At 55.1% G+C, this 56,313-nt stretch carries 56 protein-coding genes and 1 pseudogene (1 of these 57 only partly in view); 17 read left to right on the top strand and 40 right to left on the bottom strand.

Features of this window, described 5'->3' with window-relative positions:
• A protein-coding gene (gene cmoB, locus CKK19_RS08935; RefSeq protein ID WP_015570275.1) for a tRNA 5-methoxyuridine(34)/uridine 5-oxyacetic acid(34) synthase CmoB crosses the window boundary here: on the top strand, positions 1-959 show its 3' portion. It extends 13 nt beyond the left edge of the window; the window shows 959 of its 972 coding nt (coding positions 14-972); the start codon falls outside the window, past its left edge; its stop codon occupies positions 957-959.
• A gap of 198 nt (positions 960-1,157) precedes the next feature.
• Here the strand turns inward: cmoB and cutC are convergent, their stop codons facing one another.
• Both cutC and CKK19_RS08925 read right to left on the bottom strand, forming a co-directional pair.
• Positions 1,158-1,901 (bottom strand): copper homeostasis protein CutC, encoded by a 744-nt coding sequence (gene cutC / locus CKK19_RS08930; RefSeq protein WP_063853238.1) that lies wholly within the window; start codon positions 1,899-1,901, stop codon positions 1,158-1,160.
• A gap of 78 nt (positions 1,902-1,979) precedes the next feature.
• Positions 1,980-2,540, bottom strand: coding sequence for a VOC family protein (locus CKK19_RS08925; RefSeq protein ID WP_015570274.1), 561 nt, complete (start codon positions 2,538-2,540; stop codon positions 1,980-1,982).
• A gap of 238 nt (positions 2,541-2,778) precedes the next feature.
• On the opposite strand from CKK19_RS08925, the gene argS reads away from it, so the two are divergent.
• Positions 2,779-4,512 carry an arginine--tRNA ligase gene (gene argS, locus CKK19_RS08920; RefSeq protein ID WP_063853239.1) on the top strand — a complete coding sequence of 578 codons (1,734 nt, stop codon included), beginning with the start codon at positions 2,779-2,781 and terminating at the stop codon, positions 4,510-4,512.
• Positions 4,513-4,557: 45 nt separating this feature from the next.
• Here the strand turns inward: argS and CKK19_RS08915 are convergent, their stop codons facing one another.
• The 18 genes from CKK19_RS08915 to CKK19_RS08830 form a co-directional block, all read right to left on the bottom strand.
• Positions 4,558-4,998 carry a DUF3421 domain-containing protein gene (locus tag CKK19_RS08915; RefSeq protein ID WP_022648495.1) on the bottom strand — a complete coding sequence of 147 codons (441 nt, stop codon included), beginning with the start codon at positions 4,996-4,998 and terminating at the stop codon, positions 4,558-4,560.
• 45 nt (positions 4,999-5,043) lie between these two features.
• Positions 5,044-5,334 (bottom strand): hypothetical protein, encoded by a 291-nt coding sequence (locus CKK19_RS08910; protein ID WP_022648496.1) that lies wholly within the window; start codon positions 5,332-5,334, stop codon positions 5,044-5,046.
• Between the two features lie 245 nt (positions 5,335-5,579).
• Complete coding sequence (locus CKK19_RS08905) at positions 5,580-6,719, bottom strand: glycoside hydrolase family 105 protein (protein ID WP_045308666.1); 1,140 nt, start codon at positions 6,717-6,719, stop codon at positions 5,580-5,582.
• A 4-nt stretch (positions 6,720-6,723) separates the two neighbouring features.
• Positions 6,724-8,307 (bottom strand): MFS transporter, encoded by a 1,584-nt coding sequence (locus CKK19_RS08900; RefSeq protein ID WP_063853240.1) that lies wholly within the window; start codon positions 8,305-8,307, stop codon positions 6,724-6,726.
• Between the two features lie 261 nt (positions 8,308-8,568).
• Positions 8,569-8,961 (bottom strand): flagellar protein FlhE, encoded by a 393-nt coding sequence (flhE, locus tag CKK19_RS08895; RefSeq protein WP_063853241.1) that lies wholly within the window; start codon positions 8,959-8,961, stop codon positions 8,569-8,571.
• Positions 8,961-11,039: a flagellar biosynthesis protein FlhA gene (flhA, locus tag CKK19_RS08890; RefSeq protein ID WP_003859723.1), complete on the bottom strand. Its 2,079-nt coding sequence runs from the start codon at positions 11,037-11,039 to the stop codon at positions 8,961-8,963. The genes flhE and flhA overlap by 1 nt, the downstream gene beginning before the upstream one ends.
• Entirely contained in the window at positions 11,032-12,180 is a 1,149-nt protein-coding gene (flhB, locus tag CKK19_RS08885; RefSeq protein WP_022648500.1) for a flagellar biosynthesis protein FlhB, read from the bottom strand. Before flhB ends, flhA begins: the two co-directional genes overlap by 8 nt.
• Positions 12,181-12,329: 149 nt before the next feature.
• Positions 12,330-12,974, bottom strand: coding sequence for a protein phosphatase CheZ (gene cheZ, locus CKK19_RS08880; RefSeq protein WP_022648501.1), 645 nt, complete (start codon positions 12,972-12,974; stop codon positions 12,330-12,332).
• Positions 12,975-12,984: 10 nt separating this feature from the next.
• On the bottom strand, positions 12,985-13,374 hold the full coding sequence (gene cheY, locus CKK19_RS08875) for a chemotaxis response regulator CheY (RefSeq protein WP_000763862.1): 390 nt from the start codon (positions 13,372-13,374) through the stop codon (positions 12,985-12,987).
• 17 nt (positions 13,375-13,391) lie between these two features.
• Positions 13,392-14,441: a protein-glutamate methylesterase/protein-glutamine glutaminase gene (locus tag CKK19_RS08870; RefSeq protein ID WP_014884341.1), complete on the bottom strand. Its 1,050-nt coding sequence runs from the start codon at positions 14,439-14,441 to the stop codon at positions 13,392-13,394.
• Positions 14,438-15,304, bottom strand: coding sequence for a protein-glutamate O-methyltransferase CheR (cheR, locus tag CKK19_RS08865; RefSeq protein WP_017384409.1), 867 nt, complete (start codon positions 15,302-15,304; stop codon positions 14,438-14,440). The genes CKK19_RS08870 and cheR overlap by 4 nt, the downstream gene beginning before the upstream one ends.
• 19 nt (positions 15,305-15,323) lie before the next feature.
• Positions 15,324-16,925, bottom strand: coding sequence for a methyl-accepting chemotaxis protein IV (gene tap / locus CKK19_RS08860; RefSeq protein ID WP_225455100.1), 1,602 nt, complete (start codon positions 16,923-16,925; stop codon positions 15,324-15,326).
• A gap of 44 nt (positions 16,926-16,969) precedes the next feature.
• Positions 16,970-18,637, bottom strand: a complete 1,668-nt coding sequence (gene tar / locus CKK19_RS08855; protein WP_022648503.1) for a methyl-accepting chemotaxis protein II — start codon at positions 18,635-18,637, stop codon at positions 16,970-16,972.
• Positions 18,638-18,723: 86 nt separating this feature from the next.
• Positions 18,724-19,686 (bottom strand): spore coat protein U domain-containing protein, encoded by a 963-nt coding sequence (locus CKK19_RS08850; protein ID WP_225455099.1) that lies wholly within the window; start codon positions 19,684-19,686, stop codon positions 18,724-18,726.
• Positions 19,683-22,067, bottom strand: coding sequence for a fimbria/pilus outer membrane usher protein (locus tag CKK19_RS08845; protein WP_063853243.1), 2,385 nt, complete (start codon positions 22,065-22,067; stop codon positions 19,683-19,685). The genes CKK19_RS08850 and CKK19_RS08845 overlap by 4 nt, the downstream gene beginning before the upstream one ends.
• Positions 22,043-22,804 (bottom strand): molecular chaperone, encoded by a 762-nt coding sequence (locus CKK19_RS08840; protein ID WP_225455098.1) that lies wholly within the window; start codon positions 22,802-22,804, stop codon positions 22,043-22,045. The genes CKK19_RS08845 and CKK19_RS08840 overlap by 25 nt, the downstream gene beginning before the upstream one ends.
• A gap of 16 nt (positions 22,805-22,820) precedes the next feature.
• Positions 22,821-23,366, bottom strand: a complete 546-nt coding sequence (locus CKK19_RS08835) for a spore coat U domain-containing protein (RefSeq protein WP_063849179.1) — start codon at positions 23,364-23,366, stop codon at positions 22,821-22,823.
• Positions 23,367-23,373: 7 nt separating this feature from the next.
• Positions 23,374-23,946 carry a spore coat protein U domain-containing protein gene (locus tag CKK19_RS08830; protein ID WP_022648508.1) on the bottom strand — a complete coding sequence of 191 codons (573 nt, stop codon included), beginning with the start codon at positions 23,944-23,946 and terminating at the stop codon, positions 23,374-23,376.
• A gap of 427 nt (positions 23,947-24,373) precedes the next feature.
• Between CKK19_RS08830 and CKK19_RS08825 the strand changes: the two genes are divergently transcribed.
• On the top strand, positions 24,374-25,633 hold the full coding sequence (locus CKK19_RS08825; RefSeq protein ID WP_048966686.1) for a dicarboxylate/amino acid:cation symporter: 1,260 nt from the start codon (positions 24,374-24,376) through the stop codon (positions 25,631-25,633).
• A 96-nt stretch (positions 25,634-25,729) separates the two neighbouring features.
• On the opposite strand, the gene cheW is transcribed toward CKK19_RS08825, so the two are convergent.
• The 6 genes from cheW to flhD all read right to left on the bottom strand — a co-directional run bounded on the left by cheW (position 25,730) and on the right by flhD (position 31,135).
• Positions 25,730-26,233: a chemotaxis protein CheW gene (gene cheW / locus CKK19_RS08820; RefSeq protein ID WP_003859699.1), complete on the bottom strand. Its 504-nt coding sequence runs from the start codon at positions 26,231-26,233 to the stop codon at positions 25,730-25,732.
• 19 nt (positions 26,234-26,252) lie between these two features.
• Entirely contained in the window at positions 26,253-28,262 is a 2,010-nt protein-coding gene (gene cheA, locus CKK19_RS08815; protein WP_022648510.1) for a chemotaxis protein CheA, read from the bottom strand.
• A gap of 4 nt (positions 28,263-28,266) precedes the next feature.
• The gene (motB, locus tag CKK19_RS08810; RefSeq protein ID WP_022648511.1) at positions 28,267-29,196 is read right to left on the bottom strand and encodes a flagellar motor protein MotB; all 930 of its coding nucleotides are present in this window, start codon (positions 29,194-29,196) and stop codon (positions 28,267-28,269) included.
• Positions 29,193-30,080, bottom strand: a complete 888-nt coding sequence (motA, locus tag CKK19_RS08805) for a flagellar motor stator protein MotA (RefSeq protein ID WP_003859696.1) — start codon at positions 30,078-30,080, stop codon at positions 29,193-29,195. The genes motB and motA overlap by 4 nt, the downstream gene beginning before the upstream one ends.
• 123 nt (positions 30,081-30,203) lie before the next feature.
• Positions 30,204-30,782: a flagellar transcriptional regulator FlhC gene (flhC, locus tag CKK19_RS08800; RefSeq protein ID WP_022648512.1), complete on the bottom strand. Its 579-nt coding sequence runs from the start codon at positions 30,780-30,782 to the stop codon at positions 30,204-30,206.
• Positions 30,783-30,784: 2 nt separating this feature from the next.
• Positions 30,785-31,135, bottom strand: a complete 351-nt coding sequence (flhD, locus tag CKK19_RS08795; RefSeq protein ID WP_003859693.1) for a flagellar transcriptional regulator FlhD — start codon at positions 31,133-31,135, stop codon at positions 30,785-30,787.
• 796 nt (positions 31,136-31,931) lie between these two features.
• Here flhD and uspC point away from each other — a divergent pair.
• On the top strand, positions 31,932-32,360 hold the full coding sequence (gene uspC / locus CKK19_RS08790) for a universal stress protein UspC (RefSeq protein WP_022648513.1): 429 nt from the start codon (positions 31,932-31,934) through the stop codon (positions 32,358-32,360).
• A gap of 15 nt (positions 32,361-32,375) precedes the next feature.
• Here the strand turns inward: uspC and otsA are convergent, their stop codons facing one another.
• The 6 genes from otsA to CKK19_RS08760 all read right to left on the bottom strand — a co-directional run bounded on the left by otsA (position 32,376) and on the right by CKK19_RS08760 (position 39,176).
• Entirely contained in the window at positions 32,376-33,800 is a 1,425-nt protein-coding gene (gene otsA, locus CKK19_RS08785; RefSeq protein ID WP_022648514.1) for an alpha,alpha-trehalose-phosphate synthase, read from the bottom strand.
• Entirely contained in the window at positions 33,775-34,578 is an 804-nt protein-coding gene (gene otsB / locus CKK19_RS08780; RefSeq protein WP_063853246.1) for a trehalose-phosphatase, read from the bottom strand. The genes otsA and otsB overlap by 26 nt, the downstream gene beginning before the upstream one ends.
• Before the next feature lie 153 nt (positions 34,579-34,731).
• Entirely contained in the window at positions 34,732-35,712 is a 981-nt protein-coding gene (gene araH / locus CKK19_RS08775) for an arabinose ABC transporter permease AraH (RefSeq protein ID WP_022648516.1), read from the bottom strand.
• Between the two features lie 14 nt (positions 35,713-35,726).
• Positions 35,727-37,241 (bottom strand): L-arabinose ABC transporter ATP-binding protein AraG, encoded by a 1,515-nt coding sequence (gene araG, locus CKK19_RS08770; protein WP_023300465.1) that lies wholly within the window; start codon positions 37,239-37,241, stop codon positions 35,727-35,729.
• 71 nt (positions 37,242-37,312) lie between these two features.
• Positions 37,313-38,302, bottom strand: a complete 990-nt coding sequence (araF, locus tag CKK19_RS08765; protein ID WP_023300466.1) for an arabinose ABC transporter substrate-binding protein AraF — start codon at positions 38,300-38,302, stop codon at positions 37,313-37,315.
• Between the two features lie 316 nt (positions 38,303-38,618).
• The gene (locus CKK19_RS08760) at positions 38,619-39,176 is read right to left on the bottom strand and encodes a DJ-1/PfpI family protein (RefSeq protein ID WP_063853304.1); all 558 of its coding nucleotides are present in this window, start codon (positions 39,174-39,176) and stop codon (positions 38,619-38,621) included.
• A 504-nt stretch (positions 39,177-39,680) separates the two neighbouring features.
• Here CKK19_RS08760 and CKK19_RS08755 point away from each other — a divergent pair.
• Positions 39,681-40,184: a non-heme ferritin-like protein gene (locus tag CKK19_RS08755; protein WP_063853247.1), complete on the top strand. Its 504-nt coding sequence runs from the start codon at positions 39,681-39,683 to the stop codon at positions 40,182-40,184.
• A 512-nt stretch (positions 40,185-40,696) separates the two neighbouring features.
• Positions 40,697-42,040 carry an anaerobic C4-dicarboxylate transporter gene (locus CKK19_RS08750; protein ID WP_063147768.1) on the top strand — a complete coding sequence of 448 codons (1,344 nt, stop codon included), beginning with the start codon at positions 40,697-40,699 and terminating at the stop codon, positions 42,038-42,040.
• 80 nt (positions 42,041-42,120) lie between these two features.
• On the opposite strand, the gene CKK19_RS08745 is transcribed toward CKK19_RS08750, so the two are convergent.
• A complete protein-coding gene (locus CKK19_RS08745; RefSeq protein ID WP_003859683.1) occupies positions 42,121-42,372 on the bottom strand; it encodes a DUF2766 family protein in 252 nt (83 codons plus the stop codon).
• A 106-nt stretch (positions 42,373-42,478) separates the two neighbouring features.
• Positions 42,479-42,562 carry a stress response protein AzuC gene (gene azuC, locus CKK19_RS08740; protein WP_003859682.1) on the bottom strand — a complete coding sequence of 28 codons (84 nt, stop codon included), beginning with the start codon at positions 42,560-42,562 and terminating at the stop codon, positions 42,479-42,481.
• A 214-nt stretch (positions 42,563-42,776) separates the two neighbouring features.
• Here azuC and CKK19_RS08735 point away from each other — a divergent pair, with 214 nt between their 5' ends.
• Positions 42,777-44,195 (top strand): MFS transporter, encoded by a 1,419-nt coding sequence (locus tag CKK19_RS08735; protein WP_225455097.1) that lies wholly within the window; start codon positions 42,777-42,779, stop codon positions 44,193-44,195.
• A gap of 42 nt (positions 44,196-44,237) precedes the next feature.
• On the opposite strand, the gene CKK19_RS08730 is transcribed toward CKK19_RS08735, so the two are convergent.
• On the bottom strand, positions 44,238-44,876 hold the full coding sequence (locus tag CKK19_RS08730; RefSeq protein ID WP_063853249.1) for an RpiB/LacA/LacB family sugar-phosphate isomerase: 639 nt from the start codon (positions 44,874-44,876) through the stop codon (positions 44,238-44,240).
• A gap of 245 nt (positions 44,877-45,121) precedes the next feature.
• On the opposite strand from CKK19_RS08730, the gene yecR reads away from it, so the two are divergent.
• A complete protein-coding gene (yecR, locus tag CKK19_RS08725; protein WP_022648524.1) occupies positions 45,122-45,460 on the top strand; it encodes a YecR family lipoprotein in 339 nt (112 codons plus the stop codon).
• 200 nt (positions 45,461-45,660) lie between these two features.
• Positions 45,661-46,158 carry a non-heme ferritin gene (ftnA, locus tag CKK19_RS08720; RefSeq protein WP_022648525.1) on the top strand — a complete coding sequence of 166 codons (498 nt, stop codon included), beginning with the start codon at positions 45,661-45,663 and terminating at the stop codon, positions 46,156-46,158.
• A 36-nt stretch (positions 46,159-46,194) separates the two neighbouring features.
• Here ftnA and CKK19_RS08715 read toward each other — a convergent pair whose 3' ends face one another.
• Entirely contained in the window at positions 46,195-46,431 is a 237-nt protein-coding gene (locus tag CKK19_RS08715) for a YecH family metal-binding protein (RefSeq protein WP_022648526.1), read from the bottom strand.
• Positions 46,432-46,622: 191 nt separating this feature from the next.
• On the opposite strand from CKK19_RS08715, the gene tyrP reads away from it, so the two are divergent.
• Positions 46,623-47,834 (top strand): tyrosine transporter TyrP, encoded by a 1,212-nt coding sequence (gene tyrP / locus CKK19_RS08710; RefSeq protein WP_225455096.1) that lies wholly within the window; start codon positions 46,623-46,625, stop codon positions 47,832-47,834.
• A gap of 28 nt (positions 47,835-47,862) precedes the next feature.
• Here tyrP and CKK19_RS08705 read toward each other — a convergent pair whose 3' ends face one another.
• Positions 47,863-48,531 (bottom strand): YecA family protein, encoded by a 669-nt coding sequence (locus CKK19_RS08705; RefSeq protein ID WP_038416285.1) that lies wholly within the window; start codon positions 48,529-48,531, stop codon positions 47,863-47,865.
• A 410-nt stretch (positions 48,532-48,941) separates the two neighbouring features.
• Between CKK19_RS08705 and CKK19_RS08700 the strand changes: the two genes are divergently transcribed.
• The 6 genes from CKK19_RS08700 (at position 48,942) to CKK19_RS08675 (ending at position 54,551) form a co-directional block, all read left to right on the top strand.
• Positions 48,942-50,063 carry a branched-chain amino acid ABC transporter substrate-binding protein gene (locus CKK19_RS08700; RefSeq protein ID WP_023300472.1) on the top strand — a complete coding sequence of 374 codons (1,122 nt, stop codon included), beginning with the start codon at positions 48,942-48,944 and terminating at the stop codon, positions 50,061-50,063.
• Positions 50,064-50,131: 68 nt separating this feature from the next.
• Entirely contained in the window at positions 50,132-51,046 is a 915-nt protein-coding gene (locus CKK19_RS08695; RefSeq protein ID WP_003859667.1) for an ABC transporter permease subunit, read from the top strand.
• Positions 51,047-51,057: 11 nt separating this feature from the next.
• Positions 51,058-52,332, top strand: a complete 1,275-nt coding sequence (gene livM, locus CKK19_RS08690) for a high-affinity branched-chain amino acid ABC transporter permease LivM (protein WP_023300473.1) — start codon at positions 51,058-51,060, stop codon at positions 52,330-52,332.
• Positions 52,329-53,204: an ATP-binding cassette domain-containing protein gene (locus CKK19_RS08685; protein ID WP_023306508.1), complete on the top strand. Its 876-nt coding sequence runs from the start codon at positions 52,329-52,331 to the stop codon at positions 53,202-53,204. The genes livM and CKK19_RS08685 overlap by 4 nt, the downstream gene beginning before the upstream one ends.
• Positions 53,205-53,260: 56 nt before the next feature.
• Entirely contained in the window at positions 53,261-53,917 is a 657-nt protein-coding gene (locus CKK19_RS08680; RefSeq protein WP_225455095.1) for an ABC transporter ATP-binding protein, read from the top strand.
• A 163-nt stretch (positions 53,918-54,080) separates the two neighbouring features.
• Positions 54,081-54,551, top strand: coding sequence for a hypothetical protein (locus tag CKK19_RS08675; RefSeq protein WP_038416290.1), 471 nt, complete (start codon positions 54,081-54,083; stop codon positions 54,549-54,551).
• Between the two features lie 5 nt (positions 54,552-54,556).
• On the opposite strand, the gene CKK19_RS08670 is transcribed toward CKK19_RS08675, so the two are convergent.
• Genes CKK19_RS08670 through CKK19_RS08660 form a run of 3 tightly spaced genes read right to left on the bottom strand, consistent with a single transcriptional unit; the run spans position 54,557 to position 56,153 of the window.
• The gene (locus CKK19_RS08670; RefSeq protein WP_063853250.1) at positions 54,557-55,483 is read right to left on the bottom strand and encodes a LysR substrate-binding domain-containing protein; all 927 of its coding nucleotides are present in this window, start codon (positions 55,481-55,483) and stop codon (positions 54,557-54,559) included.
• Between the two features lie 29 nt (positions 55,484-55,512).
• Entirely contained in the window at positions 55,513-55,836 is a 324-nt protein-coding gene (locus CKK19_RS08665; protein ID WP_063853251.1) for a hypothetical protein, read from the bottom strand.
• 2 nt (positions 55,837-55,838) lie between these two features.
• Positions 55,839-56,153 carry a DUF4225 domain-containing protein gene (locus tag CKK19_RS08660; RefSeq protein ID WP_225455094.1) on the bottom strand — a complete coding sequence of 105 codons (315 nt, stop codon included), beginning with the start codon at positions 56,151-56,153 and terminating at the stop codon, positions 55,839-55,841.
• Between CKK19_RS08660 and CKK19_RS25330 the strand changes: the two are divergent.
• A pseudogene (locus tag CKK19_RS25330) lies at positions 56,091-56,222 on the top strand (integrase); the annotation flags it as partial. The gene CKK19_RS08660 and the pseudogene CKK19_RS25330 overlap by 63 nt on opposite strands.
• Positions 56,223-56,313: the final 91 nt, after the last annotated feature.

Raw genomic sequence — 56,313 nt, 5'->3', positions numbered from 1 at the left:
GTAATTTCTATCAACTGATTGCCAAAAACCACCTTTCCCACTGGCTGGAAACCCTGCCTGCGCAAATTGCCACCTGGCAGCGCGATCAGCAGCATGGTCTGTTGAAGCAGTGGTCCAACGCCGTGGAGTTTCTGCCTGAACTGACGCCTCATCGTCTGGATTTACTGCACAGCGTGACGGCGGAGAGCGAAGAGCCGCTCCCGGCCGGGCAGATCAACCGCATCGAAACGCTGATGCGTAACCTGATGCCGTGGCGCAAAGGGCCGTTCTCGCTGTACGGCGTGAACATCAATACCGAATGGCGCTCAGACTGGAAGTGGGATCGCGTTCTGCCGCATTTATCCGACCTGACCGGGCGCACCATTCTGGACGTGGGCTGCGGTAGCGGCTATCACATGTGGCGCATGATCGGCGCAGGCGCGCATCTGGCCGTCGGTATCGATCCGATGCAGCTGTTCCTGTGCCAGTTTGAAGCGGTGCGAAAGCTGCTGGGTAACGACCAGCGCGCGCACCTGCTGCCGCTGGGTATCGAGCAACTCCCTGCCCTGAAAGCGTTTGATACCGTGTTCTCGATGGGCGTGCTGTACCACCGTCGTTCCCCGCTGGAGCATCTCTGGCAACTGAAAGATCAGCTGGTCAGCGGCGGTGAGCTGGTGCTGGAAACGCTGGTCATCGAAGGGGATGAACATGCCGTTCTGGTGCCAGGCGATCGCTATGCGCAGATGCGCAACGTTTACTTCATCCCTTCCGCGCTGGCGCTGAAGAACTGGCTGGAGAAATGTGGGTTTGTCGATGTACGCATCGCCGATGTGTGCGTGACGTCGGTTGAGGAACAGCGTCGCACCGACTGGATGATCACCGAATCGCTGGAGCAGTTCCTCGATCCGGACGACCACAGTAAAACCATCGAAGGCTATCCGGCCCCGATGCGTGCGGTGCTGATTGCAACGAAGCCGTAGTATTTATCCCCTCACCCCGGCCCTCTCCCCAAAGGGGCGAGGGTGAAAAGACCGCACCGTGCAGTCCCCTCTCCCCTGTGGGGAGAGGGTTAGGGTGAGGGGCAAGAATAAAAAAAGGCCCCTGTTGAAATTGCAGGGGCCTGGTACAAGCAAGCATCATATTGGGCGACATGATGCGCGGTAAAAATCGGTACGTTGCTACACGTGATGACGTTCAATCAGCGATTTCATTTCCGCAACCGACTCTCCATCCACACCGTAGCGCGAGTACTCATCCGCTTCAGCATCCGTCGACATTGACAACCCTGTATTGCGATAACGCATGGGTGAAGGTATCCATTTACCCGCCGAGCTGTGTAGCTCTTCCACCCCTGCGTTTAAAAACAGTTCCAGATTGCTGGCGCGTACTCCTGCGCCCGCCATGATTATTGGAACACCGGAATGTACTTTTAGTTCCGTAATTAATTTCAGTCCTTTTTCAGCCGAGGGCTGCTGGCCCGACGTCAGAACGCGCGCCACGCCCAGTTCTGCCAGCGTATCAAAGGCTTGTATCGGATCCTGACACATATCGAACGCACGATGAAAAGTGACCGCCATTCCCTGGGCTGCGCGCATGACCTGGCGCATACGCGAAAGATCGATGTTTCCGTCTTCGTCCAGCACACCGATCACCAGCCCCGGAAAACCGGAATCACGGACGAGGGCGATATCCTCAAGCATGGCACTGAACTCACCCGTCGTATAACAAAAATCACCGCCGCGCGGGCGAATAATCGGGTGCACCGGAATGGTGATGGCCTGACGAGCTGATTTCAACACGCCAAAGGACGGGGTTAATCCTCCTTCTTTCGGTGCCGCGCAAAGCTCGATGCGATCGGCCCCCTGCCGTTGCGCAGTGACGGCACACTCCACGCTGTAACAACAAATTTCCAGCAGCGCCATGTCATCCTCCTTAAATTTCACTCAACGTACCATCGTGGCACGTTGCCCGATTCGTGTCTGGATCGACGCTCACAGTGCTTACGCTTCGCTGGCGACGATCTGCTCAATAGTCCAGGGATGGAATTTCACCGTCACGTTGCCGTCCGTTACGGCAAGCGTAGGGTTCGGTAAGCGTTCGCGCTCACCTTTTGGCGAGCTGGTTTTGACGAAAATACCCGGCTGGCTTAACCCCTCGTCGGAAAGCAGCGCCAGCGCACGGGCGTTCAGCGTCTCGGGCTCCCCAGGCAGAACAATTTCGATATGCTCCCAGCCTTCGTGCGGATAACGCTTCTCTCCTGGCCAGGGCAGTTCCACAACGGTGAATTGCCAGTGCGCCACCGTAACCGGCGCGTGAAGTTTGAACAGGCAAATCGGGCGACCGTTAATGATATTCTCTGACAGCAGTTCACCGCACTGTTCAAAGCCACGCCGCCAGCGTTCTGCGGTGGCATTCTGGTGGCAGCGCAAAGAGATGTGATCGGCCTCAAGCGGCGCGATATCCAGCCCGAGACGGGTGGCAAGTTCTGTGAACGCCTGGGTGAAGCGCGGTAAATCTGCGGAAATATCATGCAGTTCGTCAATGGTGTGCCAGTTCGCCATAGGTCAGTCTCGTTTCGTGTCGCAAAGCCGCTAATTTACTCTGTTGCCCTCTGTCGACCAACCGCAGAATCACGGTTTTTTCGACTGCATGATTATGCATACCGTCTTCGCCTGGATTCTGAGCGATCTTCGCCCCCCGCAGGGCTGACGCCCGAGGGCATTTGCAGTATACTCCCGCCCTAAATTCTTAAACTGGCGTGGGTGTTTTTTACCCGCATCAAAAACGTAAGGTATCCAGGTGAATATTCAGGCTCTTCTCTCAGAAAAAGTCAGTCAGGCACTGATTGCCGCAGGTGCGCCTGCGGATTGCGAACCACAGGTTCGTCAGTCAGCGAAAGTACAGTTTGGCGACTATCAGGCTAATGGCGTGATGGCAGTGGCTAAAAAACTGGGCATGCCGCCGCGACAGCTCGCTGAGCAGGTACTGACGCATCTGGATCTCAACGGCATCGCCAGCAAAACCGAAATCGCCGGTCCGGGCTTTATCAACATTTTCCTTGAGCCTGCGTTCCTGGCAAGCCACGTTGACGCGGCGCTGAAATCTGACCGTCTGGGCGTGGCTCAGCCAGAAGCGCAGACCGTGGTGGTTGACTACTCCGCGCCAAACGTGGCGAAGGAGATGCACGTCGGTCACCTGCGCTCCACCATTATCGGTGATGCGGCCGTGCGTACCCTGGAGTTCCTCGGTCACAAGGTGATCCGCGCTAACCACGTAGGCGACTGGGGCACGCAGTTCGGTATGCTGATCGCATATCTGGAAAAACAGCAGCAGGAAAACGCAGGCGAAATGGCGCTGGCAGACCTGGAAGGTTTCTACCGTGAAGCCAAAAAACACTACGACGAAGACGAAGCCTTTGCCGAGCGCGCGCGCAGCTACGTGGTGAAACTTCAAGGCGGCGATCCGTACTTCCTCGAGATGTGGCGCAAGCTGGTGGACATCACCATGTCCCAGAACCAGCTTACCTATAACCGTCTGAACGTGACCCTGACCCGCGACGACGTAATGGGTGAAAGCCTGTATAACCCGATGCTGCCGGGCATTGTGGCGGACCTGAAAGCCAAAAACCTGGCGGTGGAAAGCGAAGGCGCAACGGTAGTATTCCTTGATGAGTATAAAAACAAGGAAGGCGAACCGATGGGCGTGATCGTCCAGAAAAAGGATGGCGGCTATCTCTACACCACCACCGATATCGCCTGTGCGAAATACCGTTACGAAACCCTGCATGCGGACCGCGTGCTGTATTACATCGACTCCCGTCAGCACCAGCACCTGATGCAGGCGTGGACTATCGTGCGTAAAGCGGGTTATGTGCCGGATTCCGTGCCGCTGGAACACCACATGTTCGGCATGATGCTGGGTAAAGACGGTAAGCCGTTCAAAACCCGTGCAGGCGGCACCGTGAAGCTCTCCGATCTGCTGGATGAAGCGCTGGAGCGCGCCCGTCGCCTGGTGGCCGAGAAGAACCCGGATATGCCTGCTGACGAGCTGGAGAAACTGGCTAACGCGGTTGGGATCGGTGCGGTAAAATACGCGGATCTCTCCAAGAACCGTACCACCGACTATATCTTCGACTGGGACAACATGCTGGCGTTTGAAGGCAACACGGCGCCATACATGCAGTACGCTTACACCCGCGTACTCTCCGTCTTCCGTAAAGCCAGTATTGACGAAAGCGTGCTGGCGAACGCCACGGTGACCCTTACCGAAGACCGTGAAGCACAGCTGGCTGCCCGCCTGCTTCAGTTCGAAGAGACGCTCTCTGTGGTCGCGCGCGACGGTACGCCGCACGTTATGTGTGCATACCTTTACGATCTGGCCGGTCTGTTCTCTGGCTTCTACGAACACTGCCCTATCCTGACCGCCGAGAACGAAGCGGTGCGTAACAGCCGCCTGAAGCTGGCGCAGCTGACGGCGAAGACCCTGAAACTGGGTCTGGATACCCTGGGTATCGAAACCATAGAACGTATGTAAAAAAGAAACCCGGCGGTTGCCGGGTTTTTTTATAAATGAACGCCATCAGTCGTGAACGAGTACCTGGAAGGTATCTAATTCATACTCTCTGCCGTTATAGCCGATGCAGCAACCTCTGCTGAGGTGACTTCCAGCTTTACCCACAAAGAGACCGTTATCGAATTTTGCACGGGCAACGTAGAGCTTAGTGCCATTGGCTTCATGTCCCGCCTCAACCATATTCGGTGGGAAATGTTTATCCTTAACGTCTACCCATTTTAAAGCGCCCACGTAAACTTCAAATTCATTACAAAAGTGCTCTCTTCCTCCCCATGGGACCCATGCCGTATTGCCGAACACCCATTTCCCCGGATGAATCCCACCATTCACTTTTGCGCGAATAATAAACAATGGAGATGGTCCTTTGATACCAGGAACACCTATTTCATAACCTGCTACAGGCGCGTCCAATGGGATAAACTCATCCCTTTTCGCTGATTTCCACATAATGATGTCCTTTTCAGTCTAAATAATCATCCGTAGTTAAAATCATTAAAACTCAGAAATTGAATGAATGGCAAAGTCATTATTCAGGCTTTGAAAAATAATCACCTTAACCAGTGATTTTTCCGGGCCTTCCGCATGGATAAAACGGCGAAGCGCAATAAAGGTATGGAACTGGCCAGCCACAAGCTGGCTTCCGACATACAGTAGTGGGAAATAACCCGCACCATCAATATCCTTGAAAACCGTGTCGAACATATTGATATGTTCATCAGACATTTTATCGGCATGCATATTTACAGCAGGGTTAACGATAATACCGCCCATTGTATTTTCCATTGCATCACTCCTTGCATGAATATTAGAAGAATCTTAACGCAGATAAAAAATAGGATAAATACGGATTGTGTTTTGTGAAGAAAATCACGATTTAATACTAAGTATAATGTATTTCCAGCATAGTATTCACTCCATCAATATATAACACGCCTGATATTGATGGCGTAAGGTATTTTCCCGGTACCATTATAAAAAAAAGCCTCTTTTAAAAGAGGCTTTGCAGTAATGAGATTATTATTCAGGTATTAAAAATATTTCCGTAAATATTCCGTCAGACACAGAATCGCCATTGCCTGGCCATACGGCATCGAGGTCAGCGGTATCTGGCGGTAAAACGCCAGATCGCTGCCCATCCCCGTCCCGAAGGACGTTTGCAGCAGTTCCCCTTCCGGCGAGATGTTTTGCACGATACCGCGGATCGCTTTCTCCGCCACCTCTGCATACTCTGCACCGACATACCGCTTGCGCACGGCTTTCAGAATGCCGTAGGCAAACCCTGCCGTGGCCGACGCCTCCAGATAAGAATCAGGATCGTCCAGCAGCGTATGCCACAATCCACTCTCATCCTGACATTTTGCCAGTGCGGCGATCTGCGCATTTAGCACCTGCACCAGATAGCGACGAACGGCGTTGTTTTCTGGCAGATCCACCAGTTCGAGGAAATCCGGGATCACGATGGTCAGCCAGCTGTTGCCGCGCGCCCAGCGGGCCCGGGCAAAGTTGTGATTGCCGTCGTAATTCCAGCCGTGGAACCACAGCCCCGTCTCACGATCCATCAGGTTCTGTACGTGGAGCAGGAACTGATAGATCGCCTCCTCGACGTACTCCGGCTTATTAAGCAGCTTGCCGATTTTCGCCAGCGGCAGCACCGTCATCATCAGCGTGTCATCCCACATCTGCTGATGGTTCTCTTCCGCCAGTGTGATGTGCTGCATGCCGCCATGTTCGGTGCGCGGCATCTCATTCATCGCCCATTCCGCCCAGCTTTCCAGCCACGGCAACCAGGCCGGGTTTTTGGTCTCTTCGTAGCGATACGCCAGTGTCAGGAACGGCGACATGGTATTCACGTTTTTGGTGGTTGCGCCTTCTGCGAAACGGTCAGTAAACCAGCTGTCGATAATCTCGCGCATGCCTGCGTCACCGGTCTGGCAGTAATACTGCCAGATACCGTACAAACCAACGCCGTGCGTCCATTCCCATCCGGCCCAGCCTTTGGTGTCGATCACGCGCCCGTCGTCCAGCCGCAGCAAAAACTCGCCCGTTTTGTCGTGGATATTGACCAGATTATGCGTCACCTTTTGAATCAGCGATTTCAGTTCATCCCTGGCGATAAAGCGCTCAGGCTGACGCAGTAACGGGCTATGTTTGACAGGCCAAACTTTCATCATCTTAACCTCTGTTGTATGTCGAATTCAGTACCGCACGATCCTTCAGTGAAGGGGCCGCCGGCTTGTTGCGATTCAGGTAACCGATATTGTTGTTGCCCCACAGGGATTCATACGGCATACCGGCCAGCATCTCCACGGTGGCGCGGGCCTGCGGGGTCGCCGCCTCCGGCATCGCATGGCCGGACTCGCGCATTTTCGCGGTCTCTTCACGCAGGGTGCTGTGGGTCTGCAAATTGAGTTTGAAGCGCAGGGAGACCAGGAAGCCGCAGAACAGTACCAGAATGGTGCCGACGCTCAGGATCATCAGGATAGTGTGGCTCACTTCCGCAGGCTGCACTTTTTGTCCGCTGACAAAGCCAGACATCTGCATCACGATCCCCACCAGCATTACCGCACCGGCCTGGGACGCTTTACGGGTCAGCGTCATGATGCCCGCGAAGATCCCTTCGCGACGCTGACCGGTGATCACTTCGTCCACGTCAGCAATGTAGGTGTAGGTATTCCACGGTACGTAGTTAATACCCCCGCGGCCAAGACCGGCAACCGCAGAGATCAGCAGCAGCAGAGCGTAAACGTCGCTCAGGCCCGCGTAATAAAGCACCGCGTAAGAGAGCGAGGCCAGGCCAAACAGCACGACCACCATGCGGTAAGACGGCGCAGGTCCGAAGCGAATGCACAGCGGGATCATGCCAATCACGGCGAGGAACTGGAAGATGGCCATCGTGCCCAGCAGGTTGGACGCCATGGATGCTTCCTGCATCAGCACAAACACCACGTAATAGGTGAATACGGCGTTGAACACATCCTGGGCAATATAGCCGCCGAGATACATGCCCAGATGCTGGCGGAAAATCTTGATACGCAGCGTCGAACTTAATTCGACAAAAAGACGGTTCAGGCTCTGTCCCAGGGTCAGCTTTTTCTTCTCTTCTTCAGCACGCAGGGCTGCTTCAGACCACTCTTCCCGCGGACGCTCCCAGGTGAAGAACCAGACGAAAGTAAGCATCAGCGCGCAAAGTATGGAGAAGACCAGGCTTGCATAGAAGAAGGAGATCGCGTTGTCTTTGCCGAAATGCGTGAGCAGGATCCCCGGCAGAAAGGAGGCCAGAATGGCGGACATCTGGGCCATGGAGATACGCGCCCCGGAGAATTTGGTTTTTTGTTTGAAATCGTCAGTCATTTCCGGCACCAGCGTTTCATACGGCACCAGAATCATGGTGTAAACAATATCAAAGATCAGATACGTCAGCAGGTAATACCAGAAACTCATGTCCCCTACCCACATCAGCGAGTAGCTGAAAACGCAGGGAATACCGAGCAGGATGAAGAACTTACGCCGGCCAAAACGCTTACCCAGCCAGGTGGTACCAAAATTATCGGTTAAGAAGCCCATTAACGGACTGACAACCGCATCCAGCACCCTTGCGGCGGCGAAGATAAAGGTTGCTTCAATCGGTGTGAGTCCACAGAAGGTCGTATAAAAATACAAAAGCCAGGCGGCCGTCAGGGCGGTAGTCCCCGCTCCGAGGAAGTCCCCTGAACCGTAAGCAAGATAATTTGCGAGTCCAATTTTACGTGTTTTCATTGCCGTCAACCCTAATCAGTTTTGGGAGACTCCCTGTAAGCAAACCTCGTCCGGGAGTTTTTACACGGCTACAGTAAAAGTATCGACCTGGTGAAACCTTTCTGTTTCTGCCATCACAGGGTGGTGAATGGCAAAAATGCAAAGAGTGTCAATACGCGTGTCACTGATTTATAAAACAGCGTTTCTTTTGTATCAAAAGGGAAGGTCAATTTTGCGAGCCAGCCTTCAGAAATGCCTGAAGACTGGCGAAAAGGCGGGCAGTTAGCGGTAGTTGACGAGCACCTCGTTGCGCTGAACCTTCAGCGCCGGGATCAGGCGTCCGCCGCCTGGCACTTCCCAGATAAAGCGTAAAGGTTCCTGAGCAGACACCCCGTTGAAGGCCTGGGTGATGCCACTTTGGCCCTCGATTTCCGCGCAGCGGGTCAGCGAGCACAGCCGCACCCGCAACCCGGCCGGTGTGGATCCCGTCAGGGTGTAATTCCAGGCCACCAGCGTCATCTGCCCGGAGACGGGCTCAGAGGCTGACAGCGGACGGGAGGAGATCGACTCCCCCCGATGGTTGAGCGTTAAGCCGATACTGCTGGCCTGCCATGCCCCCTCGCCTGCGGCCTGCACCGCCAGCGGGAAAAATAAGATCCACAGCCACTTACGCATTATTTCCCTCCTATGGTCGCCGTCATGCGAATATTGCGGTTATCGGACAGCTCCATATTCGACAGCACCACCAGCTGGTTCAGGCTCCGGCGCAGGAAGCGCGACAGCAGCGGACGCAGCGCATGATTCACCAGCAGCACCGGCGGCGCGCCCAGCATCTCCTGACGCGCCAGCGCCTCCTGGGTTTGCGCCAGCAATCTGTCCGCCAGACCCGGCTCCAGCCCGCCACCGCCCTGTAGGGCCTGAAGCAGCAGACGTTCCAGCGGCGTGTCCAGGCCAATCACCTGCACTTCGCCGGTTCCCGGGAACCATTGCTGGGTTATGGCGCGCCCGAGCGCCACGCGCACCACCGCCGTCAGCTCATGTGGATCGCTCTGGAGCGGCGCATGCTCGGCCAGTGTTTCCAGAATGGTGCGCATATCGCGGATCGGCACCTTCTCATCGAGCAGATTTTGCAGCACTTTGTGCAGGGTGGTTAAGGTCAGCACGCCCGGCACCAAATCTTCGGTCAGCTTCGGCATCTCCTGCGTTACGCGGTCAAGCAGCTGCTGCGCCTCCTGACGTCCAAACAGTTCCGCGGAGAACTGGCCAATCAAATGGTTGAGGTGCGTCGCGACCACGGTACTGGCCTCAACAACCGTGTAACCCTGGATCTGCGCCTGCTCTTTCAGGGCGCTCTCAATCCAGATGGCCGCCAGACCAAAGGCCGGGTCGGTCGTCTGCTCACCCGGCAACGTGCCTGCGGCCGTGCCCGGGTTAATCGCCAGCCAGCGGCCAGGGTATGCATCACCGCTGCCGATTTCCACCCCTTTCATCAGGATGCGGTAGCGTGCGGGCGGGAGATCCATATTGTCCCGGATATGCACCACCGGCGGCAGGAAGCCCATGTCCTGGGCGAATTTTTTACGAATGCTGCGGATACGGCCAAGCAGTTCGCCATCCTGCTGGAAATCCACCATCGGGATCAGGCGGTACCCCACTTCCATCCCCAGCGAATCTTCGAGCTGAACGTCGTTCCAGGTGGCTTCCACCGCCTGGGTGTTCTCAGGCATTTTGACCGGCGCTGGCTCTGCTTTAGGCTGAGTTTCGCGGCCACGCATCCACCAGGCAAGGCCCAGCAGCGCGGCAGTGAACAGCAGGAATACCAGGTTTGGCATGCCCGGCACCATGCCGAGCAGGCCCAGTACCGCCGCGGAGAGCAGCATAACGCGCGGGTTGCTGAACAACTGCCCCACCATCTGCTCGCCTACATCCTGATCGGTGCTGACGCGGGTCACAATCACCCCCGCCGCGGTGGAGATCACCAGTGCCGGGATCTGCGCCACCAGACCATCACCAATGGTCAGCAGCGTATAGCTTTCCGCTGCGTGGCCCATGTCCATGCCGTGTTGCAGCACGCCGACCAGCAGGCCGCCGACGACGTTAATCACCATGATCAGAATGCCCGCGATGGCGTCACCGCGCACAAACTTACTCGCACCGTCCATGGAGCCGTAGAAATCTGCCTCCTGGGTCACTTCGGCACGGCGTTTTTTTGCTTCATCTTCCGCAATCAGCCCGGCATTCAGGTCGGCGTCGATTGCCATCTGCTTGCCCGGCATCCCGTCGAGCACGAAGCGCGCGCCCACTTCTGCGATACGCCCCGCCCCTTTAGTGATAACCATGAAGTTGATAATCACCAGAATGACGAACACCACGATACCGATGGCGAAGTTGCCGCCCACCAGGAAGTGACCGAAGGCTTCGACCACCTTGCCCGCCGCCGCCGCGCCGGTGTGCCCTTCCATCAGGATGATACGCGTGGAGGCAACGTTCAGCGCGAGGCGCAGCAGCGTGGTGAACAGCAGGATCGTTGGAAACGCGGCGAACTCCAGCGTGCGCTGGGTGAACATCGCCACCAGCAGCACCATGATGGACAACGCAATGTTGAAGGTGAAAAGTAGGTCGAGGATAAATGCCGGTAACGGCAGCACCATCATCGACAGAATTAGCAGGATCAGAATCGGTCCGGCAAGGATCTGCCATTGCGTCGATTTCAGGTTGCCGGGCAGGCGCAACATTGCCACCAGATTAGCCATCAGTGTCCTTCTCGTTCAAAAAATCCAGTGCTTCAGGCACCGGAAGGTTCTCAGGTTTTACAGGTCGTTGACCGCCCGCTAAACGCCAGCGTTTCAGTTGCCACACCCAGGCCAGCACCTCTGCGACAGCGGCGTAGAGCTGGCCCGGGATCTGTTGTCCAATTTCCGCGTGGCGATACAGCGCACGGGCTAATGGCGGTGCTTCAAGGATCGGTACGCGGTTTTCCGTCGCGATCTCACGAATGCGCAGCGCAATCAGCCCGGCCCCTTTCGCCACCACTTTCGGTGCGCTCATTTTGTTTTCGTCGTACTGAAGCGCCACGGAGTAGTGGGTCGGGTTAGTGACAATCACATCGGCTTTCGGCACATCTTCCATCATGCGACGACGCGCGGCAGCACGTTGCATCTGGCGGATACGGCCCTTGACGTGCGGGTCGCCTTCCATCTGTTTATATTCATCGCGAATATCCTGACGCGACATTCGCAGCTTCTTGATATGGGAAAAGATCTGGAAGATAACGTCGAACGCCACCATCGGAATAATGCTGAGAACCACCAGCAGCGAGCCTAATCCGACCAGGTTCAGGGCATTCTTCATCGCCGTCATGGGGGATTCACTGATCAGACGCATCATCTCCGGCCAGTGGTGCCACAGAAAAAACCCGGCAGCACTGCCCATAAGAAGCGATTTCAGGATCGCTTTAAGAAGCTCAGCCCCGGTTTGAGCTGAAAACATTTTCGCAATACCGGGTAGCGGGTTGAGCTTGGAGAATTTCGGTTGCAGCGATTTACCGCTGAACACCAGGCCACCGAGCATGACCGGCGAAACAAGAGCCACGATGACCACCCCGGCAATCAACGGCAGCAGAGCGATCATGGCGCTTTTTACCAGGTTGATGATCTGAATGAGGATCAGATTGGGGTCATTGACCATGCTGTGATCAAAACGTAAGCCAGCAGAGAGCATTCCCGCCAGTCTGCGGGCAAGCATCTCCCCGCCCCACCAGATTATGCAGACGCCCACCACCAGGATCAGCAGGGAGGTCAGCTCTCGGGATCGGGGGATCTGCCCATCCTCACGGGCTTTTTCAAGTCGGTGGGGTGTGGGGGCTTCTGTTTTGTCGTCGTTCTCTTCTGCCACTGTGCCTGCTCGCAGCCCATTAATTCACGGGTATCATGCCAGCGCAGAGAAAATCCAATGGCGGGAAAAGCCCGTTTATTCGGGCTCTTTTCGCTGTTTTTGTTCTGAACAACCTCAGGCCGCGTTCACAGCCTGAGGCAGAAGGGCAATCAGAAACCAAGACTGTCCAGCAGATCGTCCACCTGATCCTGGCTTGCCACCACGCCCGCTTTGCTGGTGTCAAGCTGTGGACCATTGAGCAGGCTTTCGTTCTCGCGTTTTGGTCGGGCAGCCGGTTCCGGAATATTTTCCAGCAGCACCATCAACAGCTGACGTTCAATCTCCTGAATCACATCCATCATGCGCTTGATCACCTGGCCGGTGAGGTCCTGGAAATCCTGCGCCATCATGATGTCCAGCAGTTGCGCATTGGTGAAGCTGGTGTGTCCTGGCACATCGCCCAGGAACTGACGGGTGTCCGTTACCAGTTCGCGGGCATCCGCCAGCTCAATGGGGTTCTCAAACCACTCATCCCAGCGTTGGGTCAGCGCTTTCGCCCCCTTCTCCATCGCATCCTGGTGCGGCTGTGACGCCTCAACGCTGTTCAGCGCTCGCTCGGCCGCCTGCGCGGTCATCTGCACCACGTAGTCCAGACGGTCGCGCGCGTCGGGGATGGCTTCCGCCGCTTCGGCGATAGCCTGGTCCAGCCCCAGCTCACGGAGGCTGTCGCGCAGCATGCGGGTCAGGCTACCAATACGGGCAATAATGTCGCTCGGCGAATGTTCTTCAACGGGTTTCATAGCAGGTTGCAACATTTCCATCACCTCACATGCCGAGTTTCTCGAAGATCTTCCCGAGCTTCTCTTCCAGAGTCGCCGCGGTGAATGGCTTCACCACGTAGCCGCTTGCGCCCGCCTGTGCAGCGGCAATAATGTTCTCTTTCTTCGCTTCTGCTGTCACCATCAGCACCGGCAGAGAGGCCATGCCTGCATCCGCGCGGATGGTTTTCAGCAGTTCGAGACCGTCCATGTTCGGCATGTTCCAGTCGGAAATCACAAAACCAAACCCGCCAGCCTGGAGTTTGTTCAGCGCATCCACCCCGTCTTCTGCTTCTTCAACGTTGTTGAAGCCTAGCTCTTTTAGCAGGTTGCGCACAATGCGACGCATGGTGGAAAAGTCATCCACAACCAAAAACTTAAGCTCTTTATCCGCCATAAAATAATACTCCTGAGTCAAATACGTATTGCCTGTCCGGCACTGATTTTCGCCAGCATCTGCTGGCTTACCTGGCTAAGATCGACCACTTCGCTTACGCCACCCATATTGATGGCCTCGCGCGGCATGCCGAACACCACACAACTTGCTTCATTCTGCGCAATCGTCCAGGCGCCAGCCTGGTGCATCGCGAGCATTCCGGCGGCGCCGTCGTTGCCCATCCCCGTCAGGATCACCCCCACGGCGTTGCGCCCCGCATGTTTCGCCACCGAATGAAACAGCACATCCACCGACGGACGGTGCCGGTTAACCGGCGGCCCGTCATGAATTTTGATTTGATAGTTCGCCCCGCTGCGCGCCAGCTCCATATGTTTGTCACCCGGGGCGATATACGCGTGACCTGGCAGCACGCGCTCGCCGTCTTCCGCCTCTTTCACGCTGATCTGGCACAGCTTATTCAGGCGCTCCGCGAATGAGCGGGTAAAGCCCGGCGGCATATGTTGCGTAATCAGGATACCCGGGCTTGAGAGCGGCAATGGCTGGAGTACATGGCGAATTGCCTCTGTTCCTCCGGTTGAGGCCCCAATGACCAGCAGTTTTTCCGAGCTGAGTAATGGTCCGGCCTTCAGGGTTGCCGGCGCGGCCATCGGCTTGTGGGCCGCCAGTTTTGCGCGCGACGCGGTACGGATTTTCTCGGCGATCATCTCGCTGTACGCCAGCATCCCCTCGCGAATGCCGAGCTGCGGCTTGGTGACAAAATCCACCGCCCCCAGCTCCAGCGCGCGCAGGGTGATTTCTGAACCTTTACCGGTCAGAGATGACACCATCACCACCGGCATCGGGCGCAGGCGCATTAATTTTTCCAGGAAATCGATGCCATCCATGCGTGGCATTTCGACATCCAGCGTCAGCACGTCGGGGTTATATTTTTTGATTAAATCCCGCGCGACCAGCGGATCGGGCGCTGTTGCCACCATCTCCATATCGCTGTGGCTATTGATGATTTCGGTCATGATCTGACGCATCAACGCCGAATCATCGACAGACAATACCCTGATTTTACTCATGCTTTTTCCTTACTCAGCGCATAAACCGTTTGCCCACGCAGGCTAAACTCACGCACGAGGTTGCTGAAGTTTTCCGAGTGCCCGGCAAACAGTAAACCGTCAGGCTTGAGCAACGGAACAAAGCGACGCAGGATGTCCTGTTGCGTCGTTTTATCAAAATAGATCATCACGTTACGGCAAAAAATGGCGTCGAATGGCCCCGGCACGTTGTACTGCTTATCCAGTAAATTAACGGGGGCGAATTCCACGCAGTTCGCCAGCTCCTGGCGTACGCGCACCAGTCCTTCATGCGGGCCGGTACCGCGCATGAAGTAACGCTGTAGCTGCTGAGGAGACAGCGTTTTTAGTTCATCCTGGCGATAAACGCCGTTACGGGCTTTTTCCAGCACTTCGGTGTCGATGTCGCTGGCGTACACTTTCCAGCGGCCCGGCGCCATTCCCAGGGTGTCTGCAAGGGTGATGGCCAGCGAGTACGGCTCTTCCCCGGTAGAGGCTGCCGCGCTCCAGACGCGATACTCTCCGCTACGGCGACGGGCGTGTTCCGCCAGCACCGGGAAGTGATGCGCCTCGCGGAAAAACGCGGTCAGGTTGGTGGTTAATGAGTTGATAAATGCCTGCCATTCGGCGCTGTTCTGGTTCGCTTCGAGCATGCTCAGATAGCGGCCAAAATCATCCAGCCCCAGCGTGCGCAAGCGCCGCACCAGCCGGTTGTAGACCATGTCTCGCTTATGGTCCGCAAGCACGATCCCCGCACGCTGGTAGATTAACTGACATATCCGACGAAAATGCGCGTCGGACAGCGCGAGGCGCTGTGTCATCTGCAACAATAATGACGTTTGCCCTGAGGGCATGGGTGATGTCATAGCGCCTTCTCAATCACATTCAGGATACAACGGGTACGGCCTGTGACCGTCCGACTTCTGTTACTGCTTCAACGTGCTCTTTCACATTAAATACGGCGACCAACCCGGTAAGGTGATCCGCCTGGTTTGCCAGCTGATCGGTAGCCGCCGCCGCCTCTTCCACCAGTGAGGCGTTCTGCTGCGTAACCTGATCCATCTGTGTAACGGCCTGCGCCACCTGCTCAATACCACGGCGTTGTTCATCAGACGCCGAGGCAATCTCGCCCATAATGTCGTTAACCCGCGTCACGGAGGTGACAATCTCGTGCATGGTCTGCGCGGCGGTATCCACCAGCGCGGAGCCCTGCTGAACGCGGGAGACCGACTCTTCTATCAGCCCTTTGATCTCTTTCGCCGCGTTGGCGCTGCGACTGGCGAGGTTTCGGACTTCACCGGCAACCACCGCGAACCCGCGCCCCTGCTCTCCGGCACGCGCCGCTTCAACGGCCGCGTTCAGCGCCAGAATATTGGTCTGGAACGCGATACCGTCGATGACGCTGATAATGTCGCCAATTTTCTGCGAGCTGGCGGCAATCTGCTGCATCGTGCTGGCGACGTGAGAAGCCTGGTCGCCCCCACGTTTCGCCGTCATCGCCGCCTGTTTTGACAAGTCGGACGCCTGACGCGCGTTATCGGCGTTCTGGCTTACCGTCGCGGTCAGTTGCTCCATGCTGGCCGCAGTCTGCGCCAGCGATGCCGCCTGCTGTTCGGTGCGGGATGAGAGATCGTTATTGCCTGCCGCAATCTCTGAGATCCCGGTATGCATGGCGTAACTGCCCTGACGAACGTTGCTTACCGTTTCCCGCAGCGAACTCTGCATCGCCTTCAGGCTGGCGAAAATCGCTGATATTTCATTCCTGCCATACACGGCCACCGGACGCGCCAGGTCGCCCTTCGCCATACTGTCGAAGTGGCTGCTGACGATCGCCAGCGGCTGGACGATCATTTTGCGCGACCACCACAGCGAGCCGCAGGTCAGCAGGGCGGCCAGGATCACCATGGTCAGGAAAATCACCCCTGACATGCGGTAGCTGGTACGGCTGTCCGCACCGGCACGCGCCACAAACTGGTTAATATCCTGCTGCCATGCGTTAAAGCTGTCGTCAAATGCCGCCTGAGACGCCTGCACCGGCGCGGTCAGGAAGTCAGAAAGCTGGTTGTTCTCCAGCCACGTCGCCTGATGGTCGAGATCGCCGTACCACACATCAAAGTTCTTTTTCATGGCGACTTTCAGCGTTTTCTCTTTCTCACTCACCGCCTCCTGTGCCGTAAACGTCTTAAACTGCGCGTCGGCCTGCTTCAGGCTGCTGCGGGCCACGACCATCAGCGCCTTAATATCATCCGGCGGATAGCTCAGCGCGGTTAACGTCCCTGCTTTGTTCAGCGCAGTGCTTGCCTGTAACAGCACGGCACGCGTTTGTGCCAGTGCGGAGCGCTGCTGATTACTCGTCTCAACTTCCTGCAAATTCTGATAGCCATCGCGAAACGCCCAGAAAGACAACCCGTTACTGCCAACCTGCAAAACCCCACACAGGATCAGAATCAAAAACAGTGTGGTCGAGATACGAATACGATTTAACATCCACGCTCCCATCAAGCGGCAAGCAGCCGCGGTTTAATTGTCAGTCAAAATGTTTCCCAGTTTTCATCTTGTCCGGTCACCGCTGCGCGCGTAGGTGTTGTCACGGGCGCCGGGGTTGCTTCGCTGTACGCCGACCGCGAGCTGACCGTATTTGTTGTTTTTGAAGTAAGACGGAACGCCGAGACGGCCATTTTCAGGCGGCTCGCCTGATCCTCAAGCGCAGCGGCCGCGGCAGCGGACTCCTGCACCAGGGCGGCGTTTTGCTGCGTCACACGATCCATTTCCGATACCGCCAGAGCGACCTGGTCAATACCACGACTCTGCTCATCCGATGCAGAGGCGATTTCACCCATGATGTCCGTCACGCGCGTCACGGCATTCACGATGTCATTCATGGTTTCACCCGCACTTTCCACCAGCACCGAGCCGGTATCCACGCGTGAAACAGAGTCTTCAATCAGGGCTTTGATCTCTTTCGCCGCATTGGCGCTGCGGCTGGCGAGGTTACGTACTTCGCCAGCGACCACGGCAAACCCACGTCCCTGCTCGCCCGCACGCGCCGCTTCAACGGCCGCGTTCAGGGCGAGAATGTTGGTCTGGAAGGCAATGCCGTCGATAACGCTGATGATATCGGCGATTTTCTTCGAGCTGTCGGCAATGTCATGCATGGTTTTCACCACGCCGTCGACCACCCGACCGCCGCGCTGGGCGGTGTCGGACGCGCTTTCTGCAAGCTGCGACGCCTGACGGGCGTTGTCGGCATTCTGCTTCACGGTCGCGGTGAGCTGCTCCATGCTGGCCGCCGTCTCTTCCAGAGCGGACGCCTGCTGTTCGGTACGGGACGAGAGATCGTTGTTGCCCATCGCGATTTCACTCGTGCCGGTATAGATGGCATCCGCCCCCTCGCGCACGTTGGCGACGGTATCAATCAGCGAACGCTGCATATGGTCGACGCTGGTCGCCAGCTCGGTGATCTCGTTGCGACCAGAAACGGTCAGCGTTTTCGTGAGATCGCCCCGGCCAATATCGCGGATATGGGCAATGACGCGGCCAAGCGGATTAAGAAGGATATGACGAATGCCGTACCACACGGCCACCAGCACGATGACCAGCGCGAGGGCGAGCACCGCCATCTGCCATTTCGCGAAACGGTAGTCGTTCTGGCTTTGCGTAAATGCGGAGTGATAAAGCTCGCCGCTGGCTTTGGCGTACTCGCCGAGCGCCGCGCCGAGGGCGTTCTGCATGCCCTGGGTCGGCTGCGCGAAATAGGCATCCATATTGCCCTTCTCCAGGAACTGCACCAGCTCCGTGAGGCCGGCGAAGTAGGCCTGATATTTTTCATCTATGTTCGCGCTCGCCTGCGCCATTGCGGGCTGAGGGGCGATTTTTTTGAAGGCCTCGTAATGTTTCGCCGCGTCTGCCAGCGTGGCGCGCGCATTCTTCAGCAGTTCCGTTTTTGCGCTGCTCTGCTGGTTGTTCGGATCCATCATCATGCGGGCAGACGAGCGGCTCAGATTGATACGCGTCTGCAACATCAGATCCCAGGTTGTGGTCAGTTCGCTTTGCTGCATCCGCAAATCGTTCGAGGCCGCGAAGCTGTCCTGGTTCTGTTTTAACGAGGAGAAAAAGAGGCCGCCAGAAATAAGCTGAAGAAGTGCGAAAATGACCAGCACCATCATAAGCATTGTGACAACGCGGATACGGTTCAACATACAACACCTTCTCATCGATTGATTAACGGTGTTATCGGCAGGGGCCACGGGAACTTTACATTTGCGAAAGGGAAAAGCGCGGGGTGTCAGAACGCGACGTCAACGATCAGCGTGTCGGTGTAGGTTCCGGCAGGCGGCGTGGCCTGGCTGGTCAGGACCTTAGCGCTGTAGTTATAGGTGCGTAAAAGCCCGTCGGTACTGACCTGGGATGAGCTGGCGCTGGCCCAGCGCTCGCTGCCACTGCCGCCCCAGCGGTTGCTGGTCGCCTCTTTATAGATGTCGTAACTCATAAAATTGCTGCCGCTAACCATACGACGAACGTTGTTCAGGGCGTTTGCTCCATTATTAATGCCTATGGTGTAGGTGCTGCCCTTGGTGCAGGTGACGGCGATCGACTGCGAAACGGTGGGAAAATTTTGCACCAGCGGCGCGCTGTTAAAATTCACGTCCGGCGTGGTCATCGTGCTGCAATCGTTGGTGACGGTAATGTTGAGGAGAATGGAGGTAGTTGCCGTGCCGGTTTGCGGGGTCAGGCATAGCCCGCCCGCGCCAACGGCGCACACGTTGTAGTTGATGCTGAACGTTAACAACACCTGGTACGGCCCGGCCGTGACGTTCTGCCCCGGCACAGTACGGAAATAAAGCGGAATGTTGTAGCGCCTTGACCCCAGCAGCCCGAGCAGGGTGTTGCCATTCCAGGTATAGGTTTTGCTGATTTGTACTTCACTGTTTCCGCCGCAGCCAGTGGCACCGCACAGGCGCGTGGGGATAACGTCCGCGATGGCCGCATTATCGGTACGTTTCATGGTGGCGCGGCTGTTGGCGGCTATCGACGCCGAGGTGTAGGTCAGCGTCACCGAGTCGTTGGTTAGCAGGTTGAGGACCGTATCGCAGGACACCACCAGCGTGCCGGTGGTTTGCACCTCCCCCGTACTGCTCAGGGCGAATGAGGTGACGCTGCCAAACGAGGCGTTCACCGTACTGACGGTGCAGGCCGCCCAGCCGCTGCCCGAGAACAGCAGCAGTATGGCTATCAACAGGCGTTTCACGGTGCCTCCCGGCAGGTCAGCGGACCGTAGGTTTGCAGCTTATGCTCGGGATTTTCGCCCACGTTCAACGTTGCGATACAGCGTTTACCGTCCGGGGTGATGACCTCCAGAGGATTCACATCGTTGAGGTTTTCCAGCCAGGCGAGGCCGTCGTAGCCAACAACCGCGCTACTGCGGGACGCGCGTTTGACCTGGCTTCCCACCGGGATCGCATTGCCCTGCGCGTCATGCAGGATCACGCTGGCAACCCGCTCCTGCTCCATCGGGAAATCCACCAGATAACCGTTATGCCGACGAATCGCCACCCGACGCTCGGTCTCTTTCAGCCGGGTATCCGCAGGTAAGTTCAGGGTATCAATGCGGTAGCTCGCCGGGTAATAGGCGGAAACGCCGCTGACCAGCAGATAACCTTTGTTATTGGTTTTACCAACCGGCTGGTTCTCGTAGCTGACGGGTACGTCCGGATGTCCGTCGGTGCTGATCACCACAAACGCATCGTTGATTTTATTCGCCGCAAACAGCTCACCGTCCATCAGGACGACAGAGCCCATCGCCTCGCCCCACCAGGTCATCATCCCCTTCTCACCGTAGCCGCCGCCCTGAAGCTCAACATTATTATTCCGCCAGCCGAGCGTGGCCTGTTGATAGTTACTCGACCGCGACTGGTTGGCCCAGGCCATGTTCCAGCTAAAGCCGCCGTCAGACGGCATCGAGTGGTTGTAGTTAATGCGTTGAGTGCTGCCTGCGTCAGGCGTGTTTTCAAAGGTAACGGCGGCGCTGTCACGTTCGCCCAGAGGGACCTGCAACGACAGCGCAACCGTCCAGTCGTCCCGCTGCTGGTCACGGCTGGCCGCCAGGTAAATACTGCTTGAGCGCCACAGATTTCGGCTCCAGGAGAGGTTGAGCAGCTCGGTTTTCCGGCTGTCAAAACTCTCCACGCCGATCCACGCCGCACCGATATTGCCGTAATCACCGAGGTTAAAGGTTAAGGAGTACTGGTCGGTATTGCGGCTCAGGCTGGCAACGGGGTTATCATATTCATCATAAACGGTGGGCTGATCGTACAGGGCGAGGTTGCCGAAGCCGCGGTCGCGTCGGGTATGCTGGGTCGCTACGCTAAACTCGCTGGTGCTGTACTGATAGCCCCAGTTCATCTGGCCCCCTTCGTCGCCGCGCATCCGGCTTTGGGTATAAGACGTGTTCACCACGCCAAAACGCCCGAGCTTCAGCACCGTGCCCGCGCCGCCGAGCGCCAGCGACTCCGCCCCTTCCGCATGCCCCTCCAGCGTCAGCCAGTCGGTCACCCCGTAGCGATACGATCCGCTGCCCGCCGCCGGGCCATAGTCAAAATTCTCTATACCGTAGTTGCGCCGCAGGCTGCCCAGCGTCACGGCGCCGTCGCTTAACCCCTGCTTCAGCAGATCGCTGCTGACATAAAACGGCAGTGTGGTGCTCACCTGACGTCCCAGCGCGTCGGTGGTGACCAGTACCGCATCCCCTGCGCCGTTGATGTACGGCAGGTTAGTGAGGGTAAACGGCCCCGGCTGAAGGCGGGTGGAGCCGGAACGGTAGCCATTAATAAAGAGATCGACCGAGGTCGGGACGGCCGCCTCACCGGAAAACGCCGGCAGCGGCCAGGTCACCAGATCCGGACGCAGGGAGAAGTCGCGCCCGTAGCTGATCCCGCCCATCCGCACGCTGGTGCTCCAGCTCAGCGCATCGCTGATGACGTCCCCGACGGTCCAGGTGGTGGCATCCTCCTCGTTGGTGATCAGCAGGGTTGAGTCATAGCGCACGTATCCTTCCTGCTGCCCGCTGCTTCCGGCGAAATTCTGTCGGGCGTACCCTGTCGAAGAAAACGAATAGTCTTCGTTGAAATAGCGGAACTCATGCCACACCGACGCCTGGCCGCCCGTGTGCTCGCTATGGTTGGTATAAACGTCGTAGTTGAGCAGCGCGCCCCGGCCATAATGCGGCTTGCTTTGCGCGCTCTGACCGCTAAACGACGTGATCCGTGCCGCAACCCAGTCCCGGGGGACCGTCAGCATGAGCCGCTGGGCGCTGCTGTCATACTCTACGCGTACCGATGAGAGCGTTGAAAGGTTCACCTCTCCGGCAGGCACATGCTCCTGCGGCAGTCCGGCGCGAAGCAAATCCGCTCCTGAAATAAACCAGGCGCCCTCGCGCTGCGTCACCGGCACCACCAGACCCGTGTCATAGTGGTTCAGCACCAGGGCGAGCTGGAATACAGCTTCGCCGTTCATCGTCCGCGCGTCCGGCGGCGGCGGTAAACTGTCGTCGCCGGTTTCGGCAAATGCGCTGGTACTGACGCAAAGCAGGATCATCATCGCCGGTTTCAGTTGACGGGCGTCGATTGCCATTGCGTATCCCTGGCATTAATTTGCGCGCTCATCCGATTCGGCTGATAAATCCCTGCCGGAAGCGGCCAGCTTCGGGTGCTGCCTGGCAGCACATAACCCAGCAGCCCCTCGGCAACCGTGCGTTTTTGCCCGCCCTGCTCAACCGCACCCTGGCTGAGCCTGACGTGAACGTTCCCCTGATTGCGGACCTCAAGCGCGGGTTTCCCCTCCTCCTGAATGACCCGCCAGTTGAGCTGCTGAGTGTTCGCCAGCGCGTGATGCTCTCCTTCGTTGAGGGTGGGGATCCCCTGTCCATAAACAAATAAGGGAATGGAATAGCGCATTTGCAGTTTGAGGCCCATAGACGGTTCCGCTTTGGCATCCGGCTGGGGAATCTCATCCACAATGATGCGGTAGGCTTGCTCGACGCCGGACGGGATCGTCCCCTGCTTAATCAGGCGAATAAGCTGTTTACTGCCTTTAGCGATAGTCACGATCGGCGGGCTGGCGACCACATCCTGCTGGGCGGTGTAACGCTCATATCCGCCCTCCTGTTTCCAGCGCACAATGCGTATCTGCATTGTCGTGGCGCTGTTGCCCTGATTCTGGATCCACAATTCAGTTGCTCTGGCGTCTGCCGAAAGCCACGGATCGATAGGCCAAAGAAGAATGGTTGCGGCTGCTTGCGCCTTAACCGCTGTAAGGGCCGTTATGCCCAACAGACTCAACAGGCCTGACCGCCTGAAAAATGGCTTCATCAATGCTCTCCCTTTCCTACCATGACAAGGTCACGGTGAGTTGATCTGAATACGTTCCTGACGGGCTAAACCCGGTCAAAAGCGCGACGCCAAAAAGAGGCAGCGCGATGTTATTGCTGTTGGTATAGGTAATCGGTATTGCCTGGTTAACCCCAATTTCACTGTTTGCGGCCAAAGAGCTGCTGCTGTAGAGCCGGTAACCGACCACTTCAGTCCCGCCTGAACGCGTCATCCGCCGCACAGAGCTGTAATTCTGACCGCCGTTAATGCTCATACTTAGCGCCACTCCCGGTGTGCAGGCGATGGACAACGCGCCGTCGGCAACAAAGCTGGTGCTGACCGGTGCGCTCTCCACGCCGCTGCGGGTCCCGAAATTCAGCGTACCGAAACGCCCGCCGGTGCCGGTGCTCACCGAGCATCCAGGCACAACCGTCGCGCTCACCCTGAATGACTGAGACGTCACCGCCCCGGCGTCTGGGATCAACATCAGCCCGACGAACAGGGTCAAAAAAGGGTGCACGACGCCCTCTGCGCTGTCGCGCAGACATAACAATGCCTTCATGGCTGAATCAGTAGGTGACGCTGACGTTAATCGTGTCGGTATAGGTTCCCGGTACGACCGTCACGCTATTGCCGCCGCCCGTAATGCGTGCGTAGAGGGTGTAGCTATCCACCCCACCCGCAGTAGAGGCGACCGGCAACGCGGCATTGTTCGCAACCACGTTGTTGTAACCGCTATCGCTGAACAGGCTGTAGGCAACGCCCTGCGCCGCATTGGCGGTGTTGACCAGATAGCGGCCCGGCGTACCTGGGGTGCCGACAACGGTTCCGGGTGCGGTAGCGTTGGTGTTGCCGGTGATCGCCACCGTGTAACTGGCAGTGGTACATTGAATGGTAAAGGTGTTTCCTCCGCTGGCACCGGTTAACTGGGTTGTCAGGGTGGAGAATGTTGCAGGATGAGTGCCGAAATCGAGCGTCCCGAAGTTAATGCCGTTTTGCGTTGGCGAGCCGTTGATCAAGCAGCCGTTGGTCAGCGTCAACGTCGCGCCGATAGTGCCGCTACTGGTGACCGCGAGAGCCTGACCGACCGTTGCCGCCGTCAGCAGCGTGCCCGCGCAGATAAAAAGAAGTTTTCTTTTCATTTACCAACCTCCAGAAGAAATATAGGTTCGCTTGCCATATTTTATTCATACTGTTCAGTATGTTAGCCCCGCTTAAACATTCCCCGGCGCGGTTACTGAGAATTTAGTTTATGGTTAGCACTTCAACCACTTTCATCAAAAAGAGGGCAACCCCGCTCGAATTAACAGGTTATTAACAAACATTACAAAGGGTTAGCAAAAAAAAATGGGCATTATTCTTGCTTAACTTGAGGATATATCGCCTGTAGTGTGATCTGAGTCACAATATATCGTCATGATAAAAACAACGAATTTCATAAAAATTAAAAACAAGTTGTAACTCACGCAGCTTTACTTCAATTTATGCCCCGAATATTTTCCTGCGCTTAAATAAAAATTTTGTATGCATTGACGCAGGAAACTCTTTTAGCGCATAGAGGATCTTTTTGTGGCAAGTGCAAACAAACTCACGCTCTTCATCGTGATTTTCATGCTGGCGGGCATTCTTTCCGGTGCGGCGATCCATGAGTATGCTTCGTCCGACGCGATACAGGCCTGGTCGGAGAACATCACCCTGCTGACCGATATTTTCCTGCGGCTGATCAAGATGGTGATAGCCCCGCTGGTGTTCAGCACCCTGACGGTGGGCATTATGAGGCTGGGTGAAACGTCGACGATTGGGCGCGTCGGGGGTAAAGCGATGGTGTGGTTTATCAGCTCATCCGTACTTTCCATTCTGGTGGGGCTGTTTATTGTTACCCTTGAACAACCCGGCAGCGGTCTGAACCTGAGCATTCCGACAGAGACGGTTGATACCGGCCTGGCCGTGAGCGGGATGTCGCTGAAAGCCTTCCTGTCACACACCATTCCAACCAGCATTGCCGGCGCGATGGCCAACAATGAGATCCTGCAAATTGTGGTCTTCTCGATGTTCTTCGGCATTGGCGGCGCGTCACTGGGCCAAAAATTCAACGCCCCGCTGGTCGCGGCGCTGGATGTGGTATCCCACATTATGCTGAAGGTGACGGGCTACGTGATGTACGTTGCGCCGCTGGCCATTTTCGCGGCGATTTCGTCCGTCATTGCCACCCAGGGGCTGGGCATTTTGCTGAACTATGCCTCGTTTATTGGCGGTTATTATGTGGCGATCCTCCTGACCTGTCTGGTATTGCTGGCCGTGGGTTACATGGTACTGAAGAAAGAGATTTTCCGTCTGGTGGCGATGCTGAAAGATCCGGTGCTGGTGGCGTTTACCACCAGCAGCTCTGAAGCGGCATACCCAAAAACGCTGGAGCAGTTAGCGCGCTTTGGCTGTTCACGTAATATCGCCTCTTTCGTCCTGCCGATCGGCTACTCGTTTAACCTGGTCGGCTCCATGGTGTACTGCTCGTTCGCCTCAATGTTTATTGCCCAGGCGTACAACATTCACCTGAGTTTTACCGAGGTGACGGTGCTGATGTTAACGCTGATGCTGGCCTCGAAGGGCATTGCGGGCGTACCGCGCTCGTCGCTGGTGGTGCTGGCGGCAACCATTCCAGGCTTTAACATTCCGGTAGCCGGGATCCTGCTGCTGATGGGGATTGACCATTTCCTGGATATGGGCCGATCGGCCATTAACGTGCTGGGGAACGGGATTGCGACGGCGATGCTGTCGCAGAATGAAGGGGCGCGGGAAGTTGAGGCTGAGCTGGTGGAGCAGGAGGCGTAAAGATACATAAGAGCCGGGTGGCGCTGACGCGTACCCGGCCTACGTGTTCGAACCATTTGTAGGCCGGGTAAGGCGAAGTCGCCACCCGGCATTATTTTATGCCACGTGATTCGCCGCAATATCCAGCAGCGCCATCTCTTCGCTGTTCAGCAGCTTCTCAATATTCACCAGAATCAGCATACGCTCGCCGAGCGCACCCAGCCCTGTCAGGTATTCCGTCGACAGCGTGACCGCAAACTCCGGCGCAGGACGGATTTGATCGGCGGTCAGCGACAGCACATCTGACACGCCGTCCACCACAATCCCCACCACGCGCTGCCCCAGATTCAGAACAATCACCACCGTGTTATCGTTGTACTCCACATCGCCCTGGCTGAACTTCACGCGCAGATCCACGATAGGCACAATCACACCGCGCAGGTTGGTCACACCCTTGATAAACGCTGGCGTATTCGCGATGCGCGTTACCTGATCGTACCCGCGAATTTCCTGCACTTTCAGGATGTCGATACCGTACTCTTCATCACCTAAAGTGAAAACCAGGAATTCCTGCCCAGATGGCTCGCCCGCCAGTTTCGTTACGTTACTCATACCGGTCATGTTATTACCTTTTACTTAATCAGGCGGCTGTGTTCGCCACACGTTGTTCACGATTTAATCCCTGAAGTGCCGATACATCGACGATCAGCGCGACGCTACCATCACCCAGGATGGTGGCAGCAGAGATCCCCGGCACTTTGCGGTAGTTACTTTCCAGGTTCTTAACCACCACCTGATGCTGACCAATCAGCTGATCGACCAGCAGCGCGTAGCGGCGTCCGGCGCTTTGCAGGATCACAACGATACCCTGCGTGGCCTCGGTTTTTGCCCCGTCCACTTCGAACACTTTCCACAGTTCCACCAGCGGCAGGTACTCGCCGCGCACTTCGAGTACGCGCTCGCCGCCCGCCAGCGGATGCAGATCTTCTTCGCGCGGCTGGAGGGATTCCATCACCGCGTTCAGCGGCAGAATAAAGACTTCGTCCGCCACTTTAACGGACATGCCGTCAAGAATGGCCAGCGTTAGCGGCAGCAGGATACGGATCGTGGTGCCCGCGCCCTGCTTAGACTGGATCTCAACGTGACCGCCCATCTCCTGAATGTTACGTTTCACCACGTCCATGCCCACGCCGCGGCCGGAAACGTCGGTGACCTGCTCTGCGGTTGAGAAGCCCGGGGCAAAAATCAGCATGCCCACTTCTTCGTCAGTCATGTTTTCGTTGACCGCCATGCCCTGCGAAATCGCCTTCGCCAGAATGCGCTCGCGGTTCAGGCCCGCGCCGTCATCGGTCACTTCGATGCAGATGTTGCCGCCCTGATGTTCTGCTGACAGGATCAGGTTGCCCACTGGCGATTTTCCGGCTGCCACGCGGTTTTCCGGCAGCTCAATGCCGTGGTCGAGGCTGTTACGCACCAGGTGCGTTAACGGGTCGATAATGCGTTCAATCAGGCTCTTATCCAGCTCGGTGGAGCTGCCCATCAGCGTGAGTTCGATCTGTTTGTTGAGCTTGCTGGCCAGGTCGCGCACCAGGCGCGGGAAGCGGCTGAAGACATATTCCATCGGCATCATGCGGATGGACATCACCGATTCCTGCAAATCGCGGGCGTTACGTTGTAACTGGCCCATGCTGGTGATGAGATCGCCGTGGGTCACCGGGTCCAGCTCGTTGGAGCGCTGGGCCAGCATCGACTGGGTGATCACCAGTTCACCCACCAGGTTGATCAGCTGATCCACTTTCTCCACCGCCACGCGAATGCTCGTTGACTCGCTGGAGCGCGCCGCCGGTTTTTCACCGCGGGCCGGGGCGGCCGTCTCTTTGGGCACGGCTTTCAGTGCAGGGGCAGCGGCAACTACCGCAGGGGCAATTTCTGCCGGCGCGGGCACTTCAACGGCCGCCGCCTCGGTTTCAAACGCAATTTGATCCGCTTCAATCACGAAGCACAGCACCGCCACAATGTCATCCTGGCCGATCCCGCCGTCGAGCGTCGCGGCCAGGCTGTCTTTACCCTTCACCACGTTGCTGAGCGTCGCCAGGTTACCCAGCTCCTCTTCCAGCAGGTTAACCTCGTTCTCTTTCAGCCGTGACAGCACTACGCGCAATTTTCCTGCGGGCGCATCAGGCGCACTGTCTGGTTTGGCCGCGGCGTCAACAACGCTCAGTTTTGCCGCAGGGACAACGGGCGCAGACGCCTCACCTTTGGCTTCCAGCGCTAACTGACGCAGCGCGTTGCAGATGTATTCAAAGCTGGCGGCATCAGGCTCTGCCGAACTTTTATAGGCGTCGAGCTGTTCCTGCATAATATCTTTCGTTTCCAAAAACAGGTTGATAATGTCGGTATTGAGCTGCATCTCACCGCGTCGTGCTTCATCCAGCAGGTTTTCCATTAAATGGGTCGTTTCCTGCAAAATGGTAAATCCAAACGTTCCGGCTCCGCCTTTAATGGAATGCGCCGCACGGAAGATGGCGTTGAGCTGTTCTGAGTCCGGTGCCTCGGGCACCAGATCCAGCAAATGTTGCTCCATATCGGCCAACAATTCGTCGGCTTCATCAAAAAATGTCTGGTAAAAATCGGTAATATCCATGCTCACGCTATCACCTCGGATTGGCTGGTGGCGATGTTGGAACGGCAGCCGAAGGGACGGCCCCAGGCTGTTTTAAATCGTCCAGTGACTCATTCTGACTTTCGGCGTTTTCATGCAGGATGGCCTGCTCCGCCTGCTGGTTCAGCACTAAAAGACTGATACGACGGTTGATGGCGTCATCCGGTCCGCGGTCGGTCAGGCGCATGGTTGCAGCCATGCCGACCACGCGCAGGACCTTGCCATCATCAAGCCCACCCGCCACCAGCTCGCGACGCGAGGCGTTGGCGCGATCGGCAGAAAGCTCCCAGTTGCTGTATCCCTTCTCTCCCGTGGCGTACGGGAAATCATCCGTGTGACCGGAGAGGCTAACGCGGTTCGGAATGCCGTTCAGCACCGGTGCAATCGCACGCAGAATATCGCGCATGTAGGGCTCCACGTCGGCACTGCCGGTTTTGAACATCGGTCGGTTCTGGCTGTCGATGATCTGAATACGCAGCCCTTCCTGCACCAGGTCAATTTTCAGATGCGGACGCAGCGCGCGCAGTTTAGGGTCCGCCTCAATCAGCTGATCCAGGTCACCGCGCAGTTTTTTCAGGCGCGCCTGCTCCATCCGTTTTTTCAGCTCGTCGATGTTAGGCTGTTTTTTCACTTCGCCCTGCTGCTGGGTGTAATCGTCACCGCCGCCGGGGATCGGGCTGTCGCTGTTCGAAATGCGCGGCCCGCCGGTGACCGCCGTCGCCAGCGGCGTTCTGAAATATTCCGCAATCTGAATAAGCTCTTTCGGGCTGGAGATGGAGATCAGCCACATCACCAGAAAGAAGGCCATCATGGCGGTCATAAAATCGGCGTACGCGATCTTCCATGAGCCGTGGGAACCGTGCCCGTGCCCCTTATGCTTGCGTTTTTTTACGATGACGATCGGATGGGACTGGTTTTTCATGCGTCCTCAGTTGTCGTCTGTTGGTTGGGGTTTTTCACCGCGCGCACGTGCTCTTCCAGTTCGATAAACGACGGACGTTCGCTGGAGTAGAGCGTCTTACGGCCAAATTCGACGGCGATCGGTGGCGCATAACCGTTGAGGTTTGAGAGCAGCGTAATTTTCACGCACTGCATCATTTTGGTGGTTTCAGCGCTCTTCTGGCGCAGCACGCTCGCCAGCGGGGAGATAAAGCCGTATGCCAGTAAAATACCAAGGAACGTCCCCACCATCGCGTGGGCAATCAGGGCGCCCAGTTCAGCCGCCGGGCGATCCGCCGAGGCCAGGGCATGAACGACGCCCATGACCGCCGCCACAATACCGAACGCCGGAAGCGAGTCGCCCACCAGCGCCAGGCTGTTGGCCGGAACTTCGGATTCGCTCTCGTGGGTTTCGATCTCTTCGTCCATCAGGGCTTCAATTTCGAAGGTGTTCATGTTGCCGCTGATGATCAGTCGCAGGTAATCGACGATAAAATCGAGCATCATCGCGTCAGCCAAAATACGCGGGTAGCTGGCGAAAATTTCGCTCTCTTTCGGGTTTTCAATGTCCCGCTCCAGTGAGAACATTCCTTGCTGACGTGACTTCGCCATCAGGCGATAGAGCAGCGCCAGAAGATCCATATACATGCTTTTGGTGTATTTCGAGCGACGAAACAGCAGCGGAATCGCCTTCAGCGTGCCCTTGATCGATTTACCGTTGTTACCAACGATAAAAGCCCCTACCCCTGCACCGCCGATGATGACAAGTTCAGCCGGTTGATAGAGTGCTCCAAGGTGCCCGCCGGTCATCATGTAACCGCCGAAAACTGTACCGAGAACTACCAGGTAACCTAATAAGATAAGCACGACATCATCCTTCCGCTAGTGACTATGGCAGGACGTTCATTTCGAGCGCGTGACCTGAACGCAGGGTAAAAAAAAGCAGCGGTAATCGCTTACCGCTGCTGGAATCTTGCCCACAGGTTCGGGTTAAACAGCGTGTTCGATCTGTTCATCCAGCAGTTGTGGAATAATATCGGCAGCATCCCGGGAAAGTTTACGTCTTTTTACGGCTCGGGATGGAGGCTGGCATAAACTACAGGCGAAGCTGCCCGCAGGCTGGTGCGCGTGGGTAATAAAATTGCCGTCACAGCAGTTGCAGCGCGACAATTCAAGCATTCCGCTTTCAACAAAACGCACCAGCGTCCAGGCGCGGGTCAGCGCCAGCAGGGGTCCCTGTTCCTGCTGCGGGCATTGCTCAAGGTAAAGTTTGTAGGCTTTAATCACGGCATCCACGCCGCTGCATAAGCCCGTTTTAAGCAGGTACTGCCAGGCGTTACAGAACATGGAAGCATGGATGTTCTGCTCCCAGGTCATGAACCAGTCAGTCGAAAACGGCAGCATGCCTTTTGGCGGTGGGCTACCACGCAATTCTTTGTACAGCTTGATCAAACGACCACGGCTCAGTTGCGTCTCGCTTTCCAGCATTTGTAAACGCGCACCCAGCGTGATGAGTTCCATTGCCAGCTGGATATCACGGGCTTCCTGAACAATGCTTTTTTCGCTCATTGTTAAGCCCTTTTCTTCCGGGCTACGTCGTCAGGCTGGCTGATTTCGTTGAGCAGGCGGGTGGAGAGAAGAATACCGGTGTGGATCTGTTGCAGATCGTCCACGCGGGATTCCTGAGTCAGACGCGTAATGGTCTGCGGGTTATCGAAACGGAACTGGCAGACAAGCTGATTGGTTTCAGCCAGCTTGACCATCTGCGGAAGTGTTAATCCCCCCAGCATGGTTGCCATCTCTTCGTTAACACCCAGACGAAACATCGCTGACGGTTTGTCCTGACTAATCAAACGCTGCGCGAGCAATAAATACGACAAATTGATGTCGTAAATATGTTTTAGCAACTCGGATGTATGCATTTTTCCCATCCCGAATAACCAACTATTATTTTTATGCGGAAAGACCGCACCCCGTGATGTCGCCGGGAAATCACCCGGTATAAAAAGAAAAGGCCAAATGCATAGTTGAATTTAGGTTTGTACGTCGTAAAGCGCGTGACCGGTTAACATGGCCAAAATGTCGGTTACACATTTTATCTTTTCTTACAAATAACTAAGATTTTTCCTAATTCGACGCAAACTCTACTCGTCAGTTTTGACACATACAATGCAGCCCCCCCTGGAATTTAAAAAAAATGTGATCTGCGTCACATAATTTACGCGAATGTAACCTATAAATCCATCAGCGTGACTTGTAATTTGGATGTTTTTTATCCAACCCAAGCTTGTTTATATTCTTCAGGAACGAATACTCATGCATCCGGACGGGGGAATTGGGTCTGGGAAATGTAAAGACAGGGCAAATCCGCATTGATCTGCTATGGGGAAAACTTCACGCTGAAACTACCATTAATTAATAAAGTAAAAACAGTGGGTTAACGCTGGTAACACAAAAATCAGTTTCGTTGCGTAACGATCTACGCCGGGTTGATGATGAGTTAAGGCGTGTTAACCACCCGGAAGGGAAAATGTGTAATTTACGTTAAGCTGTTAATTTTTTTCATTTAGGCCATCTTTTCAGTTATTCTTCTTATAAGAATAATTAATGAATAATTATGATAAGCTTCACACTAATGACGCATTCACCTCTTGCAGTAATGACAGTTTCGCGGTAAAGCTGGGGAAACTTGTCATTCTGACATCAAAGGAGTGCGTGATGAGTTACTCCCATCTGCTTGTTTCAGTTGCTGTTTCTCCCGAAAGCCACCAGCTTGTCGCCCGAGCCGTATCCATCGCCCGCCCCGCCAATGCCCGCATCAGCCTGATCACGCTGGCCGCGGAACCCGAAATGTATAATCAGCTGGCTGCGCCGATGCTGGAAGATATACGTGAGGTATTGCAGGAGGAAACGCACCAATTCCTGCAAGAGTTGGTGGAGAGGGCAGACTATCCGATTCATCAGACCGTTATCGCGACCGGTGAATTAAGCGCGCATATACTCGACATCTGTCAGAAAGAGAATATTGACCTGGTTATTTGCGGAAATCATAACCAGAGTTTTTTTTCTCGTGCGGCATGCTCGGCAAAATCTATCGTTTCGTCAAGCCAGGTTGATGTCCTGCTGGTGCCTCTTGGGGGCAATTAATGCCCCCGGAGAAAATCAGGCGAGTTTAGGGAAGGTCGCGATCTTTTTTTGCAGATCACCTTCCTGACTTTGCGGCTGGATCGCGCGCAAATCGTCAATAAAACGCGCCTGCCAGCGGTTAATATCATTCTTCATGATGGTCTCCATCATTTCCGAATGGCGTGAAATACGTTCCGCAAGCGGCATAGTTAACGCACGGTTCAGGGCATTTGCCACGTCATCGCGATCGTAAGGGTTTACAATCAGCGCTGAGGTTAACTCGTTTGCCGCACCGGCAAATTGAGACAGCACCAGCACACCCGGGTCAGCAGGATCTTGTGCTGCAACATACTCTTTTGCCACCAGATTCATCCCGTCGCGCAGGGGCGTGACCAGCCCGACGTCCGCATAGCGGAACACTTTCATCAGAATTTTGCGCTCAAAGTGCTGATTCAAATAGAAAAGTGGTGTCCAGCCAAGCTGCCCGTAGCGCCCGTTGATGCGCCCTGCTTCGGTCTCAAGCTGGTGACGGATATCCTGATAGGCCTGAACCTCACCGCGTGAGGTCGGCGCTATCTGGGTATAACGAATCTTGCCGTGATGCTGCGGAAATTTTTCCAGCAGGGTTTCATACGCGAGGAATCGCTCCGGCAACCCTTTGGAATAATCAAGTCGTTCAACCGAAAAGATATTCTTAACGTGCTTGAGTTCATCCTTAAGCTGGGCAAGCTTCGGAGGCAATGGACCGGAGGCCTGCTCGGCAATTTCGTCTGGCTCAATACCAATCGGGTAGACCTCGGTATGGAAATTACGTCCCCACGCGGTGTGAGATTTGCCGCCGTGAGTGACCAGTCGGGTTTTACCGGACACGCTGTCGAGGAAGGCCAGCCTGTCGTTTTCCGTCTGGAAACCGAGCAGGTCGTAATCGGACAGCGCCTCAAGGATCTCTTCATGCTGCGGCAGTGCCGTGAAAATCTCCGGCGTCGGGAAAGGAATGTGCAGGAAAAAACCGATTCGGTTATTCACACCACGTTTTCGCAGCTCTCTGGCGAAAGGCAGCAGATGGTAGTCGTGGATCCATAAAATATCGTCTTCTTCGATCAGCGGCAGCAGTTTATCTGCCAGCAGCGCATTAACGCGCATATAGCCTTCATAGGATTCACGCTGGAATTTCACCAGGTCCAGACGATAGTGAAACGCTGGCCACAGCACGGCGTTTGAGAACTCGGAATAATATTCATCATAGTCCTTCTCACTGAGTGCGAAGGAAGCCCACGTGATATTGCCCCGTGACACCTTTTTAAGCGGTTTCTCATCATTACTGATTTCCCCGCTCCAGCCAAACCAGAGACCACCCGCGGCTTTGAGGGCACCTAATACCCCGACCGCCAGGCCACCGGCACTGGCTTTTTTATCATCCGGCGGTGCGATGCGATTAGAGACGACGACTAAGCGACCCATAATGATTTCTCCCGTTGTTTTGCGCTATTTGTTGTTGTTGCTGGTTAGCGACATCAGATATCCACTGCCAGACGCTGGCGACGTTTTCCAGCCGCCATCCGGCAACGGTTTCACCCGGCCCTACCTTGACAGACATGCCACTGGCCTGGTTTACCACGCTGAACCCGGCCTCATCGGTCAGGTCATCCCCAAAAAATACTGGCGTACGCCCTTTAAACGGCGCTTCCGCCATAAACGCTGCAATGGCAGCGCCTTTATTAATTCCTGTTGGTTTAATCTCGACCACACATTTACCGGGCTGTAACGCCAGCTCCGGATGGGCTTCCGCCACGCTTCTTGCTACCGAAAAGATCGCCGCCTCATGGTGAGGCGCCTGACGGTAGTGCAGCGCAAAGGCCATGCCTTTGGCTTCCAGTTCCGTACCGGGAAGCAGTTCCAGAGCAGAAGAGAGTTGCGCATGCAGCGCCTGAACCAGCGTATCGGGGAGTGAAACTATATGCAGTTGATCATGGATATCGCGGCGCTCCGCTCCGTGCACACCGGCCAGCGGAAAGTGATAAGGACTGGCGAGCACATCCAGCTCGGCCATTGAGCGCCCTGAAATCAATGCCAGTGCCCCCTCGTTCTGTCGGGAGAGCTGCTGCAAATTCTCTAACACCAGATCCGGTACAACGACGTCGTCAGGATGCGGTTCAATTCCGGCGAGCGTCCCGTCGAGGTCAAAAAAGAAAGCAAATTTTCCGGGCAGTACAGGCGGTGCGGTTAACAAGTCAGCCACCCTAATCCTCCTTACAGTGAATAAAACAGCCATGTAAGTATAGACAGTGTGACGGCGCTCGCCATTTAGCAACCGGCCCGTCAGCATAACTGGCGGGCCGGTCAGTGGGTCAACTATGGTTAATAGTTGAGCAGATAAGTGGCTAAAAATAAATCAGACGGTACGCTTAGCTTTTTGCTTGTAACGGTCGAAGATCACTGCTGCCAGCAGGATCAGGCCGCGTACGACGTACTGAGAGAACGGAGAAATATTAAGCAGGTTCATGGCGTTCTCCACGGTCCCCAGAATCAGGATCCCCGCTACCACATATGAGATTTTTCCGATGCCGCCCTTGAGGGATACGCCCCCCAATACGCAGGCTGAAATGACAATCAGCTCATAACCGATAGAGGTCATTGGCTGGCCGCTGGTCATACGCGACGCCAGAATAATCCCCGCCGCTGCCGACACCAGCCCGGAAAGCACGAAGATAATGATCTTGGTCCGTACGACCGGGACACCCGCCAGACGCGCCGCTTCCTCGTTCCCGCCAATCGCCAGGGTATTACGACCAAAGGTGGTGCGGTTAAGCAGGAAACCAAACAGGATCAGACAGGCTACCGTCAGCCAGATAGGCGCAGGCAAGCCCAGCCAGTTGGCATAGCCCAGCGTAAAGAAGCGCTCGTCTTCAATCCCCACCGCCTTACCGTCGGAGATGATATAGGCCAGACCGCGCACGATTTGCATGGTCGCAAGCGTCGTGATCAGGGCGTTAATCTTCAGGCGCGCAATCACAAAGCCGTTCACCAGACCGCTCAGCACGCCGAGCATCAGCCCCGCCAGCACGCCGATCCACAGGCTTTCGGTCATATTGATCACCACGGCAGTGGTGACCCCGGCACAGGCAATCACCGAGGCGACCGACAGGTCAAAATCGCCGGAGGCCAGGCAGAATAGCATTCCGCAGGCCACCATGCCGGACATGGAGATAGCCAGCCCCAGCCCCTTCATGTTGATGAAGGTCGCAAAGTTTGGCACAAAAATCGCGCACGCAACGAACAGGGCGGCAAAAACCACCAACATGCCGTACTGGTCCCAGATGCGGCCAAAACTGAAAGCCGACTTCGGCGCTCCGGATGTAGTAACAGAGGACATCATTGACTCCTTACTCAGGCGACAGCCTGGCTAACTTTAGGCATGGCGAGACTCAACGCCTGTTGTTCATTCGCCTGTTCATGCAGCAATTCACCGGCAATTTCGCCTTCACGCATCACTACAATGCGGTCGGCGACGCCCAGCACCTCGGGCAGATCGCTGGAGGCGAACAGCACCGCCACGCCGCGTTTTGCCAGCTCATAGATGACGTTATAGATTTCGTGTTTCGCCCCCACGTCGATACCGCGCGTTGGTTCATCCAGCAAAATGACCTTCATGTCTTCCGACAGCCAGCGCCCCAGAATGGCTTTTTGCTGGTTGCCGCCGGACAGGTTCATGATCAGCTGTTCAGCCCCGGGAGTTTTGATGTTCAGCGAACGGATATGGTGATCAGCGTTGCGCGCCTCCCACCCGTCGTTAATCAGACATCCCGCGCGGATGAACTTGCGCCGGGCAGAGATGTTGATGTTGTCGCGCACCGAGTGCACTGGAATAATGCCTTCGGCCTTTCGATCCTCCGGACAGAGCATGATGCCCGCGTTAATCGCCTGCGCAGGCTTCTGTATATCGACCTTTTTCCCGTCGACGAAGACCTGGCCCTGGGTAATACGCGTCCCGCCAAACAGCCCTTTCATCAGCTCGCTGCGCCCTGCCCCCACAAGGCCAAACAGCCCGACGATTTCGCCGCTGCGCACCGAGAGTGAAATAGGTGTGCGCACGCCTGGGGCTTTAACGCTATCCAGACGCAGACGCTCAGGGCCGTACTCGCGCGGCTTCCAGTGGTAAATATCCCCCAGATCGCGCCCAACCATCGCCTGCACCAGCTGGTCATGATTGACCTGCTGCATATCGGTGAAGGTGCGCACGTAGCGGCCATCCTTAAACACGGTGATGGCATCGCTTAAGGCAAAAATCTCTTCCATACGGTGGGAGACGTACAGAATGATGCGGCCCTCTTTGCGCAGCTCGCGGATCACGCGAAAGAGGTTTTCAATTTCACGCGCCGAGAGCGAGCTGGTTGGCTCGTCAAAAGCGATGATCTTGGCGTTACGCGCCAGCGCTTTGGCAATTTCCACCATCTGCCACTGGCCGATGGAGAGATACTTAAGGGGCGTTTGCGGATCGACATCCAGCCCAAGGTGCCTGAGCTGCAAGCCCGCTTCATAGTTGAGCAGCGAGCGGTTGACCACGCCGCTTTTATGCGGAAGCTGGCCCAGGTAGATGTTCTCCGCCACGGTCATTTCAGGAATGAGATGCAGCTCCTGATAGATGATGGCGACGCCCGCGTTTAACGCTGCCGTGGTATCGGCAAAGGCCACCTCTTCGCCGCGAATGGCCAGCGTGCCGGTGGTGGGCGTGTAGTTGCCGCTGAGAATTTTTAGCAGCGTGGATTTTCCCGCGCCGTTCTCCCCCATCAGGGCATGAACCTGGCCGGCATAGCAGTCGAAGCTGATATCGGTCAGCGCGTTTACGCCGGGGAATGTTTTACCGATGCCGCGGAAAGAGAGATACGGATCAGACTGTTGCATAACGACTCCGTGATTCCTGTAGTGTGTACGTCAGGCCCCTCACGGCGTGTGAGGGGCGCAATCACAGCGTATTACTTACCGCCCAGTCCTTTTTTCGCCAGCTCCTCTTTGAAATTATCGCGGGTGATCAGCACCACATCGGTCACTTCGGTGAATTTCGGCGGCTCAACCCCCTTGGTCACCCAGTTGTAAAGCATTTCGCTGGATTTATAGCCGTGGACATCCGGGCTTGGCAGCAGAGAGCCGTAGAAGCCGGTCGCCTGCGCTTTAGACAGTTCGCTCACGGCGTCCACGCCGTTGATGCCGATCCCGATAATGTCCGGTGCTTTAAAGCCCTGGCCTTCCGTTGCACGCACGCCGCCCAGCACGGTGTTATCGTTCATCCCCACCACCAGCCAGTGTTTCACCTCCGGATGCTGGACGAGCATAGAGTTCGCCGCATCAAAGGCGCCCGGGATATCGTTGGATTTGGTCGGGACTTTGTAGATTTGTTTTTCCGGGAAGCCAGCCGCTTTTAGCGCGTCCATGGAGCCCGTGGTGCGACGACGGGCGGTATCCAGCTCGTCAGCGGTAATCGCCATCACGGCGGTCTCTTTTACATCCCAGCCGCGTTTTTGCATCTCTTTATAGAGCTCCTGGCCCTGACGCTCGCCGATTTTTGTGGCCGCCATCATCACCAGCGGAACGGTATCCATCGGTTTGCCTTTGGCATTCACGAACTGATCGTCCACCGCAATCACTTTCATGTCATAACCGCGCGCTTTCGCGGCTATCGCTGAACCCAGCTTTGGATCCGGCGTACAGATAACGAAACCTTTCGCGCCGCTCGCCGCCAGGCTATCTATGGCGTTAAGCGTTTTCTCGCCGTCAGGTACGGCGATTTTAATTACCTCAAATCCCAAATCTTTTCCGGCTTTATCAGCAAATTTCCATTCGGTCTGGAACCACGGTTCTTCCGGCTGTTTAACCAGAAAACCGAGCTTTAAATTTTCAGCGATAGCGGATTGTGACATAACGGCAGCCAGGCCGATGGCCGCCAGCGCTTTAGTAAATTTGTGCATGGTAAACTCCAGCTTTAGCATTCTTATCTGTAGGGAATAATGGCGAACAACTTATTTAATCGGACTTAAAACAAGGCATTAGCGCTTACCTCGTCATAAGCGTTATTGCTGGTGATAGTTTTAGCGGGAAATTAATCATCCATAAGAGAGCGACATCACACCGCAGAATTACAGTAATTGCGTACATAAATTCAGCGAAAAATGACATAAAAAAGGACGTAATTGTCCTACAAATGGAAAGGAGTTAAGCAGGATTATCCATAAGGTCAGCTAAGAAATCCCTGTAACCCGGACGCCTTAGCGTCCGGCAGAAAATTTACCAGCGGTAATAGATGTGTTCAGCATGATCGCGCACGGGGGCATCGTTGCCCAACAGACGCGCAGAGAGCGTCAGCGCAAAGTCAAAAGCGTGCCCCAGCCCCTTGCCGCTGATGAGGTTGTTATCCTCCACCACCGGCGCATCCACATATACTCCATCATCAACGGTCTGCCAAAGATCGCCGGAACAGACGTAGCGCCGCCCCTTCAGTAGCCCGTTTGCGCCCAGCACCCGCGCAGCCGCAGAGCAGATCGGGCAGATGAGTTTGCCGTGCTCGTCATGCGCGGAAACAAAGCGTATCACCTCCTGGTTAGCCGCAAGATTGATACTCCCATGCGGCCCACCGGGTAACACGACCGCGTCATACAGCCTATTAATACGTTCCGTTAAGGTACTGTCAGCCACCATGGGGATATTGTGGTAACTCACTACCGCACGGGACTCCGCGCAGGCCAGCATTTCCACCTCAATCTGCAAGCGACGCAGGATATCAACTGTGATAATCGCTTCTGCTTCTTCAAAACCAGGTGCCAGCAGCACCGCAACTTTTGTCATCATAAACCCCTACAAGTGAAAAGATATAAAACATCGTTTCATTTTCCAGATTTGTTAGATAACAATCTTACGACGCGATCACAGAACGGTATATTATGTGAAAATTGATTTAGCTCAAATTTGCTACAGCAGGATATATTTGCAGTTATTATTTCTGATTTAACACTTTCACAGAATTTCCCGCCACAGAAGGTTTCCTGAAACGATAAAAATGGGAAGAAATGATTTTAATATCATTAAAATCATATAGATAAAAAATATTATATCTCGTCACCTGTTTTCTGTTCTGCGCTATATTTAAATTTGTAATGTATGGTAAACACAGCCCAACTAAGAGTTTTCTTAATTCAAAGAGAAGCGTATGCTTATTTAAATCGAACACAGGACGTGAATTTTCGAGTTTGTTTACCTTGCAGAAATCTTTTTCTGTTATTCAATCGTCAGTACCTGCCGGGTCAGGTTTCGTAGCGGACATCAAGTCCCACAGTCAATAAGGATATGAGTATGACTACCCAAACGATGATGCAAAAACTGAATGCCCAGATGAACCTGGAGTTTTATGCTTCAAATCTGCATCTGCATTTGAGCGCCTGGTGTTCCAGAAAAAGCCTCAACGGCACTGCCACATTCTTTCGTACTCAGGCGCAAAGTAACGTCACGCACATGATGCGTGTCTTTAACTTTTTGAAAGCCATCGGCGCCAATCCCACTGTCAAAGAGTTTGAAACGATTGAAGATAATTACTCTTCTCTGGAGGAACTGTTCCAGAAAACGCTTGAAGAGTATGAGCAACGCTGTACGAAGCTGAACAAGCTGGCCGATGAAGCCAAAGCGCAACAGGACATCATTACCCTCAAGTTTTTACGTGATATGGACAGAGAGCAGCAGCAGGATGGCATGCTGCTGAAAACGCTCGCAGACGAAATCCGCAACGCGAAACGCGCGGGGATCTGTCTGGAGCAGACGGACCGCCATCTTCTCGACATAGCTACCGTGCAACACCACTAAGTTCCTTCACCCGCTCCCGTCAGGGCTGAGAGTTCCCCACAAAATAATGCCTGCACAGACGGCCCCCTCTCCCTTGAGGGAGAGGGCTGGGGTGAGGGGGAACATACGGCTCTGGTGGTCATTCCGTTCACTTTANNGGCGACCCGGGCTTCCGGCGGAAAATCGCCGCTTCGCGGTACCTTCGGCTTATTCCTTCCGGCTTATCGGGGACGGGCGGAGGTAACATCCCTGTAAAGCCCGCCCTCTCGGCGCATCCCTGCGCCTCGCCCCGGCCTACAGGAAACGCCTCAGCGATTTACAGCCGGACCGAGGCATCGCTGAAAGCCTTCAGTTATTCTGAAGGCAACGTTATCGCTTTTGCTTTCAAATTACTGGGGATCCCTCAGCCCGTCAGGGAGTGGGTGCCAACTCCCTGCTTTTGCTGACATTTAACAAATCAGATCTTGCTCCCAATGAATAACCACACATCGTGTAATGATTTGTTTAATTACATTCATTAACGAGGGAGCATCATGATCACCATTGAGTTTATTGTCATTATCCTCTGCCTGCTGGTAGGTACCCGCTTCGGCGGGATGGGCCTGGGGCTGATAAGCGGCATCGGCCTGTTTATTTTGAGTTTTGTCTTTGGTCTGCAACCCGGTAAACCGCCGGTTGACGTGATGCTCACGATCCTCGCCGTCATCGGCTGCGCGGCAACACTACAGACCGCCGGTGGCCTGAACGTGATGATGCAATTCGCAGAGCGCCTGCTGCGAAAACATCCCCAGCACATCACCCTTCTCGCGCCGTTTACCACCTGGATGTTGACCTTTCTCTGCGGGACCGGCCACGTCGTCTACACTATGTTTCCCATTATCGCGGATATCGCCCTGAAAAAAGGCATTCGCCCGGAACGGCCGATGGCGGTGGCCTCGGTGGCCTCACAGATGGCGATCACCGCCTCCCCCGTTTCCGTGGCCGTCGTTTCGCTGGTCTCAATTCTGGGTGCGCAGAACGGTATCGGCCACGCGTGGGGGATCCTCGAAATCCTCGCCGTTTCCGTACCGGCCTCACTGTCTGGCGTCGCCATTGCGGCACTGTGGAGCCTGCGCCGGGGGAAAAACCTCGCAGACGATCCTGAATTTCAGGAAAAGCTGAAAGATCCGAAACAGCGGGAGTTTATCTATGGGGGAACGGAGACGTTGATGGATCAGCGTTTCCCTAAACAGGCCTACTGGTCAACGTGGATCTTCTTCGCCGGGATTGCGGTTGTGGTCCTGCTGGGTGCGTTGCCCGAGTTGCGTCCGGCGTTTGAGATCAAAGGCAAAATGACGGCCCTGTCGATGAACCTTGTCATTCAAATGATGATGCTTATTGCCGGGGCCATCATGCTGATGACCTGTAAGGTTAATGCGTCGGCCATTTCAAACGGAGCGGTATTTAAGGCGGGGATGGTCGCCATCTTCTCGGTGTTTGGCGTGGCATGGATGAGCGATACCTTTTTCCAGGCGCATCTCGACGAACTGAAAATGGCACTGGAGGGGGTAGTGAAGAGTCATCCCTGGACGTATGCCATCGTGTTGTTTCTGGTGTCGAAACTGGTCAACAGCCAGGCCGCGGCCTTAACCGCAGTCGCCCCGATGGGGTTGATGTTAGGCATCGATCCGAAAATGCTGGTGGCCTTCTTCCCGGCCTCCTACGGCTACTTTGTGCTGCCCACCTATCCGAGCGATCTGGCCTGTATTGGATTCGATCGCTCCGGCACCACCCGCATCGGTAAATTCATCATCAACCACAGCTTTATTCTGCCGGGCCTGATTGGCGTCAGCTGTGCCTGCGTGGTGAGCTATCTGCTGGTGCAGACGTTCTTTTGAACCTTCTGCGGGCGACAGACTCTGTCGCCCTTCGACGTAAAATCAGAAAACGGTTTCTAATTTTAAAACATCGGTTTATTTTAGTGTGACTCACCCTGCGGCGTGAAGCGCAGTTCAATCAGCGCGATCGCTTTCTGGATCGCGCGGAGCGTAACCGGGTCCGCCGCAGCAGGATGATTGGTGAAATCGATGTTTTTTAGCTGGGTCGACATCTTTTCGCGTACCTCAACCGGCGCGATAACGTCAATCACATCAAGGATTTGTTTGATAACCAGCTGGCAGGCGACGACGTCAGATACCAGTTCCTGATCGGCGCTCAGGTTTTGTGACATGGGGTTCTCCTTATTCAAAGGCCGCCATAGTAGCAAAACAGACGCCCTTCCATCTCCCTCTCGTCGTCCGCAGACATAAAAAAACCTGCCGAAGCAGGTTTTTTTATCAGAACATCGCACCCGGTGGGACGTCTTTAAACGTTGTGCAGTAGTTAGCCCACATGCTTTTCAGGATTTTGCGCAGTTTCATTATGTTGCTCCAGTAACGTGTTATGCAGGTGTTATTATCAATACGCTTATAATATGACCACCATCACAAAAATCAACCATTTTGTGACCTGCATCACGGTTAATAAACCCTCAGTGCTGCCAGTTTGTTAAAAAAAGGCATGATAAATCCGCACGTTACAGACTTATAAATTCCAGTAAATTTTTATAAAATTTTTTGAGCGGGCAGGAAGAGAATGAGTGAAAACGTATCCGGCAAAGAGAGCCATGGATTATCGCCTGCGGCACTGCTGGTGGCCGGTGCTTTCTTTATGGAGTTTCTGGACGGGACGGTGATCGCCACCGCATTGCCGGATATGGCAAAAAGCTTTGGCATACAGGCCGTGGATCTGAATATCGGCATCAGCGCCTACCTGATCACCCTTGCCGTGCTGATCCCCGCCAGCGGCTGGATCGCCGACCGCTTCGGCGCGCGAAAAGTATTTGCCCTCGCGCTGGCGATCTTCACGCTGGCCTCGGTATTTTGCGGCCTGTCCACCACGCTCGAGGAGTTTGTCGCAATGCGCGTCTTCCAGGGCATTGGTGGCGCGCTGATGGTGCCCGTGGGTCGCCTGGCCGTGTTACGTACAACGCCAAAGCATCAGCTCATCACGGCAATCGCCACCCTGACGTGGCCTGCGCTGGTCGCGCCGATCATCGGCCCGCCGCTGGGCGGGTTCATTACAAGCTATGCCGACTGGCGCTGGATCTTCTTTATTAATGTGCCGCTGGGGATAATCGCCATTTTGCTGGCACTGCGAATCATTCCGGACCTGCATGAAGATACGCGCCGACCGTTTGACTTGCCGGGTTTTGTGGTCACCACCCTTGCCATGGTGAGCCTGGTTTATGCGATGGAGTTGATGGGCGCAGAGCCTCTGCGGACAGAATTAACCGCCACGCTGTTTATCGTCGGTGTCGTCGCGTTGAGCCTGGCGCTTCGCCACTTTAAGCGGGCAACCTGGCCGATGATCAGGCTCGATGCGATGCAAGTGCCGACGTTTCGCGTCACCCTGTACGGCGGATCGCTGTTTCGCGCCTCCATCAGCGCGGTTCCGTTCCTGTTACCGCTGATGTTCCAGGTCGGCTTTGGCATGGACGCGTTCCATTCTGGCCTGCTGGTGCTGGCCGTTTTCGTAGGCAATCTCACCATTAAACCGGCGACGACGCCCCTGATCCGCAGCCTGGGGTTTAAGCGGCTGTTGCTGATTAACGGTTCACTGAATGTCCTGGCGCTGCTGGCCTGCGCCTTTCTTACGCCGCAGACTCCTGTGTGGCTCGTCATGCTGATCCTCTATCTGGGTGGCGTTTTTCGTTCGATCCAGTTTACAGCCATCAGTACGCTGGCCTTTGCGGATGTACCCTCTGCGCAGATGAGCTATGCCAATACGCTGTTTTCAACCGCAACGCAGCTTGCCGTGGGACTTGGGATCACACTCGGGGCAATTGGTATTCGTATCGGGGAAAAAGTCAGTGAGACGATGGGGATTGCCGGCATGCCGGGAATGAGCTTCCGGCTGGCATTTGTGGCGATCGCGCTGATCTGCCTGGTGGGAATGGTTGACACGCTGCGTCTGACCAAAAATGCAGGCAGCGCGGTATCATCGAAAAAGTAAGGCTCTGTGCCGGGCGGGCAACGCACCGCCCGGCAAAGGAAATCAGCCAACAATACCGCGCACGAAGGCTTCGATCTCTTTGTCCTGGCAGTTCTCGAAGAAGCACTGCTGGAAGCGCTGGCCTGAGACGGCGGTTTTAACCAGCTCAGGATCGATTGCACGCAGGGTATCCAGATAGTTTTCTTTTACCACCGCCGCTTTCACCTGGTTCAGAATACCGGCGTTACGCACCTGCGGCTCCTTACGCTCTGGTGGATAGCCTTGGCCATTGCGTCCGGTAAACGCTTTCTCAAAGATAAAGCGTACGTTCAGTTCTGCCCCCCAGCCGAAGCCCTTCGCAAACGGCAGAGAAAGCGCGTTACCGTTGTTGATTTGCGCGAACAGGAAAGCATCCGCAGGATCGATGCAGTAACCGCAAATCACACCCGGATGGATGTTCAGGGACATTAACGCGCCCTGCCCGGTACCGCAGCCGGTGACAACAAAATCAACGGCTTTTGCGTTAAGCAGAATGCTCGCCATGATGCCCAGGTGAATATAAGTGAGATGATGATCGTTCTCATCACTCATACCGACGTTATAGACCGGGAAACCTTTCTCATCAGCAACGGCTTTCAGCTCATTAAGGATGATGGGATTCTTAGCGGCCTGGCTGTTTTCCATCATCAGTGCAATTTTCATCTTGTCTCTCCTGAATGCATGGCGGGCGATCCCGCTGTGGATACCTTTTCAACTTAACCTTACTATCAAACAAACGCACTTTCAAATTAAGTGAAAACTTGTTTTAAAAAACAAAGATGCGCTCACAATTTCGCGCGGTGGCCCGGCTCGTTGTAGAGTGAAAGGTCAGATCCTCCGGCTATTCCGGCCATTGCGTCCCGTCGCGTTGGTTACAATGGCGTATTTCCCGTCACGCAGAGTGAAACATGAAACGTGTAATCATAGCCGGAACGATCCTGTTGCTCGCCGGGTGCAGCATCAACCGTCAGGCAGAAGTCAGTAGTACGGATGCCCCAAACGGAATTGTGCGCCTCGACTATGGCCAGACCATGCTCCAAAACGCCTGGTCTGATGACTATGTTAATAACGGTACGGCAACAAAGGCCTGCCAACGCATGGGCTACGCCTCCGCGTCAGCCTACGGGCAGCCGATTAAAACCTGCACCCTGATCAGCGGTTCACTCTGTCTGAACGAAAGTGTGACCATTCAGTATAAATGTCAGGGATATGCCGTTACCTCTTCCAGCCAGAATCCGTGGTATTAACCGCGACTGCCAGTCACGCTGGCAGTTTATTTAATAAGAACAAAAATAATTCTCATTAATAAATATAAATGGCGGCAATGCGTTTTATTCCCATTCGTATTTTTAATAAATAAATATTTATTTTACTTTTTGCAAATAATTAAATAACAAATTATAGTGTCGCTCATCGTGAACCAGAATTAATAAACCGGAGCTGCACCATGTTAAAAACTGAAATGATCGACAAGCTCAATGCGCAAATGAATCTTGAGCTATTTTCTTCCCTGCTTTATCAGCAGATGAGCGCCTGGTGCAGCTATCACAGCTTTGAAGGGGCTGCCGCCTTCCTGCGTCGTCATGCCCAGGAAGAGATGACGCACATGCAGCGTCTGTTTGATTACCTGACGGACACCGGCAGCCTGCCGCGCATTGATAACGTGGTATCGCCTTTCGCCGAGTACGGCTCTCTTGATGAACTGTTCCGTGCCACCTATGAGCACGAACAGCTGATCACCCAGAAAATAAATGAACTGGCTCATGCCGCCATGACCAGTCAGGATTATCCAACCTTTAATTTCCTTCAGTGGTATGTGGCTGAACAGCACGAAGAAGAGAAGCTGTTTAAATCCGTGCTGGATAAATTATCTCTGGCAGGTAAATCCGGGGAAGGTCTGTACTTCATTGATAAAGAGCTGTCGACGCTCGACACGCAGAATTAATAGAAAAGCGGTGCTGAGTTTTCAGCATCGCTTTATTCAATGACGGCAAATTTTACTTTCGTGCGTGGAAAATCCGTCTGCTGCCGGAATGAATTTTCCGCGCGCCGCCAGAAACGCCACCAGCTCCGCGGCTGTCATTTCCGAAGCTGAACAGGTATGGAAACGCGCCGCTTCGCCAAAGCGGGCATGTATCGCCTCAACCAGACTCTCCTTCGTATAGCGCTCACCTGACTCAATCATCATATTCAGCACGTCGTGTCCGTGAATTGACATGGTTACCTCTCGTAAATAAAAAGCAGACTAAACGCTCCCTCCACGGCACGCTTTGCGCTGGCGCAGGTTACCCTTTTCTTTTTGTAAATTAATCATTACACCCTATGTAACGGTGATTTGACGAGATGGGGCTTTTCCCTTACTCTGCGCCGCAGAATGAGTCGCGGTATGGAAGCGTTGAAGAGGAAAGCGTGAAGAACAGAACTCTGGGAAGTATTTTTATCGTCGCCGGGACGACAATTGGCGCAGGAATGTTGGCTATGCCGTTGGCTGCCGCTGGCGTCGGGTTTGGGGTTACCGTAGTACTGCTGGGCGGTCTTTGGGCCCTGATGTGTTACACCGCGCTATTATTGCTGGAGGTTTATCAACATGTCCCTGCCGATACCGGCTTAGGCTCCCTGGCTGCACGCTATCTTGGACGCTACGGGCAGTGGATCACCGGTTTCAGCATGATGTTCCTGATGTACGCGCTGACCGCCGCCTACATCAGCGGCGCCGGGGAGCTAATTGCGTCAAGTATCAATGACGGCTTCGGTGCGTCGCTTTCACCGGAAACAGGCGCCATTGTCTTTACGCTGATCGGTGGCGGTGTGGTTTGTGCGGGCACGTCGCTGGTCGATCTGTTTAACCGTTTTTTGTTTAGCGCCAAAATTCTCTTCCTTGTTGTGATGCTGATGCTGCTGGCACCGCATGTGCACAAGGTTAACCTGCTCTCCCTCCCGCTGGAGAAAGGTCTGGCGCTTTCGGCCATCCCGGTGATTTTCACCTCTTTCGGTTTTCACGGCAGCGTGCCGAGCATCGTGAGTTATATGAACGGTGATATTCGCAAGCTGCGCCGCGTCTTTGTGATCGGCAGCGCCATTCCGTTGATTGCTTACCTGTTCTGGCAGCTGGTGACGCTGGGCAGTATTGATTCCACCACCTTTATCGGCCTGATGGCAGAGCATTCTGGTCTGAATGGATTCCTGGTTGCCCTGCGTAACGTGGTGGCCTCTTCACACGTGGAGCTGGCGGTACATCTGTTTGCAGACCTGGCGCTGGCAACCTCCTTCCTCGGCGTGGCGCTTGGCCTGTTTGACTATATGGCGGATCTGTTCCAGCGTCGCAATACCGTTGCCGGACGCTTACAGACGGGGGCGATGACCTTCCTGCCGCCGCTGGCCTTCGCGCTCTTTTATCCGCGCGGGTTTGTGATGGCGCTAGGGTATGCTGGCGTGGCGTTATCGGTACTGGCCCTGCTGCTGCCTTCCCTGCTGGCGTGGAAGAGCCGCCAGCAACATCCGCAGCAAGGATACCGCGTGGCGGGTGGTAAGCCGCTGCTGTGCGTGGTGTTTGGTTGTGGGGTGGTGATTATTCTGGTGCAGATTTTGATTGCAGCGGGGATGCTGCCGGAAGTGGGATAAAAAAAGGGGCTATGAATAGCCCCTTTTTTCAGTGCAGACAGCAACTCTTAAACTTCTTACCGCTCCCGCACGGACACGGATCGTTACGTCCCACCTTCGACCCGTTCACGATCGGCTTTTTCGCTTCCGGCTGCTGCGGATTAGCCACCCAGTAGTTGTACAAACGCAGCGCCGCAGGCTGAATGCTCTCGATGCTGGCCATATACTCCTCTTCGGTCAGCGCTTCCAGCTTCTCGCTGTGCTCTTCCGTTCCGTGCAGGGCAATCACCGCCAGATCCGCTTCCAGCGCTTCCGGCAGGGATGACCAGTCCGTCAGCGCCACGCCGCGCATGTAGCCATAGCACCACTCTTCCACTACGGTATAGCTCTGACCGTCAACGTCGTTATAGCCAAACAGCGGTTCAAACTGATCCGGGTATTCGCTCAGGCGCTCGGCAATATCGTTCATGTGCTTAAAGCAGAGATCGATAAAACGGTTCATCTCACGATCGTTTTTCCAGCGCGGAATATACTTCTCGCCACCCCATACCGCCACCAGCCAGGTGTCGGGCTCCACCACAACGGGACCGGAAAGTACTGCGGTAAGCATGCCGTCCAGTTCGGACACGTCAATCACGGATGCATCGTCGTGTCCGTAAGAGATTAATGTCTCTTCCAGCCACGCCATCTCGCTTTCATTTAATGGGCCTTCAGCCATTGCTGATACTCCTGATAAAAAAAACGATCCTGACATATATCGCCGCGCATGCCTATCTGAAGTTTAGGTCTTTATTGCTGCAAAAACGTGCAAATCGTGACCGTTGCACAACTTATGGGCTTTGTTGTTAAGGAGATGTGATCTCCGCTGTAAATTCATCTCATCCCGCAAAGGCGCATAAAACGGCGCTCTATACTCAACGTGTTGTGACCCGGTCAAGGGATTAACCATTCTGGCAACCTTTTTGCTTAATGTTCTGCGCGCTTCGCGGTGCGTGGGATCCTCGCCGTATTAAGCACGAGATTGCTTCTAAAGTGCATTTTGTTCTCGCTCTTGTTTTTGGATTTACGATCCATCAGGCGTTCGGGTTTCTACCTGGTGCAAAAACCTCTTTGCTAAGGAACATAATAATGTCGCTGAAATTTACCAAAACTCCCCTCTCCCTGTTGCTGGCCGGTTGTCTGGTGACGGCCTTTTCTGCACAGGCCGATATCGTGATCGGCGTGGCCGGGCCGTTCACAGGCCCGAACGCAACCTATGGCGATCAATACTGGCATGGCGCTACGCAGGCGGCGGAAGACATTAACGCCGCTGGCGGGATCAACGGTGAGAAAATCAAACTGGTTCAGGGCGATGACGCCTGCGAACCCAAACAGGCCGTTGCCGTCGCCAACCGCTTAGTCGATCAGGATAAAGTGAAAGCGGTCGTCGGCCACTTCTGCTCCTCGTCGACCATGCCCGCCTCCGAGGTCTATAGCGATGCCGGGATCCTCTCCATCACCCCCGGCTCAACGAACCCGCTTATTACCGAGCGGGGCATGAGCGATATGTTCCGCATGTGCGGACGTGACGACCAGCAGGGCCAGGTCGCCAGCGATTTTATTCTTGATAAGCTTAAAGCCAAACGGGTCGTCATCATCCACGATAAAGACACCTACGGTCAGGGGCTGGCGGACGCCACTAAAGCGGCGCTGGCGAAACGCGGCGTTAAGGAAGTGATGTACGAAGGGTTGTCCCGCGGGGAGAAAGACTTTAACGCGCTGGTGACCAAAATTGGCGCACAAAAACCAGACGTGGTGTTCTTCGGGGGCTGTCACCCGGAAGCGGGCCCGCTGGTTCGCCAGATGCGTGAACAGGGCGTGCAGGCGAAGTTCTTCTCGGGAGACTGTATCGTCAATGAAGAGATGGTCACCGCCGCCGGTGGGGCGCAGTACACCAACGGTATTTATATGACCTTCGGTAAAGACCCGCGCCTGATCCCGGACGGAAAAGCCGTCATCGAGAAATTCCGCGCCGGTAAATTCGAACCAGAAGGATACACCCTCTACGCCTACGCGTCTGTGCAGGCTATCGCAGCGGCATTCAAGGCCACGAAAGGGACGGATTCCGCAAAAGCCAGCGAGTGGCTGAAGGCCAACCCTGTCGACACGGTGATGGGTAAAAAAGCCTGGGACAGCAAAGGTGACCTCAAAGTGTCTGACTACGTGGTCTACCAGTGGGACGACAAAGGCAAATATAAAGAAGTGCCATAACGGGACGGAATCTGCTCAACGCCGGCAGGTCTGACTGTCGGCGTAACCCTTTATTCAGGTGCGCGACCATGAGTACATTCTTCCTGCAACAATTAATTAATGGCTTAACGCTGGGTTCGGTCTATGGTCTTATCGCCATCGGCTACACCATGGTGTACGGCATCATCGGTATGATCAATTTCGCCCACGGCGAAGTGTATATGATCTCCGCCTATCTCTCGGCCATTGGCCTGGCCCTGCTGGCGTTTTTTGGACTCCACTCCTTTCCGCTGCTGATCCTGGGAACCCTGGTTTTCACCATCGTGGTCACCGGCGTTTATGGCTGGACGATTGAGCGCATCGCCTATAAGCCGCTACGCAATTCGACGCGTCTGGCGCCGCTGATTTCGGCCATCGGGATGTCGTTGATACTGCAAAACTACGTCCAGCTCAGCCAGGGCCCACGGCAGCAGGGCGTACCGACCATGCTGGATGGTGTGCTGCGTTTTCACCTCGGCGAAGGGTTTGTCCAGATAACCTATACCAAAGTCTTTATTCTCATCGCCTCGTTCGCGGGCATGCTGGTGCTGACCTGGATTATCAACCGTACCCGCTTAGGGCGCATGTGCCGCGCGGTGCAGCAGGATCGTAAGATGGCCTCCATTTTGGGTATCAACACCGACAGAATTATTTCGCTGGTGTTTGTTATCGGCGCAGCCATGGCTGGGCTGGCGGGCGTGCTGATCACCATGAATTACGGCACCTTTGATTTTTACGTCGGGTTCGTTATCGGCATCAAGGCCTTTACGGCGGCGGTGCTGGGTGGCATCGGCTCTCTGCCCGGTGCGATGCTTGGCGGGCTGATTCTGGGCGTCGCAGAAGCGCAATTCTCCGGGATGGTGAACTCGGATTATAAAGACGTGTTCTCGTTTGGATTGCTGGTATTAATCCTGATCTTCCGTCCTCAGGGGCTGCTGGGCCGCCCTGTCGTGGCTAAAGTGTAAGGAACAACGCGATGACCTCTGACGGCTTTTCCCTGAAGCGCTGCATTCTGGACGCGATTTTTTCCGGAATGATCGCCCTGATTATTTTCGGCCCGATTGCGGGCGTCATACTGGATGGTTACAGCTTTACCTTTGACGGCCAGCGGCTGGCGTGGATTGTAGGCACGGTGATGGTGGGACGCTTTTTGCTGAGCGCCTTTTCAGCTACGGCGGCCGGAAGACGTTTACAGGCGCGGTTTGAATCTGACAATGCGGGGGTGTATGTCCGGCCACCGGCGTATAAAAGCCGCATGCGCTGGATCATTCCGCTGATTGTCACGCTGGCGATCTGCTTCCCGTTTGTGGCCACAAAATACGTTCTGACGGTCGCTATACTCGGACTGATCTACGTCCTGCTCGGTCTTGGGCTGAACATTGTCGTTGGCCTGGCAGGGCTGCTGGATCTGGGTTATGTCGCCTTCTATGCCATCGGCGCTTACGGACTGGCGCTCGGGTATCAGTATCTGGGGCTTGGGTTCTGGAGCATGCTGCCGCTGGCGGCGCTAATGGCTGCGGGCGCGGGCGCCCTGCTCGGCTTTCCGGTGTTGCGCATGCACGGGGATTATCTCGCCATCGTCACGCTCGGGTTTGGCGAGATCATCCGTCTGGTGCTGAACAACTGGCTTACCTTCACCGGCGGGCCTAACGGCGTTTCAGCCCCTGCCCCGACCTTTTTTGGCCTGGAGTTTGGCCGACGCGCCAAAGAAGGCGGCGTCCCTTTCCACGAGTTCTTCGGCCTGACCTATAACCCCAACATGAAGTTTATTTTCATCTATGCAGTGCTTTTCCTGGTAGTCATGCTGGTGCTGTACATTAAACACCGGCTGACCCGAATGCCCATTGGACGGGCGTGGGAAGCGCTCCGTGAGGATGAAATTGCCTGCCGTTCCATGGGGCTCAACCACGTTCTGGTCAAACTCTCGGCCTTCACCCTGGGCGCATCGACGGCAGGTATCGCCGGGGTGTTTTTTGCCACCTGGCAGGGGTTTGTTAACCCCACCTCTTTCACCTTTTTTGAATCGGCCCTCATCCTCGCGATTGTGGTCCTGGGCGGGATGGGCTCCACCGTCGGCGTCGTACTGGCCGCCTTTGTGCTGACCGTCACGCCGGAACTGCTGCGCAGCTTTGCGGAATACCGCGTGCTACTGTTTGGCATGCTGATGGTGGTGATGATGATCTGGCGTCCTCGCGGTCTGATCCGCATCAACCGCAGCGGATTTGCCGTGCGTAAAGGAGTGGCGCCATGAACGCAACGATTTTGCGTGTAGAACATCTGATGATGCACTTCGGCGGGATCAAGGCCTTAAACGACGTCAATCTTGAGGTGCAGCGCGGCTCTATTACTGCACTCATTGGGCCTAACGGCGCGGGAAAAACAACCGTCTTTAACTGCCTGACCGGTTTCTACCGGGCCTCCGGCGGCAACATTCTGTTCAATGCACGAAATAAAACCACCAATGTCATTCAGGTGCTCGGCCAGAAACTCCAGCCGGGCGACTGGCTCAGCCCGGCGCAGCTTGGTCAACGCCTGTTCTATAAGATGTTTGGCGGCACGCATCTGGTGAACCGCGCGGGTCTTGCGCGCACGTTTCAGAACATCCGCCTGTTCCGCGAGATGTCCGTTGTGGAAAACCTGCTGGTGGCACAGCACATGCGCGTCAACCGCAATCTGCTGGCGGGGGTGCTGAACACCCCTGCGTATCGTCGGGCAGAGAACGAGGCGCTGGACCGGGCGTTTTACTGGCTGGAGGTGGTGGATCTGGTAGATTGCGCGAACCGTCTGGCCGGGGAAATGTCCTATGGCCAGCAACGACGCCTCGAAATCGCCCGCGCCATGTGCACCGGCCCGGAGATGATTTGTCTCGATGAACCTGCTGCCGGCCTGAACCCGGTGGAGACGCACAAGCTGAGCGAGATCATCCGGTTCCTGCGCGACCACCACGACATCACGGTTTTGCTGATCGAGCATGATATGGGGATGGTGATGGGCATTTCAGATGACATCATTGTGCTCGATCACGGCGATGTGATTGCCAGAGGTAAACCGGCTGAGATCCAGCACAATGAAAAAGTGATTGCCGCGTATCTGGGCACCGACGAAAGCGAGGTAAATCTGTGAGCGCACCGATGCTTCAATTTCATAATGTGGACGTTTTTTACGGGGTGATCTAGGCGTTGAAGCAGGTTTCACTTGAGGTAAACAAAGGGGAAACCGTGGCCCTGATTGGCGCTAACGGCGCGGGGAAGTCAACATTACTGATGTCTGTCTTTGGTCAGCCCCGGATCCGCAACGGGCAGAACCTCTTCTGCGGCGAGGATATCAGCCACAAATCCACCCACTATGTTGCCACCGGCGGCATCGCGCAGGCACCTGAGGGACGACGCATTTTCCCGGATATGTCTGTAGAAGAGAACCTGCTGATGGGGACAATCCCCGTCGGCAATCAGCATGCAGCTGAAGATATGCAAAGCATGTTCGACCTCTTCCCTCGCCTCAAGGAGCGGCGTAATCAGCGGGCGATGACGCTTTCCGGCGGTGAACAGCAGATGCTGGCTATCGCCCGGGCGCTGATGAGCCGTCCTAAACTTCTGCTGCTGGATGAACCCAGCCTCGGCCTCGCACCAATCGTGGTTAAACAGATCTTCCATACGCTGCGCGAACTGGCCCGTAACGGAATGACGATTTTTCTGGTCGAGCAGAATGCCCACCACGCGCTGAAGTTGTCCGACCGCGGCTATGTGATGGTTAACGGGCAGATTCGGTTAAGCGGCAGCGGCGAGGCGTTGCTGAAGGATCCGGAGGTGAGGAAGGCGTACCTGGGCGGCGTGTGAAGCCTGGAGGTTATAGTGAGAAAAACTCACAGTGATTGCCATTATTAATCGTTTTTCTGATGCGACCACATTCAAATATCATCTTCACGACCCGCCTTTGCGCGGGTCGATAAAACGTTCAGCCGCAAACTGAATAATAATGATAAGAGGATCCGGGGCAAATATGACACTTGATGCGTTATATCAGTTATTGAAAACTGTATTACCACCTGACACCGATTCAGCCGATGATTTACAGGATTTTATGGCCATGCTTATGGCTAAGAAACATCACTCTGAGGCTCTTTCACCGTTTTCGCAGCGCGTATACATGCTGTCCGTTGCCCATCGCGACCCTAAGCAAGCGGCTGCGCTGATTTCAGCCTGTCATCCTGAAGCAGGAAAGCCCCTTCCGCTGCTCGACTTCTCCGGCTGGCCGCACGTGCGCTACGCCACGTCGGGTGAATTACAGACGCCTGAGACTGAAGAATATTTTCACAGGATTTCGTCTGCCGCCACGATATTACGCGGTGCAATTATTGACGCTGAGCAGCAGAAAAACACGCCAGCATTTTATATTCTGGATAAGGTACTCAGCCTGAACAGCGCTTTGCCAGAACGCTATAAAAAGATGGCAAACATCTCTTACTCATAACGGTATTAATAAACCCGGCTTTCATCGTATTCCAGGTAATCGATATCCAGAGCCGGAACGACCGGGGTATGGTTTTGCAGCCAGCCCAGAAGGTGCTGGATGCTCTCTCTTTTGAGCGAATTTTTTGGCCAGACGAGGTAGTAACCATCTCCCGTCGCGATAGCTTCCCTGAACGGCAGGCCCAGCAGGCCGCTTTTCAGGGCATCAAGCGTGAGATGCAGGTCGGCGATAGCGATGCCGTGCCCGTTCATCGCGGCGATACTTCCCTGTTCAAGGGTATCAAACACCATGCCGCTGCTCATATCGAGCCCCGGAAACAATCCTGTTCTTCGCAGCCAGCGCCGCCAGTCACGTCTGTCCGGTGAAGGATGGATCAAATCGCATTGCGAAAGCTGCTGCCGGGCCGGTTCGATAAGCGATGGGGTGCAAACCGGGATAAGCCATTCATGAAAAAGCAGCTGGCTTTCCGTTGTCTCACCAAAACGGCCATTACCGAGAAGGATGGCGCAGTCGTATGGCTCAAGACTGAAATCAACGGTGTCAATGTCCATCCAGACGCTGGCAATCTCCACCTGCGGTTTTGGATGGTTGTTGCGAAAAGATCGCAGCACGTCGAGAAGCCATCTCATGGTCAGGGTGCTGGGTGTTTTTAACCGCAGCAGATGGTTTTCACTGCGAAATGCCCGGCAGGCCCATTCAATGCTCGTGAAGCTTTCGTTAAGCTGTCCGGCAAGCACTCGCCCGGCTTCAGTGACCTCCACGCGAGGACCTAGCCTTTTGAAAAGCTCGCAGTCGAACCACAGTTCAAGGGTACGGACATGTCTGCTGACCGCGCCCGGCGTAATATTGAGCGTTTCAGCAGCTTTACTGAAGGAGTTCAACCGCGCAGCAACTTCAAACGCACGCAGTGCATACAATGGCGGTAAAGACATAGCGTCCCTTAAATGAAAAATTCATTATGCTAAAACTTGTTCCGGGGCAACGCCAGCAAGTAAATTATGGAGAAAAACAATGATCCCCAATATACCGAGTCATAGCGATAGGGGTCAAAATCTATATGCAAAAAGCTGCTGACAAACTCGTAGCCATTGGCAAAGATGTTTATCTGAACGGCTGCAATAGCGATTACAAACACCCTATACGCGATAAATAGCGGGTATTTATGCAGCCTGTGAACTTTTAGTTTGCCGAGATAAAGCAAGAAAAAAATTGCAATAGATACAATGAAATAGGCCACGGCAGGCCAAAAAGGTGGATGAAGCGAAAATTCTAACTCTTGAGACATAATCAATTCTCTTTTGCTATCTGGTACATCTGCCAACCCGTAATGCTCCCACTGGTCAAATCCAGCGCCATTGCGGTTTTAGATGCCTCTTGCCAGCCTCTGATATAAACGGATTGGATATTGTGGAATAAACTCCAGGACTTCTCTCTGGGACCCAAAACTTTTCTGCCCGCACCATATGCCGATAAAGAGAGATCAACGACGCCATAGACTAACTCAGCCTGGTTATTACCATAACCTAACTTCGTAGCAGCAAATCTAAAGGGATATCGGATCTGGAAGGAACGCTTAACGAAAAACAGGGAATCGCTGGTCATAAAAACGCGTCACAGACAGCACGTTATGATAGAAAAATTCCTATAGTTCCGGTAGTCGGAGGGCAGTAATGCCCTCTTTTTATGGTGAAGCCGAATGGAGAAAGAATGGCGAATGGCGAAAATTAGGCAATAAAAAACCACCTTTCTGAAGTGAACCCCG

Origin of the sequence: Enterobacter sp. CCUG 70166, from assembly GCF_020224095.1 — a bacterium.
GTDB classification, from domain to species: domain Bacteria; phylum Pseudomonadota; class Gammaproteobacteria; order Enterobacterales; family Enterobacteriaceae; genus Enterobacter; species Enterobacter intestinihominis.
The sequence above is the reverse complement of the archived record's forward strand: the minus strand, read 5'-3'. Positions and strand labels throughout refer to the sequence as shown.

What these genes read in the sequence shown, in the direction of transcription:
- cutC (WP_063853238.1), bottom strand. Translation starts at nt 1,901, where the DNA reads ATGGCGCTGCTGGAAATTTGTTGTTACAGCGTGGAGTGTGCCGTCACT.
- CKK19_RS08925 (WP_015570274.1), bottom strand. Translation starts at nt 2,540, where the DNA reads ATGGCGAACTGGCACACCATTGACGAACTGCATGATATTTCCGCAGAT.
- CKK19_RS08915 (WP_022648495.1), bottom strand. Translation starts at nt 4,998, where the DNA reads ATGTGGAAATCAGCGAAAAGGGATGAGTTTATCCCATTGGACGCGCCT.
- CKK19_RS08910 (WP_022648496.1), bottom strand. Translation starts at nt 5,334, where the DNA reads ATGGAAAATACAATGGGCGGTATTATCGTTAACCCTGCTGTAAATATG.
- CKK19_RS08905 (WP_045308666.1), bottom strand. Translation starts at nt 6,719, where the DNA reads ATGAAAGTTTGGCCTGTCAAACATAGCCCGTTACTGCGTCAGCCTGAG.
- CKK19_RS08900 (WP_063853240.1), bottom strand. Translation starts at nt 8,307, where the DNA reads ATGAAAACACGTAAAATTGGACTCGCAAATTATCTTGCTTACGGTTCA.
- flhE (WP_063853241.1), bottom strand. Translation starts at nt 8,961, where the DNA reads ATGCGTAAGTGGCTGTGGATCTTATTTTTCCCGCTGGCGGTGCAGGCC.
- flhA (WP_003859723.1), bottom strand. Translation starts at nt 11,039, where the DNA reads ATGGCTAATCTGGTGGCAATGTTGCGCCTGCCCGGCAACCTGAAATCG.
- cheZ (WP_022648501.1), bottom strand. Translation starts at nt 12,974, where the DNA reads ATGTTGCAACCTGCTATGAAACCCGTTGAAGAACATTCGCCGAGCGAC.
- cheY (WP_000763862.1), bottom strand. Translation starts at nt 13,374, where the DNA reads ATGGCGGATAAAGAGCTTAAGTTTTTGGTTGTGGATGACTTTTCCACC.
- CKK19_RS08870 (WP_014884341.1), bottom strand. Translation starts at nt 14,441, where the DNA reads ATGAGTAAAATCAGGGTATTGTCTGTCGATGATTCGGCGTTGATGCGT.
- cheR (WP_017384409.1), bottom strand. Translation starts at nt 15,304, where the DNA reads ATGACATCACCCATGCCCTCAGGGCAAACGTCATTATTGTTGCAGATG.
- tap (WP_225455100.1), bottom strand. Translation starts at nt 16,925, where the DNA reads ATGTTAAATCGTATTCGTATCTCGACCACACTGTTTTTGATTCTGATC.
- tar (WP_022648503.1), bottom strand. Translation starts at nt 18,637, where the DNA reads ATGTTGAACCGTATCCGCGTTGTCACAATGCTTATGATGGTGCTGGTC.
- CKK19_RS08845 (WP_063853243.1), bottom strand. Translation starts at nt 22,067, where the DNA reads ATGGCAATCGACGCCCGTCAACTGAAACCGGCGATGATGATCCTGCTT.
- CKK19_RS08840 (WP_225455098.1), bottom strand. Translation starts at nt 22,804, where the DNA reads ATGAAGCCATTTTTCAGGCGGTCAGGCCTGTTGAGTCTGTTGGGCATA.
- CKK19_RS08835 (WP_063849179.1), bottom strand. Translation starts at nt 23,366, where the DNA reads ATGAAGGCATTGTTATGTCTGCGCGACAGCGCAGAGGGCGTCGTGCAC.
- CKK19_RS08830 (WP_022648508.1), bottom strand. Translation starts at nt 23,946, where the DNA reads ATGAAAAGAAAACTTCTTTTTATCTGCGCGGGCACGCTGCTGACGGCG.
- cheW (WP_003859699.1), bottom strand. Translation starts at nt 26,233, where the DNA reads ATGACCGGTATGAGTAACGTAACGAAACTGGCGGGCGAGCCATCTGGG.
- motB (WP_022648511.1), bottom strand. Translation starts at nt 29,196, where the DNA reads ATGAAAAACCAGTCCCATCCGATCGTCATCGTAAAAAAACGCAAGCAT.
- flhC (WP_022648512.1), bottom strand. Translation starts at nt 30,782, where the DNA reads ATGAGCGAAAAAAGCATTGTTCAGGAAGCCCGTGATATCCAGCTGGCA.
- flhD (WP_003859693.1), bottom strand. Translation starts at nt 31,135, where the DNA reads ATGCATACATCCGAGTTGCTAAAACATATTTACGACATCAATTTGTCG.
- uspC (WP_022648513.1), top strand. Translation starts at nt 31,932, where the DNA reads ATGAGTTACTCCCATCTGCTTGTTTCAGTTGCTGTTTCTCCCGAAAGC.
- otsA (WP_022648514.1), bottom strand. Translation starts at nt 33,800, where the DNA reads ATGGGTCGCTTAGTCGTCGTCTCTAATCGCATCGCACCGCCGGATGAT.
- araH (WP_022648516.1), bottom strand. Translation starts at nt 35,712, where the DNA reads ATGTCCTCTGTTACTACATCCGGAGCGCCGAAGTCGGCTTTCAGTTTT.
- araG (WP_023300465.1), bottom strand. Translation starts at nt 37,241, where the DNA reads ATGCAACAGTCTGATCCGTATCTCTCTTTCCGCGGCATCGGTAAAACA.
- araF (WP_023300466.1), bottom strand. Translation starts at nt 38,302, where the DNA reads ATGCACAAATTTACTAAAGCGCTGGCGGCCATCGGCCTGGCTGCCGTT.
- CKK19_RS08760 (WP_063853304.1), bottom strand. Translation starts at nt 39,176, where the DNA reads ATGACAAAAGTTGCGGTGCTGCTGGCACCTGGTTTTGAAGAAGCAGAA.
- CKK19_RS08755 (WP_063853247.1), top strand. Translation starts at nt 39,681, where the DNA reads ATGACTACCCAAACGATGATGCAAAAACTGAATGCCCAGATGAACCTG.
- CKK19_RS08750 (WP_063147768.1), top strand. Translation starts at nt 40,697, where the DNA reads ATGATCACCATTGAGTTTATTGTCATTATCCTCTGCCTGCTGGTAGGT.
- CKK19_RS08745 (WP_003859683.1), bottom strand. Translation starts at nt 42,372, where the DNA reads ATGTCACAAAACCTGAGCGCCGATCAGGAACTGGTATCTGACGTCGTC.
- azuC (WP_003859682.1), bottom strand. Translation starts at nt 42,562, where the DNA reads ATGAAACTGCGCAAAATCCTGAAAAGCATGTGGGCTAACTACTGCACA.
- CKK19_RS08735 (WP_225455097.1), top strand. Translation starts at nt 42,777, where the DNA reads ATGAGTGAAAACGTATCCGGCAAAGAGAGCCATGGATTATCGCCTGCG.
- CKK19_RS08730 (WP_063853249.1), bottom strand. Translation starts at nt 44,876, where the DNA reads ATGAAAATTGCACTGATGATGGAAAACAGCCAGGCCGCTAAGAATCCC.
- yecR (WP_022648524.1), top strand. Translation starts at nt 45,122, where the DNA reads ATGAAACGTGTAATCATAGCCGGAACGATCCTGTTGCTCGCCGGGTGC.
- ftnA (WP_022648525.1), top strand. Translation starts at nt 45,661, where the DNA reads ATGTTAAAAACTGAAATGATCGACAAGCTCAATGCGCAAATGAATCTT.
- CKK19_RS08715 (WP_022648526.1), bottom strand. Translation starts at nt 46,431, where the DNA reads ATGTCAATTCACGGACACGACGTGCTGAATATGATGATTGAGTCAGGT.
- CKK19_RS08705 (WP_038416285.1), bottom strand. Translation starts at nt 48,531, where the DNA reads ATGGCTGAAGGCCCATTAAATGAAAGCGAGATGGCGTGGCTGGAAGAG.
- CKK19_RS08700 (WP_023300472.1), top strand. Translation starts at nt 48,942, where the DNA reads ATGTCGCTGAAATTTACCAAAACTCCCCTCTCCCTGTTGCTGGCCGGT.
- CKK19_RS08695 (WP_003859667.1), top strand. Translation starts at nt 50,132, where the DNA reads ATGAGTACATTCTTCCTGCAACAATTAATTAATGGCTTAACGCTGGGT.
- livM (WP_023300473.1), top strand. Translation starts at nt 51,058, where the DNA reads ATGACCTCTGACGGCTTTTCCCTGAAGCGCTGCATTCTGGACGCGATT.
- CKK19_RS08685 (WP_023306508.1), top strand. Translation starts at nt 52,329, where the DNA reads ATGAACGCAACGATTTTGCGTGTAGAACATCTGATGATGCACTTCGGC.
- CKK19_RS08675 (WP_038416290.1), top strand. Translation starts at nt 54,081, where the DNA reads ATGACACTTGATGCGTTATATCAGTTATTGAAAACTGTATTACCACCT.
- CKK19_RS08670 (WP_063853250.1), bottom strand. Translation starts at nt 55,483, where the DNA reads ATGTCTTTACCGCCATTGTATGCACTGCGTGCGTTTGAAGTTGCTGCG.
- CKK19_RS08665 (WP_063853251.1), bottom strand. Translation starts at nt 55,836, where the DNA reads ATGTCTCAAGAGTTAGAATTTTCGCTTCATCCACCTTTTTGGCCTGCC.
- CKK19_RS08660 (WP_225455094.1), bottom strand. Translation starts at nt 56,153, where the DNA reads ATGACCAGCGATTCCCTGTTTTTCGTTAAGCGTTCCTTCCAGATCCGA.